The organism is Cephaloticoccus primus (assembly GCF_001580015.1).
Taxonomy (GTDB): domain Bacteria; phylum Verrucomicrobiota; class Verrucomicrobiia; order Opitutales; family Opitutaceae; genus Cephaloticoccus; species Cephaloticoccus primus.
The window spans coordinates 56,635-114,025 of sequence record NZ_LSZQ01000041.1; the positions used below are offsets into that span (position 1 = coordinate 56,635).

The 57,391-nt window shown below is 63.0% G+C and carries 48 protein-coding genes, 2 tRNA genes and 1 pseudogene (1 of these 51 cut by a window edge); 19 read left to right on the plus strand and 32 right to left on the minus strand.

Annotation, left to right across the window (positions count from 1 at the left end; all coding sequences use genetic code 11):
• Positions 1-5: 5 nt before the first annotated feature.
• The 18 genes from rpe to rpsB form a co-directional block, all read right to left on the minus strand.
• Entirely contained in the window at positions 6-794 is a 789-nt protein-coding gene (rpe, locus tag AXK11_RS04920; RefSeq protein ID WP_082780906.1) for a ribulose-phosphate 3-epimerase, read from the minus strand.
• Positions 788-1,333, minus strand: coding sequence for an LPS assembly lipoprotein LptE (lptE, locus tag AXK11_RS04925; RefSeq protein WP_068629889.1), 546 nt, complete (start codon positions 1,331-1,333; stop codon positions 788-790). Before lptE ends, rpe begins: the two co-directional genes overlap by 7 nt.
• A gap of 59 nt (positions 1,334-1,392) precedes the next feature.
• The gene (bamD, locus tag AXK11_RS04930; protein WP_068629891.1) at positions 1,393-2,478 is read right to left on the minus strand and encodes an outer membrane protein assembly factor BamD; all 1,086 of its coding nucleotides are present in this window, start codon (positions 2,476-2,478) and stop codon (positions 1,393-1,395) included.
• Positions 2,479-2,557: 79 nt separating this feature from the next.
• Positions 2,558-3,550, minus strand: coding sequence for a beta-ketoacyl-ACP synthase III (locus AXK11_RS04935; protein WP_068629893.1), 993 nt, complete (start codon positions 3,548-3,550; stop codon positions 2,558-2,560).
• Positions 3,551-4,633, minus strand: coding sequence for a phosphate acyltransferase PlsX (gene plsX / locus AXK11_RS04940; RefSeq protein WP_068629895.1), 1,083 nt, complete (start codon positions 4,631-4,633; stop codon positions 3,551-3,553).
• A gap of 92 nt (positions 4,634-4,725) precedes the next feature.
• Positions 4,726-4,905, minus strand: a complete 180-nt coding sequence (rpmF, locus tag AXK11_RS09410) for a 50S ribosomal protein L32 (protein ID WP_068710976.1) — start codon at positions 4,903-4,905, stop codon at positions 4,726-4,728.
• Positions 4,906-4,999: 94 nt separating this feature from the next.
• Positions 5,000-6,235 (minus strand): glycosyltransferase family 9 protein, encoded by a 1,236-nt coding sequence (locus AXK11_RS04945; protein WP_068629897.1) that lies wholly within the window; start codon positions 6,233-6,235, stop codon positions 5,000-5,002.
• A 6-nt stretch (positions 6,236-6,241) separates the two neighbouring features.
• The gene (locus AXK11_RS04950) at positions 6,242-8,029 is read right to left on the minus strand and encodes an ABC transporter ATP-binding protein (protein ID WP_068629899.1); all 1,788 of its coding nucleotides are present in this window, start codon (positions 8,027-8,029) and stop codon (positions 6,242-6,244) included.
• 50 nt (positions 8,030-8,079) lie between these two features.
• Positions 8,080-9,027 (minus strand): ABC transporter permease, encoded by a 948-nt coding sequence (locus AXK11_RS04955; protein WP_082780907.1) that lies wholly within the window; start codon positions 9,025-9,027, stop codon positions 8,080-8,082.
• Entirely contained in the window at positions 9,024-9,944 is a 921-nt protein-coding gene (locus tag AXK11_RS04960) for an ABC transporter permease (protein WP_068629901.1), read from the minus strand. The genes AXK11_RS04955 and AXK11_RS04960 overlap by 4 nt, the downstream gene beginning before the upstream one ends.
• 212 nt (positions 9,945-10,156) lie before the next feature.
• Positions 10,157-11,827 carry a peptide ABC transporter substrate-binding protein gene (locus tag AXK11_RS04965; RefSeq protein WP_068629903.1) on the minus strand — a complete coding sequence of 557 codons (1,671 nt, stop codon included), beginning with the start codon at positions 11,825-11,827 and terminating at the stop codon, positions 10,157-10,159.
• A 342-nt stretch (positions 11,828-12,169) separates the two neighbouring features.
• Positions 12,170-12,577 (minus strand): PIN domain-containing protein, encoded by a 408-nt coding sequence (locus tag AXK11_RS04970; RefSeq protein ID WP_068629905.1) that lies wholly within the window; start codon positions 12,575-12,577, stop codon positions 12,170-12,172.
• Positions 12,574-12,909, minus strand: coding sequence for a hypothetical protein (locus AXK11_RS04975; RefSeq protein ID WP_068629907.1), 336 nt, complete (start codon positions 12,907-12,909; stop codon positions 12,574-12,576). The genes AXK11_RS04970 and AXK11_RS04975 overlap by 4 nt, the downstream gene beginning before the upstream one ends.
• A gap of 86 nt (positions 12,910-12,995) precedes the next feature.
• Positions 12,996-13,463, minus strand: coding sequence for a PEP-CTERM sorting domain-containing protein (locus tag AXK11_RS09765; RefSeq protein ID WP_156469213.1), 468 nt, complete (start codon positions 13,461-13,463; stop codon positions 12,996-12,998).
• Between the two features lie 69 nt (positions 13,464-13,532).
• Positions 13,533-13,853: a hypothetical protein gene (locus AXK11_RS09770; protein WP_156469214.1), complete on the minus strand. Its 321-nt coding sequence runs from the start codon at positions 13,851-13,853 to the stop codon at positions 13,533-13,535.
• 380 nt (positions 13,854-14,233) lie between these two features.
• Positions 14,234-14,650: a DUF983 domain-containing protein gene (locus AXK11_RS04980; RefSeq protein WP_068629909.1), complete on the minus strand. Its 417-nt coding sequence runs from the start codon at positions 14,648-14,650 to the stop codon at positions 14,234-14,236.
• A 146-nt stretch (positions 14,651-14,796) separates the two neighbouring features.
• Positions 14,797-15,390, minus strand: coding sequence for a translation elongation factor Ts (gene tsf / locus AXK11_RS04985; RefSeq protein ID WP_068629911.1), 594 nt, complete (start codon positions 15,388-15,390; stop codon positions 14,797-14,799).
• A gap of 60 nt (positions 15,391-15,450) precedes the next feature.
• On the minus strand, positions 15,451-16,323 hold the full coding sequence (gene rpsB / locus AXK11_RS04990; RefSeq protein WP_068629913.1) for a 30S ribosomal protein S2: 873 nt from the start codon (positions 16,321-16,323) through the stop codon (positions 15,451-15,453).
• Positions 16,324-16,653: 330 nt separating this feature from the next.
• Between rpsB and AXK11_RS04995 the strand changes: the two genes are divergently transcribed.
• The 4 genes from AXK11_RS04995 to AXK11_RS05010 all read left to right on the plus strand — a co-directional run bounded on the left by AXK11_RS04995 (position 16,654) and on the right by AXK11_RS05010 (position 20,374).
• Positions 16,654-16,730: transfer RNA gene (locus tag AXK11_RS04995), tRNA-Met, on the plus strand.
• A 126-nt stretch (positions 16,731-16,856) separates the two neighbouring features.
• Complete coding sequence (locus AXK11_RS05000; protein ID WP_082780908.1) at positions 16,857-17,360, plus strand: YraN family protein; 504 nt, start codon at positions 16,857-16,859, stop codon at positions 17,358-17,360.
• Positions 17,361-17,547: 187 nt separating this feature from the next.
• Positions 17,548-19,086: a glucose-6-phosphate dehydrogenase gene (zwf, locus tag AXK11_RS05005; protein ID WP_068629916.1), complete on the plus strand. Its 1,539-nt coding sequence runs from the start codon at positions 17,548-17,550 to the stop codon at positions 19,084-19,086.
• A gap of 115 nt (positions 19,087-19,201) precedes the next feature.
• Entirely contained in the window at positions 19,202-20,374 is a 1,173-nt protein-coding gene (locus AXK11_RS05010) for a glucose-6-phosphate dehydrogenase assembly protein OpcA (protein ID WP_068629918.1), read from the plus strand.
• 89 nt (positions 20,375-20,463) lie between these two features.
• Here the strand turns inward: AXK11_RS05010 and AXK11_RS05015 are convergent.
• From AXK11_RS05015 to AXK11_RS09415, 3 genes and pseudogenes are all read right to left on the minus strand, one after another.
• A pseudogene (locus tag AXK11_RS05015) lies at positions 20,464-21,641 on the minus strand (RNA/DNA-binding domain-containing protein).
• A complete protein-coding gene (locus AXK11_RS05020; RefSeq protein ID WP_343124257.1) occupies positions 21,623-24,259 on the minus strand; it encodes a TrlF family AAA-like ATPase in 2,637 nt (878 codons plus the stop codon). The pseudogene AXK11_RS05015 and the gene AXK11_RS05020 overlap by 19 nt, the downstream one beginning before the upstream one ends.
• Positions 24,256-24,483: a type II toxin -antitoxin system TacA 1-like antitoxin gene (locus AXK11_RS09415; protein ID WP_082780909.1), complete on the minus strand. Its 228-nt coding sequence runs from the start codon at positions 24,481-24,483 to the stop codon at positions 24,256-24,258. Before AXK11_RS09415 ends, AXK11_RS05020 begins: the two co-directional genes overlap by 4 nt.
• A gap of 102 nt (positions 24,484-24,585) precedes the next feature.
• Between AXK11_RS09415 and AXK11_RS05025 the strand changes: the two genes are divergently transcribed.
• Positions 24,586-25,578, plus strand: coding sequence for a restriction endonuclease (locus AXK11_RS05025; RefSeq protein WP_068629989.1), 993 nt, complete (start codon positions 24,586-24,588; stop codon positions 25,576-25,578).
• A gap of 156 nt (positions 25,579-25,734) precedes the next feature.
• On the opposite strand, the gene tyrS is transcribed toward AXK11_RS05025, so the two are convergent.
• Positions 25,735-27,093, minus strand: a complete 1,359-nt coding sequence (gene tyrS / locus AXK11_RS05030) for a tyrosine--tRNA ligase (protein ID WP_068629922.1) — start codon at positions 27,091-27,093, stop codon at positions 25,735-25,737.
• A gap of 320 nt (positions 27,094-27,413) precedes the next feature.
• Here tyrS and acnA point away from each other — a divergent pair, with 320 nt between their 5' ends.
• The 6 genes from acnA to AXK11_RS05070 all read left to right on the plus strand — a co-directional run bounded on the left by acnA (position 27,414) and on the right by AXK11_RS05070 (position 35,379).
• A complete protein-coding gene (acnA, locus tag AXK11_RS05040) occupies positions 27,414-30,155 on the plus strand; it encodes an aconitate hydratase AcnA (RefSeq protein WP_068629925.1) in 2,742 nt (913 codons plus the stop codon).
• Positions 30,156-30,251: 96 nt separating this feature from the next.
• A complete protein-coding gene (locus AXK11_RS05045) occupies positions 30,252-30,776 on the plus strand; it encodes an STAS domain-containing protein (RefSeq protein ID WP_068629927.1) in 525 nt (174 codons plus the stop codon).
• Between the two features lie 70 nt (positions 30,777-30,846).
• Positions 30,847-32,325 carry a GAF domain-containing SpoIIE family protein phosphatase gene (locus tag AXK11_RS05050; RefSeq protein WP_068629991.1) on the plus strand — a complete coding sequence of 493 codons (1,479 nt, stop codon included), beginning with the start codon at positions 30,847-30,849 and terminating at the stop codon, positions 32,323-32,325.
• Between the two features lie 295 nt (positions 32,326-32,620).
• A complete protein-coding gene (gene trpB, locus AXK11_RS05055) occupies positions 32,621-33,901 on the plus strand; it encodes a tryptophan synthase subunit beta (protein WP_068629930.1) in 1,281 nt (426 codons plus the stop codon).
• A 172-nt stretch (positions 33,902-34,073) separates the two neighbouring features.
• Positions 34,074-34,979: a YicC/YloC family endoribonuclease gene (locus AXK11_RS05065; RefSeq protein ID WP_068629934.1), complete on the plus strand. Its 906-nt coding sequence runs from the start codon at positions 34,074-34,076 to the stop codon at positions 34,977-34,979.
• Between the two features lie 76 nt (positions 34,980-35,055).
• Entirely contained in the window at positions 35,056-35,379 is a 324-nt protein-coding gene (locus AXK11_RS05070; protein ID WP_068629936.1) for a hypothetical protein, read from the plus strand.
• 646 nt (positions 35,380-36,025) lie between these two features.
• Here AXK11_RS05070 and lspA read toward each other — a convergent pair.
• Both lspA and AXK11_RS10205 read right to left on the minus strand, forming a co-directional pair.
• Positions 36,026-36,595: a signal peptidase II gene (gene lspA, locus AXK11_RS05080; protein WP_082780910.1), complete on the minus strand. Its 570-nt coding sequence runs from the start codon at positions 36,593-36,595 to the stop codon at positions 36,026-36,028.
• Positions 36,596-36,805: 210 nt separating this feature from the next.
• Positions 36,806-37,630, minus strand: a complete 825-nt coding sequence (locus tag AXK11_RS10205) for a TraR/DksA family transcriptional regulator (RefSeq protein ID WP_231865762.1) — start codon at positions 37,628-37,630, stop codon at positions 36,806-36,808.
• Between the two features lie 136 nt (positions 37,631-37,766).
• Between AXK11_RS10205 and AXK11_RS10210 the strand changes: the two genes are divergently transcribed.
• Complete coding sequence (locus tag AXK11_RS10210) at positions 37,767-38,333, plus strand: hypothetical protein (protein ID WP_231865763.1); 567 nt, start codon at positions 37,767-37,769, stop codon at positions 38,331-38,333.
• Positions 38,334-38,365: 32 nt separating this feature from the next.
• Here AXK11_RS10210 and ileS read toward each other — a convergent pair whose 3' ends face one another.
• Positions 38,366-41,380 (minus strand): isoleucine--tRNA ligase, encoded by a 3,015-nt coding sequence (ileS, locus tag AXK11_RS05090; protein ID WP_068629942.1) that lies wholly within the window; start codon positions 41,378-41,380, stop codon positions 38,366-38,368.
• Positions 41,381-41,571: 191 nt separating this feature from the next.
• Complete coding sequence (locus AXK11_RS05095; RefSeq protein WP_068629994.1) at positions 41,572-42,201, minus strand: HD domain-containing protein; 630 nt, start codon at positions 42,199-42,201, stop codon at positions 41,572-41,574.
• Positions 42,202-42,410: 209 nt separating this feature from the next.
• On the opposite strand from AXK11_RS05095, the gene serA reads away from it, so the two are divergent.
• From serA to thrC, 5 genes are all read left to right on the plus strand, one after another.
• Positions 42,411-44,000 carry a phosphoglycerate dehydrogenase gene (serA, locus tag AXK11_RS05100; protein ID WP_068629944.1) on the plus strand — a complete coding sequence of 530 codons (1,590 nt, stop codon included), beginning with the start codon at positions 42,411-42,413 and terminating at the stop codon, positions 43,998-44,000.
• Positions 44,001-44,026: 26 nt separating this feature from the next.
• The gene (gene plsY / locus AXK11_RS05105) at positions 44,027-44,725 is read left to right on the plus strand and encodes a glycerol-3-phosphate 1-O-acyltransferase PlsY (RefSeq protein WP_068629946.1); all 699 of its coding nucleotides are present in this window, start codon (positions 44,027-44,029) and stop codon (positions 44,723-44,725) included.
• A gap of 26 nt (positions 44,726-44,751) precedes the next feature.
• Positions 44,752-46,116, plus strand: a complete 1,365-nt coding sequence (locus AXK11_RS05110) for a homoserine dehydrogenase (RefSeq protein WP_068629948.1) — start codon at positions 44,752-44,754, stop codon at positions 46,114-46,116.
• Positions 46,117-46,204: 88 nt separating this feature from the next.
• Positions 46,205-47,440, plus strand: a complete 1,236-nt coding sequence (locus AXK11_RS05115) for an aspartate kinase (protein WP_068629950.1) — start codon at positions 46,205-46,207, stop codon at positions 47,438-47,440.
• Between the two features lie 70 nt (positions 47,441-47,510).
• A complete protein-coding gene (gene thrC / locus AXK11_RS05120) occupies positions 47,511-48,947 on the plus strand; it encodes a threonine synthase (protein ID WP_231865764.1) in 1,437 nt (478 codons plus the stop codon).
• A gap of 391 nt (positions 48,948-49,338) precedes the next feature.
• On the opposite strand, the gene AXK11_RS05125 is transcribed toward thrC, so the two are convergent.
• The gene (locus AXK11_RS05125) at positions 49,339-50,283 is read right to left on the minus strand and encodes a shikimate dehydrogenase family protein (protein ID WP_068629952.1); all 945 of its coding nucleotides are present in this window, start codon (positions 50,281-50,283) and stop codon (positions 49,339-49,341) included.
• Between the two features lie 220 nt (positions 50,284-50,503).
• Positions 50,504-50,588: transfer RNA gene (locus tag AXK11_RS05130), tRNA-Leu, on the minus strand.
• A 101-nt stretch (positions 50,589-50,689) separates the two neighbouring features.
• Between AXK11_RS05130 and asd the strand changes: the two genes are divergently transcribed.
• On the plus strand, positions 50,690-51,589 hold the full coding sequence (asd, locus tag AXK11_RS05135) for an archaetidylserine decarboxylase (protein ID WP_068629954.1): 900 nt from the start codon (positions 50,690-50,692) through the stop codon (positions 51,587-51,589).
• A gap of 204 nt (positions 51,590-51,793) precedes the next feature.
• Positions 51,794-52,648 (plus strand): PEP-CTERM sorting domain-containing protein, encoded by an 855-nt coding sequence (locus AXK11_RS09420; protein ID WP_156469215.1) that lies wholly within the window; start codon positions 51,794-51,796, stop codon positions 52,646-52,648.
• Between the two features lie 147 nt (positions 52,649-52,795).
• On the opposite strand, the gene AXK11_RS05145 is transcribed toward AXK11_RS09420, so the two are convergent.
• From AXK11_RS05145 to AXK11_RS05160, 4 genes are all read right to left on the minus strand, one after another.
• Positions 52,796-53,656, minus strand: a complete 861-nt coding sequence (locus tag AXK11_RS05145) for a carbohydrate ABC transporter permease (protein WP_068629957.1) — start codon at positions 53,654-53,656, stop codon at positions 52,796-52,798.
• Between the two features lie 5 nt (positions 53,657-53,661).
• On the minus strand, positions 53,662-54,537 hold the full coding sequence (locus tag AXK11_RS05150; RefSeq protein ID WP_068629959.1) for a carbohydrate ABC transporter permease: 876 nt from the start codon (positions 54,535-54,537) through the stop codon (positions 53,662-53,664).
• Between the two features lie 750 nt (positions 54,538-55,287).
• On the minus strand, positions 55,288-56,703 hold the full coding sequence (locus AXK11_RS05155; RefSeq protein WP_068629961.1) for an ABC transporter substrate-binding protein: 1,416 nt from the start codon (positions 56,701-56,703) through the stop codon (positions 55,288-55,290).
• A 229-nt stretch (positions 56,704-56,932) separates the two neighbouring features.
• Positions 56,933-57,391, minus strand: the end of a protein-coding gene (locus tag AXK11_RS05160) for an ABC transporter substrate-binding protein (RefSeq protein ID WP_068629964.1). It continues 882 nt past the right edge of the window; the window shows 459 of its 1,341 coding nt (coding positions 883-1,341); its start codon lies off the right edge, out of view; it ends in the stop codon at positions 56,933-56,935.

A 57,391-nucleotide genomic window follows, 5' to 3' on the forward strand; every position in this document is an offset into this window, starting at 1 on the left:
GAAGGCTACAACTGCGCCACGGTTTGGGCGAAGGTGCGGAGGTCGGGGGCTTTGAAGAAGGCGGTGCCTGCGACGAAGGTATCGGCTCCGGCGGCGCGGCATTCGGCGGCGTGGGCGAGGTCGATTCCGCCATCGACTTCGAGCCGCCACTGCTGGCCGTTATCGCGGCGCCATTGGTCGAGCGTGCGGAGTTTCGCCAACATCTCGGGGCGAAAGGCCTGACCGCCAAAACCGGGCTGCACGGTCATGACGAGGACGAGGTCTACGCGGTCGAGCAGATGGCGCACGGCTTCGGCGGGCGTGTCGGGGTTGAGCGCAATCCCGCATTGGCAGCCGAGCGCGCGAATGCGGGCGAGTGCGGCGGCGTGATCGTAGTCGGGCTCAATGTGGATGCTGATGAGGTTGGCTCCGGCTTCGGCAAAGGCGCCGAGGTAGCGCTGCGGCTCGGAGAGCATCAGGTGCGTATCGAAGAAGAGGGGGGGCGCGGCCGGGGCGGCTTTTTCGGCGCGGCGCAGCGCAGCGAGCGTTTCGGGGCCGAAGCTGAGGTTGGGCACGAAGTGGCCGTCCATGATGTCGAGGTGCAGCCAGCGCAGGTCACACTGGGCGACACGCGCCGCACTTGCTGCGAGGTCGGCGTGGTCTCCGGCGAGTATTGAGGGCGCGAGAACGGCGCGGTGGAGCGGGGCGAGCTCAGGCGGCTGTGTTTCGTGTGCGGCGGTGGGCGCTCCGCGTGTGGCGTGTGTGGCGCACAAGCCTGCTGCTGCTGCGCCCGCCTGTCTGTTTTCGTTTACCATGTGTCGAGGACAGCATGTAGGGCCTTATCCGCAAGATCCTGTGCGAGGAGTGGCAGGGCTTGGTACTCGGCTTGCTGCTGGCCGCTATCGATGAAGATGTCGCGGCGGACTTCGATTGGTCGCGCGCGGAAATAGGTTTTGGCCGGCGTCTCCGCGCCTTCGCCTGCACGCAGCGTGAGCTCGGCGAGGAGGACGACGCTGAGCTTTCGCGCCAGACCGGTGTCCTCGGGATCGGCGGTGGCCGTTTCGCGGCGGTAGCTGCGGACTGTGATTTCCAGGACGGCACCCGCCGTGGCGGGATGAGCGGCGAGGGCGACGCGCCCATCATTTGCGAAGGCTTCGCGAACGGCGCCGGTGATAACGGCCTCCGCTTGCGGGACGAGTGCCCGCATTTTTACGGGCGCAACGTGGAGCGTGCTAAACGCCAGCGGAGCTTCCGCGCCCGTACCGAGCCGGTAGCCCATGCAGCCGCTGCCAAGGAGCGCCAGCCCAACCGCAAGCGCGAGTGCCGGGAGCGGGAAGCGCAAGCGACGACGCATAGAAAGGAAGGGCGGGAGGGAGGGGGGCGTTGGTGTGCGCGCGAGAGACGTCGTGTTTGTTAGAAAAACAGGAAACGTTTCTTCTTCTTCGCGCCACCTGCGCTTCCCGCTCCGTCGTTGTCGCTGGGTTGGTGTTTGGCAGCGGCGGCATCGACTTTGGCGAGTTGCGCGCGGGCGTGCTCGGCGATGTCGGAGTTCGGGTAAATGGTGATCGCCTCGTTATAAAACACCCGGGCTGCGGTGTAGTTGTCGCGTTTCTTGAAGTAGAAGTCGGCGATCTTGATTTTGCTCTGCGCGAGGACGGTGCGCATCTCGTCGAGCCCTTCTTCGGCGCGGGCTACGCCGGGATCTCCGGGGAAGAGGATGAGGAAGTCCTCAAAGTAGGTCGCCGCTTCTTGTGTGGAGGCCTGGTCGTACTCGGGCCCATCGACGAGCGAAGCATGCGCCTCGGCGAGGCGCAGGTAGGCATCGGGCCCGAGGAGGCTGTCCGGGTAGTTGTTGATCATCCGGTCGTAGGCATCGATGGCCTCCATTTCGTTGCCGAGGCGTTGGTGCCCGCGAGCGATGTTCATCATGGCGAGCGGCGCGTAGTCGCTGTAGGGGGCCTCCCATACGACGACCTCAAATTGTTGCACGCCTTTGCCGCGGTCGGTGAAGCCGGGGAAGAAGCCCCACCAGCGGTTGCGCGCGCCGTCGAGCAGGGCGCTGGCGATCTGGTACTGGCGGCCGATGATTTCGTTAAAGCGGTCGGTGTTGGGGTAGCGGGCGATGAGCTGCGAGTAGGCGTCGAAGGCCTTGTTGTACTGCTTGCGCTGCAGGTACAGATCGGCTCCGCGGTAGAGTGCTTCGGGGGTGTAGATGGAGGTCGGGTAGCGTTTGACGACGCGGGCGTAGCGTTTGGCGGCTGCGCCTTTGCTCCCGCGCTCTTCGGCGCGGCGCGCACTGTTCATCAAGGACAGCGCACTGCGGCGGTCATCGAGCGAGGAGAGGCCCGGGGGCGCGCCGCTTGCGGTCTGCCAGCCGGTGTCCGGATCCCAGGTCAAGTTAACGGCGCGCGCGTCGCGCTTGAAGGGGGAGGCGAGCGCGAGTACGGCCAGTGCGGCGATCAGGAGCGGGAGTCGGCGGCGCGGAGCGGAGAAAATCATGACAAAGTGGAGCGTGTGCGGGCGGGCGCGAGGATGGGCGCGATTGAGCGGATCGCCTTACTCTGAAGGCGTTAAAAACTCACCAGCGAACCAGCGCCGAACCGTAGGTCAAGCCCGCCCCAAAAGCGACGAGTAGCGTAACGTCGCCCGGGCGGATCCGGCCGCTGCGGCGGGCTTCGTCGATGGCGATCGGGATGGAGGCTGCCGAGGTGTTGCCGTAGCGATCAACGTTTACAAAAAAACGCTCCAGCGGGAGTTGGAGCTGCTTGGCGACGGCTTCGATGATCCGCTGGTTGGCCTGGTGAGGGATGATCAGCCCGATGTCGTCAGACGTGAGTCCGTTTTTGGCGAGGATGTCGCGAGCGGTCTCGGCCATGGCGCGCACGGCGAGTTTGAAGAGCTCCTTGCCCTTCATCTTGATAAAGTGATCTCCTGCGGCGATTGACTCGGCGGTGGGCGGGTGGGTGCTGCCGCCCTTGGGGACATAAAGCAGGTCAAGGCTATCGCCGTAGGCGCCGAGTTTGACGTCGATCAAGCCCGCCCCGGACGCGTCACTGGGGCCCAGGACGACTGCCGCGGCGCCGTCGCCAAAGAGCACGCAAGTCGTGCGGTCACTCCAGTCGATGATCGTAGAGAGCTTTTCGGAGCCGATGAGCAGCGCGCGCTTGTAGCGGCCCGACTGCACCATCGCCGCTGCCGTATCCAGCCCGTAGACGAAGCCCGAGCAGGCCGCGCTAAGGTCGAAGCAAGCGGTGGTGTGCGGGAGCCCGAGCTTGTGCTGCACGCTGCAAGCCGAGGCGGGCATGGTGAGGTCGGGCGTGACGGTGGCGAGGACGAGCAGGTCGATCTCGCTGGCGGCGATCCCGGCGTCGGCCAGGGCCGCGCGTGCGGCGGCGACCGCCATGTCGGAGGTCGCTTCTTCGGGGCCTGCGACGCGCCGCTCGCGGATGCCGCTGCGGGTGACGATCCACTCGTCACTTGTTTCGATCTTCGCCGAGAGCTCGGCATTGGTGAGCACGCGGGTTGGCGCGTGTGCGCCGGTGCCGAGGATGCGGATGGAGGGAGTAGCCATTTACTGGGGGGAAAGAGGAGTGGAGAGGACAGAGGCGGCGCGCTGCACGTCGGCCTCGATGTGTTGGTTCATTTCGGCGCTGATGATCTCGCCCGCAGCGCAGATGGCGGCGCAGATGGCGAGCCGCTTGCTGGAGCCGTGGGCTTTCAGGATGTTGCCCCGCAGGCCCAGCAGCGGTGCGCCGCTGTGTCGGTCGGGGTCGATCCGCGACTTGAGCGCGGCAAAGGCCCCTTTGGCCATGATCGCCCCGGCCATGCGCAGCGGATTGGCGCGCAGCTCGGCTTTGATCGTAGAGGTGAAAAACTTCACGAGCGATTCCCAGCTCTTGAGCATGATGTTACCGACAAAGCCGTCGCACACCACGACATCCACCGGCTCTTCTGCGGCGAAGACCTGGAAGCCCTCAATCGGCCCCGCGTAGTTGAGGATGCCCTGCGCGTGGGCGGCGCGCAGCAGCGCATGCGCCTCGGTGGTCAGCGCGTTACCCTTACCTTCCTCAGTGCCGATGCTCATGAGGCCGATGCGTGGTGTGGCCTGCCCGAGGCGCACGCGGCAGTAATGGCTGCCGAGGATGGCGTTGTGCAGCAAGTGCTCGGGGCGCGCCTCGGGATTGGCCCCCGCGTCGATGAGGACGAAGCTGCCGCCCGCGCGCGGGACGACCGCTGCGAGCGCCGGCCGGGCGATCCCCTGCATGGTGCGTAGCCGTAGCGTGCCGCCTGCCATGAGCGCGCCCGTGTTGCCGCAACTGACGACGACGCTGGCAGCTCCGTCTTTGACGAGCTCGATTGCCCGCAGCATCGAGGAGTTCTTTTTGCGCCGCAGCGCGAGTACCGGCTTGTCATCCATCGTGATGACCTCGGGCGCATGGTGCAGCGAAAGCCGCTGCCCATCGATTGGCAGCGAAGCCTGGGCCAGTAGCGGAGTGAGCTGCGCCTCATCGCCCACCAGCACAACCGGGTTGAGCGCGGGCTGCTGCGCGAGCGCGAGCTTTACGGCAGCGACGACCTCCGCCGGGCCGAGGTCCCCGCCCATAGCATCAACGGCGATGCGTCGGGCAGCACTGTCGCGGGACGAAGTAAGCATCGTAGCGGGGCGATGCCAGGTGATTTTCTGGGCGGGCGAGCGCGGGCCTTGGTAGTGCCCCGGGCCATTATCGGGCCTTGGGCTGGCCCGGACTAGACCTCGACGTTGAGCACCTGCCGCCCGCGGTACATGCCCGTCTTCGGGTTCACGTGGTGCGGGCGAAAGAGACTTCCATCAGTCGGGTCTTTGGCAAATTCAGGCGCCTGGAATGCGTTAGCGGCGCGGCGGTTAGCGCTACGGCGCTTGGATTGCTTACGTTTGGGTTGAGCCATGATTGCGTGGTTTTAAGAGCTGTGTTGCGCGGAGTGAGGCGGCCAGTTTCTGGCGTAAAAAGGCGCGGACTTAAGGGAGTGAGCCCCCGCAGCGTCAAGCGCTATCCCTGAAGTCGGGCTGCTGCAGGTAAGCCAAACTTTGGGCGCAGGCGTTGAAGACGGTTTCGGGGCTGAGCTTGCGCACGCAGTAGCTGCGGTAGGAGTCGTCCTTTTGGCAGGGCGTGGGCGTGTCGGGCAGGCAGGTGCAGGGCAGGGCGGTTTGCAGGACTTGATGGCCTTGGCCGAGGGGGCTCCAGTTGGCCGCATTTTGGGAGCCAAAGAGGGCGACGACGGGCGTGCCGACGGCGGCGGCGAGGTGCATCGGGCCGCTGTCGTGGCAGAGCATGAGGTCAAAGCGGCTGCACAGTGCGGCGAGTCCTCCAATGGAGAGTGCTTCGTCGATTAACACGAGATGTGATTGCGCGGCGGCGCGGATGGCTTGGGCAGTGCCGCGCTCACCTGCGCCTGCGACGAGGAAAACCTGGGCGTCGAGCTCGTCCTGGAGTCGGTCGCAGACAGCGGCGAAGCGCTCGGCGGGCCAGACCCGGTATCGGCTGCGGCTGCCCGGATGGACGAGGATGCGGGGCCGCTGCACTGCCGTGTGAAAGGCGCGGCCTGTGTCTGTGGGGCCGCCTGGTGAGGCTGGCGTTGTTGCGCTGTGCGGCGCCGCGAATCTCTGCGTGTGGGCGAGATCGGCGGGGCGAGGGGGCAGGGAGACTTCGCGCGTGCGGATGGAGACGCCGCTGGCTGCGATTAACTGGAGGTACGTTTCGGTGATGTGTTGGGAGCAGAAGTCGCGCTCGCGAAGCTTGACACTCCCTGTGTAGGCCCAGCGATGGCGGAAGGTCTGCCCCTCGCGTTCGTAAGTCAGGCGGATGGGCGCAGCGGTGAGGCGGGTGACGAGTGCAGTCCTATCCGAGTTGTCGAAGTCGAAGACGTGGGTGAAGCGGGTGCAGCGCAGCTCGCGTATGAAGCGGGGCCACTGCGTGAGCTTGGCGGGGAAACTGCGCACGCGATCCACTTCCGGGTGGAGCGCGGCGACGGGCGCGTAGGCTCGATCGGCGAGCAGGGCGATTTGCGCGGTGGGCCAGTGGAGCCGCAGGTTTTTTAAAACCGAGCCGAGCAGCACGATGTCGCCCAGGTAGCGGCGGCGGATGAGGAGCAGGCGTGGGCGATCAGGGGGCGTCTCCTGTGCGCGGGCTGGGGTGGTGTCCGCGCTGGATGGTGGTGGTGGCGAGTGGGGCGAGCTCGTGTGTTGTTGGTGTGGTGGCGGCGGCTCGGTCTGGGTCATGTATCGCTAGGCGGTGATGGTGCCGCGGTTATCGGCGGCGGCGTGAGGGCTGGTGGTTTGTTGATCGTAGAGGCTGCGGTAAAGTGGGGTGTTTGCGTAGAGCTCGGCGTGGGGGCCGCTGGCGACGAGCCGGCCCTGGTCGAGGACGAGAATCATGGAGGCGTCGCGGATGGTGCTGAAGCGGTGGGCGATGATCAGTACGGTCTTGCCGACGACGAGGCGTTGGAGCGCGTCCTGGATCATTTGTTCGCTCTGCGCGTCGAGGGCGGAGGTCGCCTCATCAAGGATGAGGATCGGCGCATTTCGCAAGAAGGCGCGGGCGATGGCGATGCGCTGTTTTTGCCCACCGGAGACGAGGGCGCCGTGCTCGCCGACGTTGGTATCGTAGCCCTTGGGCAGGTTGCGGATAAACTCATCGGCGTGTGCGGCGGTGGCGGCGGCGATGACTTCTTCGCGGGTGGCGTCGGGGCGGCCGAGGAGCAGGTTGTTGTAGATCGTGTCGTTAAACAGGACGGGCTCTTGCGAGACGATGGCGATGTGGCGGCGCAGCTCGGCGAGCCGCAGTTGGCGGATGTCGGTGCCGTCGATGGTGATCGCGCCCGAGTCGATGTCGTGGAGCCGCAGGATGAGGTTGACGAAGGTCGTCTTGCCGCCGCCGCTGGGGCCGACGAGCGCGCAGGTCGTGCCTGCCGGGATTTTTATGTCGATGCGGTCAAGGACGGGCCGCGGCGCATCGGGCGCGTAAGAGAAACTGACGTGCTCGAATGCGATTTCTCCGCGCGGCGTTGCGGCGAGCGTGCGGGGATTTTCGGGATCGGTGATCCGCAGCGGTTCGCGCAGGATGGGCTCCAGCCGGTCGAGCGCGGCGGCTCCGCGTTTGAGCTCGGAGTTGAGCGCGCCGAGTTTTTTAACCGGTTCGTAACAGAGGTACAGGGCGGTGAGTACGCCCATGAGGCTGCTGAAGCTGATGCCCGTGCGGTAGGCAAAAACGAGCGTGAGCGCGATGCCGAGCGCGGAGAGCACTTCTATCGTGGGGTTCAGCGCGAGCGCGTATTTTACGATCTTCATCTGCGCGGTGAGCAGCGCGCGGGAGGCTTTTGCGAAGCGCGTGGTCGCCAGTGCTTCGAGGCCGAAGGCGCGGACCTCGCGCGCGGCGCCGAGGTTTTCGGTGAGCAGCGAAGAGATGGAGCCGATTTGCGACTGGGCTTGCTGGGCGCGCTTCAGGACTTTGCGGCCCACGTAGCGCACGGGGAAAACGCACAGCGGCACGATGGCCATGCAGACGAGTGCAAGCGCGATGCCCTCGGTCGTGAGCGCGGCCCAGATGACGTAGCTCAGCGCGCCGACCAGCGAGAGGGGGTGCTTCACGCCCTCGCTGGCGAGCGCCGTGATCGTGTACTGGAGCTGATTCGCATCCGAGATCGCGCGCGAGCTGAGGTCGCCCTTTTGATAACGCTGCAAGTAGGCGAGCGGGAGGTGCTGGAGTTTTGAGAAATAATCGACGCGCAGCGCCTCCAGCACGCGCGTGCCGATGCCCTGAAACAGGTAGGCGCTGAGGTAGCCTGCTGCCCCGCGCACGAGAAAGAGCGCCGGAATCAACAGCGCCAGCCGCGCGACTTCGCCCAGTGCCATCGTGCGTTCTTCGCTGTCGAAGATGGGGCCAAAAACAGTGGGCAACAAGTAGGGCAGCCCGAAGCCATTGGCCGCCGAGTACAGACACAGCGCGACGAGCGCGAGAGCGAGCTTGGCGCGCAGCGGGCGCAGGTAGCGAAAGTAGGGGCGGAAGCGGCGCATCGTCGGGGGGGGAGGAGGGGAGCGAAAAGGTTTTGGTGCGGTGCCAGCGGCTAGTCTTTTGCGCTGCGGCTATCGAGTGCGTCGCGCAGGCCGTCGCCCAGAAAGTTGAGAGAGAACAAGGTCACGGAAAACAGCGCTCCCGGGAAGAAGAGCAGCCACCAGAACTCCTCCATTTTTTCGGCGCCATCTTTGATGAGGACGCCCCATGAGCTGAGCGGCGGCTGCACGCCGAGCCCCAGAAAGCTGAGGAAGGCTTCGAGCAGCATCACCGCCGGAATCGTGAGCGTAGTGTAAACGATGATGGGCCCCAGCGCGTTGGGGATCATGTGACGAAAGATGATCCGCCGCTTGCTCAGCCCGAGCGCGTGGGCCGCCTCGATAAACTCCATTTTCTTGAGCGAGAGGATCTGGTCGCGCACGATCCGCGCCATCGTGAGCCACTCCACTGCGCCGATGGCGACGAAGAGCAGCACGATGTTTCGGCCAAAGAAGACCATCAGCAGGATAACAAAAATCGTAAACGGCAGCGCGTACATGATGTCTACGACGCGCATCATCAGCGCATCGAGCTTGCCGCCGAAGAAGCCCGCGACTGCGCCGTAAACGACGCCGATCGTCAGCGCGACCAGCGTTGCGCACAGCCCGACGCCGAGGCTGATCCGCCCGCCCACGAGCAGGCGTACCAGCAGGTCGCGCCCGAGCGTATCGGTGCCCAGCCAATGTGCGGCACTCGGCGCGCTGGCGCCCAGGTCGAGATCTTGGGCCTCGTAAGTGTAGGCGCTGAACAGCGGGCCGAAGAGGCAGGCCAGCGTGAGCAGCAGCAGTGCGCCACCGCCGAAAACAGCCAGCTTGTTTTTCGCGAGTCGCCGCCATGCGTCGCGCCAGAGCGAGTGGGCTGCGGCCTCATTATGTGGGAGCTCGCCCGTGGGCTGCGGGGCCCGCGCAGCGCTCCCGGCTGTGGGCGCGGACTGTGGTGTCGTTGCGTTGGTCGGCTTCACTCGAATTTGCGGCGTGGGTTGAGCCAGACTTGGGCGAGATCGACCGCGAGGTTTAGCGTGACGATCAGCGTCGCGTAGAGGATCACTGTCCCGAGCACGAGGGTGTAGTCGCGGTTAAACGCGCTCTGCACAAACTCGCGTCCGAGGCCCGGGATCTGGAAAATCGTCTCGATCACAAAAGAGCCCGTGAGGATGCCCGCGATGGCGGGCCCGAGGAAGGAGACCACCGGCAGCAGCCCGCCGCGCAGCGCGTGCACCCGGAGAATGCGCGCTGCCGAGGCGCCCTTGGCCTGCGCAGTGCGGATGTAGTCCTGACCTAAAACTTCGAGCATGCCGCCGCGTGTGAGCCGTGCGATGTAGGCCGCATAGACGAGCCCCAGCGTAAGCGCGGGCAGCACGCGATCCGTCGGCCCGTACCAGCCCGAGGCGTTTACCCAGCCGAGCTTGATTGCAAAGAAGAGCACAAACAGCGGCCCGAGCACAAAGGTCGGCACGCAGATGCCGATCATGGCGACCGAGCTGCACAGGTAGTCGGCGAAGCGATTGCGCCGCACGGCCGCCACCACGCCCAGCGGCAGCCCGAGCGCGAGTGCGATACCCAGCGAGAGCCCGCCGAGCTCCAGCGAGACGGGGAGCTTGTCCGCGATGATCTCGTTTACGCTGCGGCTCGCGTACTTGAAAGAGGGGCCCAGGTCGCCGTGCAGGACGAGCTTGCCCATGTAGTCGAGGTACTGTCGCCACAGCGGTTGATCGAGGCCGTAGTGCGCTTCGAGGTTGCGGAGGACTTCCGGCGTCACCGCCTTTTCTGCGGTGAAGGGCCCACCGGGCACGAAGCGGATCATGAAGAACGTCGCCGTGATGATCACCCAAAGGACGACGACGATTTGCAGCGCGCGGCTGAGGATGAAGCGGGTCATCGGCGGGTTATGCTGTTTTCTCGTAAACCGAAAAAATCGCCCCCGCGGGCAGGCCCGATTTTCTCGACGTTTCGCACGCCGTGCATTGCCCGCGCCCGTGCGCCTTGTCGCCCCGGGCGATTAGCGCGGTATGGCGGGCGGGCGGAGTGGGGCGAACGAACGGCAGTTGGGCTTCCCATGCGGGCGATTGGTTTGGGTTTACGAGTCGCGGCTCACTGAGCGTTTTCGATGGAGATGTATTTGTACGGATGGATGTCGATGAGGGTGGGGTAGTAGCCTTTTACGCGCGGGCTTAGGAGCACCTTTTTCACGTAATAATGGACGGGGATGATTGGCAGCTCGTCGATCAGGATGGCGTCCATTTGCTGGTAGTAGCGGTAGCGCTCTTCATCGTTTTGGGCGGCGAGTGCGGCGTGCAGGAGCCGGTCGTATTCGGGCGAGCCCCAGCCTGTGTTATTGTTGCCGTTACCGGTTTCCCAGATCTCTAGGAAGACATGCGGGTCGATGTAGTCGGCGACCCAGCCACCGCGCAGCAGCGTGTAGTCGCCCGTACTCTGGCGGTCGAGGTAGACCTTCCACTCCTGGTTCACGAGCTCGACCTCCACGCCGAGCTGGGTCTTCCACATCTGCTGGACGGCCTCGGCGATGGCGCGGTGGTTTTCCGAGGTGTTGTAGAGAAGCTCGATTTTCGGGAGGCCGCGGCCTTCCGGGTAGCCGGCTTCGGCGAGGAGCGCGCGTGCTTCTTCGAGGCTGCCGCTGAGTTGCGCCTCGGGGAAGTAGCCCGCAGTGCCCGGGTAGCTGACGGCGTAGGCAGGCTGCTCGCCGCCGCGCGTGACGTTGCGCACGAGGCTTTCGCGGTCGATCGCCAGCGCGAGGGCGCGGCGGATGCGCTTGTCGTTGAGGGGCGGGCGGGTGACGTTGACGCGGTAAAAGTAGAGCGCGAGCAGCGGGTCGCGCCGGAGTAGCTCGGGGTGGTCGCGCGCGTAGCTGGGGATTTTCGAGTTGGGGAGCCCGTCGGTGAGGTCGAGCTTGCCGGTGCGAAACAGCCGCTCGTCGGCGGCGATATCGTCAGTCGCGTAAAAGTGGATCTCGTCGAGTTTTACAGTTTTGGCGTCCCAGTAGTGCGGGTTGCGCTCGACGACGATCCGCTGGTTGGGCGACCACTCTTTGAGGCGAAACGGGCCGTTGCCGACGAAGTGGCCGACGCGCGTCCACGGCGTGCGCTTCTCCTCCACCGGGCCGTATTGGGCGATGACCTTTACCGGCACCGGCCACCAGGAAGAGTGGCCGGCGATGATTTTGGGCAGGTACGGTGTGGGATTTTTCAGCCGCACGACGAAGGTGCGCTCGTCGGGCGCGGCGAAGCCCACCTGGGCGAAGTCGCTGAGGCGGCCCTCGTAGTAATCCTTGGCGCCGGCGACAAAGTTGTAGACGAGGTACGCGTAGTTGGCGGCGAGCTTGGGCGAGAGGAGCCGGCGAAAGGAATCGACGATCTCGCTGGCGAGCAGCGGCGATCCGTCGCTCCACTTGAGCCCTTCGCGCAAATGAAACGTGTACGTGAGCCCGTCGGCGGAGACGTCCCAGCGCTCGGCCATGCCCGGGACGGGTTCGAGGCTGCGCGGGTCTTGGCCGAGCAGGCCTTCGGAGAGTGCCATGATGATCTTGTGCTCGGGAAAGCCGGTGACCGTTTGCCCGTCGATGTCCTGCGGCTCAGTGCCATTTCCCACGCGGAAAACCATCTTGGGCGCGCCGTCGGGGCGGAGTGCGTCGCGCTCCTGCGCGCCGCGTTTTTCGCCACCGCCGCAACCTCCAAGGGTAAACGCCAGCGCAGAGAGCGCAGCACACAAGAGTGAGGACCGAAACTGCCGGAAATAACGCGTCATGAAGGCTGCAGACTGTGAAGCACCGCCATTCGCTCCGGCAAGGCACCTTCGGGGTGTTTTTGTCGGTATAGATTCGTACCGTGACTGGGCCCTCCCGTGTTAGCGGGAAAGCGCTTGCCGCGTGGGGCCTCCTGTCGCCGCTGACCCGCCACTTCGAATTAGCGTGGCCAGGAACGGCAGAAAGGTGAGGGAGGCCCTCTCTCCACGGTCGCACCAGTTCAAACTGTGGGGTGGTGGCAGTGTGGCGCTGACGTTGCGCTTAGGCCGCGCGCGATCCGGTGCGCAGCCCATCGACGTGTACGCCGCAATTCCTAATAAAGCGGCCTGCAAAGGAGCCTGCGACTAAAATGCTCTGCGAGCTTGGCGCGGATCGTCGAAGCCGACTCGGGTCAGGCCGCTGATCCGATCAAAGCCCTTGTCGTTGCTCAGGACAGGCATTCTGAGCTCAAACGCGCAAGCGGCCACCCAGATGTCGTTTTGTTCAATGCCGTAGCCCGACACCCTCAGTTGGTGGCAAATTTGGCTATAGTACTTGCCCGTCTCCCGTGTGATCGGGTGGATGCGACAGTCGGGCAGGATGTCTTTAAGCCACTGTTCGAGTTTGGCCCTCTTCTTGGAGTGCTTAAGCCCACATTCATATTCACCAAGCACCACAACAGGCAGGACGACTTCCGCGGCATCAGCAGTGATAGCCTCCACGCTTGGGAATTTATCCCCCCAGCCAGAAAGCGCGTTGGTGTCGTAGATCATGCCGGGGCTTGGTTTCGCCACTCCAGTGGCACTGAGTAGGTATCGTCCATCAGGTCCGAGATCCAGATGCCCTCCTCGCGAAGGCCGTTAAGTGTCTCGGATGCGGCCTTTCTTCGGGCGACGACCTCGGGCGGTGGTGGCGGGCCCAGCGTGCGCGGGTCGAAGGGGCCCATATCTACGCCGTTCACGTAGTAGCGCAGCCCGTTCGGCTTGCGCCGGGCCTTTTCCTCAATCGCCTGGGTGAGGAACTCGGGGAGGTCGAGCTCGTACTTGGCCGCCCCCTCTTTGGCGAGGGCGGCGACCTCTTCGGGAATCTCAATTGTCGTAGTCATGGGCGTGCGTGGGACTGGCGGGTTGCGGTCTTTGAGATGGATGCTACTGCAACTTGGGGAGCGGTCAAGCAGTGGAGGGGCTCTCTTCAGGTGTTTGCGCGTGGCGGCGCGTTGTGCCTCGGTTTGAGGAAAACGCCTTGTTTTCTTCTACATACAGAAACGCCTAACCCCAACACCCCAAAAATCGCTCCACAAGTCGAAGGCTCAGGTGTCGAAGAAATCGACCAATAATCTTTGTTATAGTTCACTAGATGGATAGCGTTTCGGTCGTAACCTTCAAATTCCATTTTCTTGAGCGCATCATTGAGATGCGCACTATCTTTGCGAACGAGAAGGAAATCACGCCCTTCCTTCCAATAGCGTACTGCAAGGGTTCCGCCGTCTGAAATGATGAGGTCATCTAGATATAGGAACCTTTGGGCATCTCCTCGGAGACTGGGTCTGCCAAAATTGACTATACCATATTTCTCTACTCTTATTTGATGAATAGTGTTGGTGATTGATCTGTTATTGTATTCAATAAATCCTATGGATCCGCGTTTGAGAGTGACCATTGATATAGTGGAGAATTGATTATCCTCATCTAATCGAATAGATCCACTGTCTTCTGCGATAATATTTCCTTAGATGGCTATTTTGCCCCTATTTTTCCCTAGGCCAATGTGGTTGTTGGCTCCTGATACTATAGCATCTCCTGTATATGTATTAGACTCGTTCCCTCTTATCACGAGTACGGCAGCACCTGTGTGTTTTCCTGATACGTGTAATCCAATGCGTTTTGTAGAGTCTGCGATAATAGAATCAATTGTAATTCCTCCGCATTCACCTATTCCCGAGAAAAATCGAAGGCCTATGAAGTCTACACTTGATGTTATTTTGCCTTTCCCGGTTATTTTTCCTGAAGTAGATGGCTCGATATCAATCCCTCCAGAGTCGATTACCATTGTGTGACCGTTGAGATTGGTAGTAGATTCTTTAATTATTTTTAGTGAGCCCTTGAAATCACTATCCAGTATCCAGTCTTGTGAGACTTTAGTTCTATCTCCGGCGGGTCTATAGCTCTCTATATTATTAAGTACTTCTACAGGGGGGGGGGATGTACGCAGGTGACAGAACTATACTGCACAGGTAGGCCGTGAATGGTGCCAGGACTTTATTAAGTTTCATAGGAGCGATAGGTTCCCTATGTCGTTCGTCCCGGATGGAACGAAATCGGATACGCTAAACTTGGCTACTCATGCTGGATTTTAATTACGCCAAGCTAGTTTGCGGGGACGGGTTGCGAGCGAGCAGCCAGATAGGTAACCCGGTTAGTGACCATTCTTCAGGTGTGCTCGTCTTCGCCTTCGTTCAGGGGGCGTTGGTTGGCGGGCAGGTGTGTGGGCAGGAAGAAGTAGTAAAAGCCGAGCCACCAACTGCGCGAAGGCCGGTAGAGCAGGACGGGGATGCCGATGGCGCCGATGCCTGCGAGGATGAGCGTAGCCGTCCAACTGAAAACACCGCGAAATGAGAGGATCGCCAGCGGGAGCATGTACCCAAAGAGGGTTACGGCGTAGCTGAGCGTGAGTGCGCCGAGGAAAAAGCCCTCCTCGCGCTCAAGCCGCACTCCGCAGTGGGAGCAGCTTTTGTTGAGCTCGAAGAGCGAGCCTTTCTTGAAAAGCGTCTTCGCTCCGCAGTTGGGGCAGCGGTTGGTGAGACCCCTGATGAGGATTTGCCTGCGGCTGACCTTTGGGGAATCCAATGGGGAAGGGGAGGGAGAGGTGGTGCGTGAGGGTTTGTTTGAGGGCACAAAAAAGCTCCACCGATTTTGCGTGGAGCTTGCAACCTTTGAGCAGTTGACGGCACGCGCAATTGGCGCGCCGCCAGATGAGGAGTGCGCTGCGACTCTCAGGCTCCCAATTGGTAGCGGGTGAAGCGGCGGACCTGGATGTTTTCGCCGATCTTGGTGATCAGCTCGGTGAGCTTTTCCTTGATCGTGATGTCGGACTGCTTGACGAAGGGCTGCTCGAGGAGGGCGACGGTCGAGTAGTATTTGTCGAGTTTGCCTTCGACGATCTTCTCAATCGCGGCGGGCGGCTTGCCCGCAACTTGCGCAGTGGCGATTTCGCGCTCCTTGGCGACGTCCTCGGGGGGCACTTCCTCGCGCGTCACGCAGACGGGGCTGGCGGCGGCGATCTGGAGGCAGAGGTCTTTCACGAAGGCTTTGAAGTCTTCGTTGCGGGCGACGAAGTCGGTCTCGCAATTGACCTCGATCAGGACGCCGACTTTTCCGCCGACGTGGATGTAGCTCTCGATCAAGCCTTCCTTGGTCGCACGGTCGGCCTTTTTGGCGGCGGAGGCCGCGCCTTTTTTGCGCAGGATCGTGGCGGCCTCTTCGGCGTTTCCGTTGGCCTCGGTGAGGGCTTTTTTGCAGTCCAGCAGGCCTGCGCCAGTGGCGATGCGCAGGTCATTGACCATCTTTGCGGTAATTGGGTTACTCATTGTTTTTTAAAGGGTTATTCGGTTTTGGCGAATGCGTGTGCGACTCGACTCACTCGCGACTTACTCGGCGGCGGCAGCAGTAGCAGCGGCCTCCGGTGCGGGAGTCTCAGCAGGGGCTTCACCCGCTTCTTCAGCAGGAGCGGGAGCTTCAGCGGCGGCGGGTTTCTCGGTGGTGTCGATGCCGACAGCGGCGGCGACGGCGGCTGTAGCCGCCTTCAGGTCGGCGGCCCCGCGAGCGGCGCGGCGACTGTCGCGCTGGGAGAGCCCGTCTTGCACGGCTTCGACGATCGTCTCGACGATGATGCGGATGGACTTCACCGCATCGTCGTTCCCCGGGATCGCGTAGGTGAGCCCCGCCGGATCGGAGTTGGTGTCCACGAGGCCGATGCTCGGGATGTTGCAGCGGTTGGCTTCGGCAACGGCGATTTTCTCGTGCAGCACGTCGACGATAAACATGGCCGAGGGCATGCCCTCCATGTCGAGGATGCCGTTGAAGTTGCGCTCCATGCGGCCCATCTCGCGCTTGATGGCGGCTTCTTCCTTGGAGGAGAGCTTGGCGAGCTCGCCGTCGGTCTCCATCTGGCGGTATTTGCGAAACTTGGCGATAGAGCGCTTGACTGTCTCGTAGTTGGTCAAGGTGCCGCCCAGCCAGCGGTCTACGCAGTAGGGCATGGCGACGGAGGTCGCGGCCTCGCGGATGATGTCCTGGGCCTGCTTTTTGGTGCCGACGAAGAGGACGTTGCCGCCGTTGGCGACGATGTCGGTCAAGAAGGCGGTGGCTTTTTTGAGGGCCTCGTAGGTTTTGCCCAGGTCGATGATGCTGATGCCTTGGCGGTGGTCGAAGACGAAGGGCTTTGAGCGCGGGTTCCAGCGTTTGGTCTGGTGCCCGAAGTGCACGCCGGCGTCGAGTAGGTCCTTGGGGGTGATGTTCATAACGGTTATTCCTGATCTGTGTTGGCCTTTAGAAACACAGGTCGGCCAAATGGGCCGCCTTGCGATCATCCAGGAGGTTTATGTTGCGTCAGTTGCTAGCTGACAAAGAGGCGGGAAAACACAGGGGCGTTCGGGCGAGGGCAAGTGCGTTTTTGGCGAATTTCCCCCCAATGGGCGAGCAGCCGGTGCAGCGGGTGCGAATGTTTGCGCCAACGGGCAGTGTGCCGCAAACGCTCCCGCGCGCCGCGCGAATGCATTCGTAAAACTCCCCGCAAATTTCCCTGAAGAAAGCCTTTGACAGCGGCGGCGCGACTTCCCAGCTTCTGCCCTCGCAGGGTGGAGCAGTCTGGTAGCTCGTCAGGCTCATAACCTGAAGGTCCTTGGTTCAAATCCAAGCCCTGCATCCAATTTCCCAAAACCCTCCCGCCTCTCTCTGATCGCTTACCGACAAAGAGGGGCGGGAGGGGTTTTTGTATCCGCTCCCCCCGCCCGTCCGCTCTCTGCCCCGAAGTCGCCCGCGCCCCTGTTTTTCCATGTTTGCCTGGCTTAAACGGTTCTGGCGGAGGCCGCCCGCCGCGCACTCGACTGGCGAACGAGGCGCCTTGGGCGAACGCTTGGCACGCGAGCATTTGAGAAAAATGGGGCTGCGGATTCTGGCGACCAATTGGCGCAACCCGCGAGACCGGCGCGGGGAGATCGACCTCGTGGCCCTCGATGGGCAGGTGCTGGTTTTTGTGGAGGTGAAAACGCGTGCGGCGGGGGCACTCGTCGCCGGTCATCATGCGGTCGATGCGCGCAAGAAACGCGCCTTGCTCTGTGCGGCTCGCGCTTATTTGCGGGGATTGGACGAGCCACCGCGCAGCGTGCGTTTTGACGTCGTCGAGGTTGCCCTGCCGGAGTCGAGGCACGGAGTGGACGGCGAACAACGTGACGGGCCGATCCGTGGGCCGAGTGCCTCACCGCCGCTCTCGCCAGCCCTGCGCCATTTTAAAAACCTGCCGCTTTTCCCCAAAGGGTTTTTGCCGCGCAGTCGTTGACCGGCTCATTTTGCGAGGCCCTCGTGTGAGCGGGCAAACGGGCGGCGAGTCGTTGTCGGGTCCCCCTTGGGGCACCCGCGCCCGCACGCAAACTAACACCCGCACTGCGCGGAATAAAACGCGGTTATACACGCCAACAGGCCTTGCTTATTGGGAGGCGAGACTAAGAAATCCCGCCTTTTTCCAAATGGCTGATTCCTCGCGACACCCCTTTCTTCACGGACTCAGTAAGCACCGTGGTGCTCCGCCGACCGTTGTCGTCATCTTTGGCGCATCGGGCGACCTGACCGCCCGAAAGCTCATCCCCGCAGTCTACAACCTGGGCTTGGACAATCTGTTGCCGACGGACTTTCACCTCGTAGGCTACGGGCGCAAAGAAATCCCCGACGAAGCATTCCGTAGCCTCGCTGCGGACTCGGTGCGCGAGTTTTCGCGCCGCGCGCTTTCCGACGAAGTCTGGGAGCGGATCGCTGCCAACACGACTTACGTCGCTGGCGCTTACGACGATCTCGCAGCCTTCGACCGGCTGGCGCGCCACCTGGAGGGGATCGAGCGACAGGTCGGTCGCGACGTGCAGGTGCTCTTCTACATCTCCACGCCGCCTTCGGTTTTTGCACCGATTCTGGAAAACCTGGGCGCGGTCGGCCTCGCGCAAAAACACCTCGGCCAGCCGCACCACACCAAGGTGATCATCGAAAAACCCTTTGGCCGCGACCTCGCCTCCGCGCAGTCGCTCAACACGACGGTGCGCTCCGTTTTCGAGGAACACCAAGTCTACCGGATCGACCACTACCTCGGAAAGGAGACCGTGCAGGACTTGCTCGTGCAGCGTTTCTCCAACGCGATTTTCGAGCCGCTGTGGAATCGCAACTACATCGACAGCGTGCAGATCACCGTGGCGGAGGAGGGCGGCGTCGGCACGCGCGGCGGCTACTACGAGCAGAGCGGCGCGCTGCGCGACATGATCCAGAACCATACCATGCAGCTCCTCGCCCTCACCGCGATGGAGCCGCCCGTCTCGCTCGATGCCGAGGCGATGCGCGACGAAAAGGTGAAGCTGCTCAAGGCGATCCAGCCGCTGCGGCTCGGTCCGGGCGGTGACGTGGCCCGCGCCCAATATGCCGCCGGCATGCTCGGCGGCCAGCCGATCAAGGGCTACCTCGACGAGGGTGGCATCGCGCCCGACTCCAGCACCGAGACCTACGCCGCGCTGCGCCTCTCGATCAACAACTGGCGCTGGCAAGGCGTGCCCTTTTACCTGCGCTCGGGCAAGCGCCTCGCGCGCCGCGTCTCCGAGATAGCGATCAACTTCAAGAAACCGCCGGGCACGCTCTTCGCGGGCAGCGAGCAGTTCAACCTGGCGGGCAACACACTCGCCTTTCAGATCCAGCCCGACGAAGGCCTGAGCCTCGTCCTCAACGCCAAGATCCCCGGCCTGCAGACGCGGATGCAGCCCGTGAAAATGAGCTTCCGCTACGCCACGACCTTCGGCTCCAACACGCCCGAAGCCTACGAGCGGCTCGTCCTCGATGCGATGGTGGGCGACGGCACGCTCTTCATCCGCGGCGACGAGGCCGAGACCTCCTGGCGGCTGTGCACCCCGCTGCTCGAAGACTGGGCAGCCAGCGGTCGCGAGGGCATGGATAGCTACCCATCGGGTGGCTGGGGACCGCCGAGCGCCGACGCGCTACTCGCGCAAAACGGACACCACTGGCGGCAGCCTTAAACGTGCTTTCGCGCCCTGCTTCCGCTTTGCCCGCCGAAACACACCCACTCTGTTTTCCGCTGCTCGCCGCTCCCGCTCCTTTTCATAACGTCTGCCATCCCCGCCCGCTGAAACGATGACTTCCGTGTTTGACGCCCTGCCTGGCGTGGAAATCCCCCCAGGCGAAATTGCCAAAAAACTCGCCCACATGTGGAGCGCGGCTGAGGCGCAGAGCGCTGATTCGGGGGCGAGCCCCGAGGGCGGACAAAACGCGGCGGACGGCGGTTCGGCTCAGGCTGCCGCTGCCTCCTCGAGCGGCGCGGACGACGCTACGGCGACCCAGGTCAACTTCGTCCTGCACCTCGGGTTGCCCACGACGCCAGCGGACGCGGTTGAGCAGTTTCAGACCCTGCTGCGTTTTTCCAAACGCTACCCCAGCCGCATGGTCATCCTCTGCCCGCAGTCCGATGCCGAAGACAAAGGCGGCATGGAGATCCGCGCCAAAATCTACGGCGAGTGCCACTACGGGAAATCGCACAGCGACAAACGCTGCGTCGAAGTCGTGGTGCTCGACTACTCGCGCGCCGCGCGCGGCTTTTTGGAAAACCAGGTCTCTATCAGCCTCTCCACCGACCTGCCACTCTACTACTGGGCACACCGCTTTTCGGCGAGCTCGCGGTTGGCCGATTACCGCTTCCTCCTGAGCCGCGCCGAGCGTGTGCTGATCGACAGTGCGACCGCACCCGAAGACGCGCTCACCTACCCGTGGCCGCGGCTCGAAGCCCTGCGCGACCTCGCCTATGCGCGGCTGTTGCCCGTGCGCCAAACCGTCGGCCAGTTCCTTGCCGGATACGCACCCGAGCTCATTGTCGCGGGGCTGCAAACAGTCCGCGTCCGCCACTCCGCGAGCCTGGCTGGCGAAGCGCGCGTCATTAGCCAGTGGCTGCGCGAACGCGTCGAGCACTGCCAGGCGGCAGGGCAGGGCGGCAGCAGCCGCCAAAGCGGCGACTCCGCTCCAGATTCGGATACTCAACCCGCGGCTAAAAGCTTGGGTGCAGAGTCCAATAGCAGTGGCCAAGGCTTACCCTCGCCTCGCTACATCCTCGAACGCGACGCCAGTGGCGAAAGCGACGGAATCACCATCGAGTTTCAGTACGCCCAGCCGGAGAAATATTTCCGTTGGACAGGGGACTTTGGCCGCAGCCACGCCTGCTTCGCCGCCAGGCTCGACGACGCGCAAGCCCAACTCGACGCCCCGTTAAAACCGCTGCCCCCCGAACTCGCCCTCAGCGAAGCCATGTTTTTCTAAAGGGGGGCTTCCACTCTTACTTGGAGGTGGCAAGGAGGGCCGGGCCGCTTCTGCGAATTGGGCTGGGTATGTTGCCCCCGACCAAACTTTCATCCTCTGGCAGGACATCTCGCTACTGCATCCTGTGCCCGTGCGACGATGGCCTTGAACAGGTTGCCGGCCCGATCATCGATGAGTTCAATCTGCGGCCATGCCCGCAGTGAGCGCAGCAGGCCGCTACCCAATCCGCGATAAGGCAGGAGCTTGGCGGCAAAGGACGCCAGGATGGGGTTGCGCATATTGGAGTTGCCGGCCTTGATGTTCTCGATCGTCAGGTTGTTAGGTAGGTGGCCGGGGCTGATGATTTCGACCCGATCCGCAAACACCAGTACACGGATCGGCGCGCTGACGAAGTAGTCGCGGTGAATGAGGGCGTTGGCGACCAGCTCTTCCCAGACGATGCGTGGAATTTCGGGCTGGCCCTGGGAGTTAAACCCCTGTTCGCCTTGGATGGCGCGGGTGTTGGCAACAAGGAACCCCAGCGTCTGCTGGAACACGTCGGCCAGCTTGCCGGTGATGTCGCGGCTGTCGATGTAGCGTTCTCAATCTGGGTGCCGACAAAAGCGACCGCCTTGACGATGAAGGCGGGCAGTGTGTACTGCGGCGTTTTGGCAAACAGCAGGCTGCCTGCCACATTGAGCTGCCCCTGGTTCATCAGGTTCATGTTGCTCAGCAATTGCGGCAACGGCTGGTGATGCTGGGCGAGCGGCTCACCGAATTGCTGCTCGAAAAAGGTTTCGAAATAGGGCATATCCACATCGCCCGCGCCCAAGCCCGCTACGGGCGTTTCGTCGGCGTGCACCAGACCTGCCTGTTGGAACAGGCGCTGCAATTCCTCGCGCGAGGTGGCGCGGCGCTTGTCGGCACCGTTCTTCACCCAGATAGTGCCGTTTTTGTCCATATAGGGCTTGCTGACGCCTTCGGCAATGGTGACCACCATCACGATGCCATTTGGGTGCGGCACATTCTCGGTGAGCGGGTTCACGGCAGGACGCACGACCTGTGAGGCCACGTTGGCGATGAGCATGTTGAGACGGGCAACATCGGTGCCGGATAGACCGCGCACCGAACCGTCGTCGTTCACCCCAATGAAGATGCGACCACCAGCGGTGTTGCTGAAGGCAACGATCTCTGCTGCCAAGGCATCGGCATTGTTCATGTCCGTCTTGAACTGCTGCCGACTGTCCTCGCCCCGGCTGAGCAGGTCGATCAGCTCTGTGGTTTCCATAGGTTGTAGACCTCTTTGCGACGGTTGAAGGCTTCCTGGCCTCCTTCCATGATGTTGATGATGGCGTCCTGCACCGGGCGAGCGTCGATACTGCCGCTTCGCGTGGCGACCTTCTCGTCTTGGTATTGGCAGGCGTGTACCTGTTCCGCGTCACCCAGTACCGGGAAGTTGGCGTTGTGGGTGGCGAAAATGAATTGGGCGTGAGGCTTCATTTCCCGTAGCAGCTTGATCACATCGTCGTAAATGGTCTGGTTGTCCAGATCGTCTTCCGGTTGGTCGATGATGATCACATCGTTCTGGCGCTGGCTGAGCACGTACAGCAACAGCGCCGAAGCGCGCTGCCCGAGAGAGTGATGCTTCAACTCTTTGCCGCGATAGCGGATGACAAAGCGGTTGGGCACCTGCCAGGTGACAAATTCAGCCAGGTTCTGCATGAAGGTCCTTTCGAAGACCTCGGGGGTGCTGCCCGCCTTCGCCAAGGCCTCCGGTAGGGCACGCAACAGGCTGCCGAAGTCGGCGTAATCTTCCATAACCGCGCGCAGGGTGGTTTCGCGGATGTTGCTGCCCTTGAAGAGCTGCTGCATAAAGTCGATGGCGGCTTCCTTGTCGCCCTTGAAGTCCGCTTCGATCTGCAGGGCGGTGTGGCCAGCGTTCACGCGGTCCAGCTCTACCTTGATGGTGTTGAACTCGCGCAGCCATTGTTCATTGAGTTTGTCGATCTCGGCAAACAGCGCGTCGCGAATGCTGGTCTGCTGGGATTCCTGCTTGGCCAGTGCCTCCAGCATTTGCTCCGCCTTGGTTTTGCGCTGCTGCTGGGTCAGGAAGTCGTCCGGCTGAATGGCTGTCATGCCGGTTTGCTTGAGTTCCTGGGTTAGTTGGCGCTCAACTTGTGCGAACTCCTCCTGAAGGTTCTTTCTTGCACCTTCAAACTCGCTCTGCTTGGTCTTGAGGCGCTCCGCAATGGCTCGCGCGTCTTGCTCGATCTGCTTGAGCTGATCGACCTTGGCCACGAGGCTGGAGAACTCGACGTACCAGGCCGCGAAGAAATCCGGGTTCTGCCTGGACACGTAACTCGTCGCGTTGCGCAACTCGTCTTCATGTTCGGCAATCAATTGCCCTAAGGCGAGGAGGAATCTGTCTGCCCGCTCCTTCATGCGAGCGAGTGCAGTAGCGTCCTGCTGGAAGCCGAGGCGCTTTTGGAGCTTGTCGGCGACGCCGTGCTCCGCAAACTTGGTCAGACGGAAGTTGGCATCATTTAGTTGGGTCTCGAAGTCGCGCTTGAGTTCGGCGGTGTTGCCGAGCTTGAGCCAGCGCTGCGCCGCATCACGCACGCGCTGGCGTTGGGTTTCGATGTCGTCACGCAGCGCACGCAGCTTCTCACCCACCAGCTTTTCCACCAGATCGGTCTCGAAGCCTTCTCCGGTGCTGGAAAGGTCTTTCTGCCCGAAGTAGATCGGGTGACGCAGCACGGTTTCCCGGATCGATACACCGGGCTGCAATTTGCCATCCAGATAGACGTTGGGCGCTTCGCGGAAGATGCGCGAGATGGTGAATTCTTGCCCGTACACATCACAGGCTGTCAGCGTGACCTTGCCGCCACTGCCAAGGGTATGGCGGATCAATTCGTCCTTGTATCTGGTGTCCTGCGCCTTTTCGCCACGAGGAATATCGAGGGCATAGCGCAGCGCTTCCAGAATGGATGATTTGCCGCTGCCGCGGATACCGATCAAGGTGTTGAGTTCGGAAGAGAAATGCAACACCTGCCCGTCGAGAATGCCGCCGTTGAAGCGGATGCTGCGGATGTACGACGCTTGATGCTTGGGTGGCTCCATGGCGACCCGCCCAGCGGGATCGCTCAAGGCAAATTTGACCGCCTCGAAGGACAGCTCGCCCAGCTTCAGGTAGCTAGCCTTGCCTCGACCGATTTCATCGACACTCTTGGGGTCGCTACCTTCCAGTTCGGCGGGGTACCAGCTCTGTAGCCAGCTTTGAATCTTGGTGCGGCAGGGTTTGTCTTTGCCTGCGCCGTCGTGCGTGCGTACCTTCTGAAAAGCCAGCGTTCTGCGGCGGAAGAACTCGTTTTGCCCCAACTCAGTCAGCCGGCCGCCATCCAGCTCCGCCCACAGGCCACTCGGGGCTTCGACATGGGCAAAGACAAGGAAGAAGTCCCGGTGATAGCCTTCCAGCTTCTTGATCGTCTCCAGAAGCGACCAAGAGGTGCGCCCGTTCTCCTGCTCGTACTGTGTGGGCGTTTTGCCTTCGAATGCGCTGGTCAGGAATGGGTTGATGTAGTTGTGTTTATCGATCCATTCGTCGGAGAACACAATAAGTGTGTGGATGCCATTAGCCCCATCATTGACCGACAACTCGACGCCTGGCAGCAGCGCAATACCCTTCTTCTGGGCCGTCTTGCGCAGTGCTCTGAATTCTTCGAAGTCGAACTTGTTGTGGTTGGTGATGACGCCCAATCGGATGCCCGCTTTCTCCAACCCATCCACATAGTTGCTGTTGTAGAAGTTGTCATCACCCGTGAACTTGAATTCACGGTCCGCTCGGGTATGCAGATGAAAGTCTGCGCGGATCCACTGCGCCCCTTGCGTAAAAATCCCCCCCATTATCGTCCCTCCTCATAGACTGCCAAATTGGCGATGCCTTTACCAATTGCAGCAGGTTCACCGTTTGAGGGATTCAGCCCTAAGCCGTGACTGTGCGCGTATTCCCGCACCAGAGTCTCCACCATTGAGGTCACCGAGCGGTGTTCAAGCTCTGCTGCCGAGCGCAGAAGTCGTTTAATTTCGACCGAAGTACGAATGGAAAGCGTTGTGTCTTTCAGACGTGGCATGACGTAATTTGCTTAGTTTTCGAGGCAGATGTACTGCCTTCATAAGAAAAAGGCAGTACAAACTTGATAACAACAGATCAAAAGGGAAACACAATGGCAATGATGGCACGGATGTGGATGGTACGCGGTGAGGGGGGCAGGCTTTATGATGCTTTTCGTGAGCGCGGCGTGGCCGCTGTCGGTTGGCGCCACTTGGCCGCCCACGCGAAGCCGGGGATGAGCCGCAAGCAGTTGATTGCGCTGTATCAATCTGCCGATCCTCAAGCCAAACCGGGGACGGTAGTTTCGGGTGCATCCCAAGTCTGGCGTTTCCTTAATGACATCCAAGACGGCGACTGGGTCGTCACTTATTCTCCTGCCAACCGACTGTACTCGATTGGTAGAGTGGCTGGCCCAGCCGGGCATCGCCCCGACTGGGCTGAGCAAGGCATGCCGCTGGCGCGCGAAGTGCAGTGGCAAGCGCAGGAACTCTCGCGTGACAGTCTAAGCACTGGCACCAAGAACAGTCTGGGGTCGACTCTGACTTTGTTTGAAGTCCCCGCCAAGGCGGCGGCTGAGATACTGGCCGCGCTAAAAGGCCACCCAACACCGACTGTAGAAGAGGATACCGCGGTTATTACCGATGACCTGCTGGCCGACATTGAGTCCCAAGCCTTGGAGCGCATCAAAGATCGGGTAAGCGAACTTGACTGGGACGATATGCAGCAACTGGTCGCTGGTATCCTGCGTGCTATGGGCTACAAAACCCAAGTCTCGCCGTCGGGTGCCGATCGGGGTAAGGATATCGTCGCTTCGCCTGATGGCTTCGGTTTTGAACATCCGCGCATCGTTGTGGAGGTGAAGCATCGCAAAGAGCAGATGGGGAGCCCGGAGATCCGCGGCTTCCTCGGGGGCCGTCACAAGGATGATCGCGGGCTGTATGTCAGCACGGGAGGTTTCTCGAAGGATGCCCAGTATGAGGCTGACCGAGCGGCGATCCCCTTGGCCATGTGGACGCTGGATCATGTGGTGCGGGCGCTGATTGAGCACTACGATGCCACCGATGCAGAAACCAAACGGCTTGTACCGCTGAAGCGGCTGTACTGGCCTGCCTGAGCCGTTTTCGATTGGGTTTATTCGTGAGACGTCGTTGCCGGCGCGGGGCTTGGTTTTCGATTCGAGTTATGCGGCCGGCACCGCCCCCTTTCGCGCTTGCGCGAAGGGAGCAGCATGCAGCGATGCCCCCCCCCCGAGGAGTGAGCCGGTATTCGCTCACTCTGCGGTGAGGACGGCGTAGCTGCGTTTGCCTTTGCGCAGGAGGAGGTGTTTGCCGAAGAGGAGGTCGGCGGGGGTGACGTGGCGGGTGGGGTCGGTTTCGCGGCGGTTGTTGAGGTAGATGCCGCCCCCGCTGATGTCTTTGCGTGCCTGGCCTTTGGAGCTGCACAGGCCGCTGTGGACGAGGAGCTCGATGAGTGGCGCGCCGCTTGTCTTTTCGGCGGTTGCCGCAATGGGCGCGGTCGCGCCAGCGGTGTCGCTCGCCGTGCCGCCGCCGCTTCGGGCCGGGGCTTCAAGTGCAGTTTTGGCGAGGTGGGTAGTGGGGACTTCGCCGACGACGTCGCGGAAGGTTTCTTCGCTGGTGTCGCCGATTTCGGCGCCGAAGAGGATGGCGCTGGCTTTGATGGCGGCTTCGACGGCGGCGGGGCCGTGGACGAGGGCGGTCACTTCGCGGGCGAGGGCTTTATGGGCTTCGCGCGCGCCGGGGTTGGCAGCGTGGGCGGCTTCGAGTGCCTCGATTTCTTCGCGCGGCAGAAAGGTAAACTTGCGCAGGTATTCGCAGACTTTGGCGTCCTCGGTGTTGATGAAGAATTGGTAAAATTTGTAGGGGCTGGTTTTCTGGGGATCGAGCCAGACGGCGCCGCCGGCGGTTTTGCCAAACTTGGTGCCGTCGGCCTTGGTGATGAGGGGGAAGGTCCAGCCCCAGGCGTGGGTGCCGAGTTTTTTGCGAATAAGGTCGGTACCGGCGGTGATGTTGCCCCATTGGTCGGAGCCGCCGATTTGCAGCTCGCAGTCGTGGGCGTGGCGCAGGTGGTAGAAATCGTGGGCCTGGAGGAGTTGGTAGCTGAACTCGGTGTAGCTGATGCCGTGCTCGCCTTCCATCCGGGCGCGGACGGACTCTTTGGCGATCATGGCGTTTAGGGAAAAGTGCTTCCCGACTTCGCGCAGAAAATCCAGGAAGCTGATCGGCGTCGTCCACGTGGCGTTATCGACGAGTCGTGCGGGGTTGGTGGGCGAGTCGAAGTCGAGCAGGCGGGCGAGTTGTTGTTTGATGCAGCCGAGGTTGTGGGCGAGGGCTTCGGGGGAGAGCAGGTTGCGCTCGGCGGATTTTCCCGAGGGGTCGCCGACCATGCCGGTGGCACCGCCGGCGAGTGCGAGCGGGTGGTGGCCGGCGAGCTGGAAGCGGCGCAGCGTGAGCTGGCCCATGAGGTGGCCGACGTGGAGGCTGTCGCCGGTGGGGTCGAAGCCGCAATAAAGCGTGATCGGCTGGCCGGTTTTGAGGCGCGTGTCGAGCGCGGGCAGGTCGGTGCAATCGGCCAGGAGGCCACGCCATTGCAGGTCTTCGATCAGGTTCATCGGGGAGGGAATCGTCGTAGTTTCGGTAAACGGGAAGAGCTGCGAGGTGGGCGGCGATTGCGCTGGCTTTCAACCAAATCTTATGGGGCGGAAACGCCGCACAGTATCGCAGCTTCTATGAGGAAAAACGGTTTGTAAGTGGACTACTGCTTTCGCAACTTCGCCGCCGCCCTGACTGGGGGGCGGCGCGCGGAGCTCGCCACTTGGTGCTCCGAAAGCACGCGCGAGTTTTTGCGCTACTACCACCACGCTCCGCGCCCTTTTAATTTAATCACACCACTTCCACAAACCGACATTCCTGCCTCGCAAAGCAAAACACGATGAGCCGCACGCTTCCCAACCCGTTTAACACTCGCAGTACATTTGAAGTCGGTGGCACGCGCCACGCGCTCTACTCGCTGCCCGCGCTCAAGGCTGCGGGCTTCGCGATTGATCGGCTGCCCGTGTCGATCCGCATCGTGTTGGAGTCGCTGTTGCGCAACTGCGATGGCAAGCGCGTGAGCGAGGAGGCGGTTACGCAGTTGGCGAGCTGGGCGCCGAAAGCGGCGCGCACGGCGGAGGTGCCCTTTGTCGTGGCGCGGATCGTGTTGCAGGACTTTACGGGCGTGCCGCTCCTGGTCGACCTAGCGGCGATGCGCGCGGCGGTGAGCAAGCTCGGTCGCGACCCGAAACTCATCGAGCCGCTCGTGCCGGTGGACCTAGTGGTTGACCACTCCGTGCAGGTGGACTTCGCGGGCTCGGCGGAGGCGCTGGCGAAAAACCTGGAGCTGGAGTTCACGCGCAACCGCGAGCGCTACCAGTTTCTAAAATGGGGCATGCAGGCCTTTGACACGTTTAAGGTCGTCCCGCCCGGGATCGGCATCGTTCACCAAGTAAATCTCGAATACCTCGCGCAGGGCATCCTCAGGGATGCGAGCGGCACCTACTATCCGGATACGCTCGTCGGCACCGACTCGCACACGACGATGATCAACGGGCTCGGCGTCGTCGGCTGGGGCGTGGGCGGCATCGAGGCGGAGGCCGGCATGCTCGGCCAGCCCGTGTACTTCCTGACGCCCGACGTGGTGGGCGTGCACCTCACGGGCGCGCTCAAAGAGGGCGTCACCGCGACCGACCTTGCGCTGACGATTACCGAGCTGCTGCGCGCGAAAAAAGTCGTGGGCAAGTTCGTCGAGTTTTACGGGCCCGGCGCGCGTGCGCTGCCGCTCGTGGATCGTGCCACGATTGCCAACATGGCCCCCGAGTACGGCGCGACGATGGGCTTTTTCCCCATTGATGAGGAGACCTCGCTGTACCTGCGCGGGACGGGCCGCAGTGAGGCGCACGTCGCCACCTACGAGGCGTACTACAAGGCCCAGGAGCTCTGGGGCATCCCCGAGAAAGGCCAGATCGACTACTCGGTCGATGTGGAGCTCGACCTCTCGACCGTCGTCCCGAGCGTCGCCGGGCCGAAGCGTCCGCAAGACCGCATCGAGCTGCCCGCGCTCAAGGAAAACTTCCTCAGCGCATACAGTCGCCCCGTGGCCGAGAGCGGTTTTGGCAAGGCTGCCGATAGCTACGCGCAGCGCGCGACCGTGACGCTGGGCGGCGGCGGCTCCGCCGATTCGGCTGCTGCCGAATCTCCCGCGCGCGCCGAGATCGGCAATGGCTCCGTCCTCATTGCGGCGATTACGAGCTGCACGAACACCTCGAACCCCAGCGTGATGCTGGCCGCTGGCCTTCTCGCGAAAAAGGCAGTCGAGCGCGGCTTGAGCGTGAATCCGGCAGTGAAGTCTTCGCTCGCGCCCGGCTCGCGCGTCGTCACCGACTACCTTAACAAAACCGGCCTCACGCCGTATCTCGACCAGATCGGGTTTCAGACGGTGGGCTACGGCTGCACGACCTGCATCGGAAACTCGGGCCCGCTGCATCCGGCGATTGAGGAGGCGATCCTCAGTAACGACTTCGTCGCGGCGGCGGTGCTCTCGGGCAACCGCAACTTCGAGGCCCGCGTTCACCAGAGCATAAAGTCAAACTTCCTGATGTCGCCGCCGCTGGTCGTCGCCTTTGCGCTGGCGGGCCGGGTCGATATCGACATGAGCCGCGAACCGCTCGCCAAGGACCGAGACGGCCGCGACGTATTCCTCAAAGACCTGTGGCCCAGCTTGCAGGAAGTCCGCGACCAGATGTCCGCCGCGCTCAAGCCCGAGGTGTTTAAAACCCTCTATGCGGACTTCGCCTCGCAGAACCCGAAGTGGAACGAAATCCCCTCCTCGACGGGAAATATTTACGAGTGGGATGCCGCCTCGACCTACATTCAGGAGCCGCCCTTCTTCACCGATTTCGCGCTCACACCCGGCAGCGTCAGCGAAATCAAAGGCGCGCGCGCCTTGGGGATTTTCGGCGACTCGGTGACGACCGACCACATCTCGCCCGCCGGAGCGATCAAGAAGACCTCGCCTGCGGGGAAGTTCCTGAGCGAGGCCGGGGTCGAGTTTGCGGACTTCAATTCCTACGGCTCGCGCCGCGGCAACGACCGGATCATGACGCGCGGCACCTTCGCCAACGTGCGGATCAAAAACCTGATGCTCGGCGGCGAAGAGGGCGGTAACACCCTGCTGCAACCCGAGGGCACCAAGCTGCCGATCTACGACGCGGCGATGGCTTATCGGGAGCGCGGCGTGCCGCTGATCGTCCTCGCAGGGCAGGAATACGGCACGGGCTCCTCGCGCGACTGGGCGGCCAAGGGCACGCGGCTGCTCGGCGTGCGCGCGGTCGTCGCCCAATCCTTTGAGCGCATCCACCGCAGCAATCTCGTCGGCATGGGCGTGCTCCCGCTCCAGTTTAAGGAAGGCACCAGCGCGCAGACGCTCGGGCTCGACGGCAGCGAAAGCTACGACGTCGTCGGGCTGAGCGCCGATGTGAAGCCGCAGCAGGATCTCGCGCTGCGGATCACGCGGGCCGACGGCACGGCGCAGGAGATCCCCGTGACCTGCCGGATCGATACGCCGATTGAGGTCGATTATTACCAGCACGGCGGCATCCTCCCCTACGTGTTGCGCCAAATCCTCGCCCAGAGCTGAGCTCCCTCCCTCCTGAAAAACCGCTACGTAAACAAAGCCATGACTCAGCCAACGAAGCGCTTTTTTTTCCGCAAAAAATCAGCATCACTCTGAGTCATGGTCGAGACCGGTAAGCCCGTTTTCTTCGTGGATGTGCACTCGGATCCCGTTGTCATGCGGATCGAGGGCCGCGCTTCTTTTCAAAACAGCAGCTGCTTGCGCGACTTCGCCACCGAGATGCTCGCGCAGGGCAAGACGCGGCTCGTGATCGACTTTCAGCACTGCACGAGCATGGACAGCACTTTCCTCGGGATCCTTGCGGGAGTGGCACTCCAGTTGCGCCAGAAGACCAAGGCCAGCGACCCGCAACCGCTGATCCTTGCGCGCGTCGGCCAGCGCAACCTGGAGCTCATCCGCAACCTCGGCATCCACCGACTCATGACCGTGGATGCGGGCGACTTCAAAATGAGCTTCGACAAGTGCTCGCGCCCGCTCACCCAGCAGGAGCAGGACGAGCTCACCAGCGCGCGCGTGGCCCTCGAAGCGCACGAAAACCTGATCGCTGCCGACGAGGGTAACCGCAGCAAGTTCCAGGACGTGCTCTCCTTCCTGCGCAACCGCGTCGAAAACGGAAGTCTGTGACCAAGCTCTAGTTCGCCCAAAGAAATACCTCGAAGGCGGGGCGCTGTGCTGCCAGATGACTGCGCTGTCTATGGTTGTGTTTCTCCTAGGGATTCTTGTTGGCGGCTCGGCGGTATCGTTTGCGCTGTATCGCACGCGAAAGCGCGAGGCGCTCCTGGAAGAGGAGAAGCAGCAAGTCGTGCAATCGCGCGAGCTGGTGGTCGATTTCATGCACCACATGGTCGAGGCGCTCGGCGAAGGGCTCGGCCAAAACGAGCTGCGGCAGCGGATCGTGCACGCGGCGATTCTGTGTTCGGGTGCGCTCAGTGCGGCACTCTTTGAGCGAGAGGGGAAAGGGCAGATGCGAGGCGTGGCCGTGGAGGGGCTGTTCCCGCCGCACCGGCCACTGCCGCCCGCGACGGTTGAGAAGCTCACGACGCGCGCGAAATTCATCGAAAGCGTACTGCGCGGCGAAACCTTTCCGGACGACGAAGGCATCATCGGCGCAGTCGTGCAGACGGGCGAAGCGCAGCTCGTCGCCGATGCAGCGAGCGATCCGCGCATCGTTCGCCACCAGGACCCCGCGCTAAAAGTGCGCTCGGTCATCGCCGTGCCACTCGCGTTTCGCGGCGAGCTGTTCGGTGTCCTAGCCGTCGCCAACTCCGCCGATGGCCTGCCCTTTAGCGCGGCAGATTTTACGCTTATGCAGTCGCTGGCCGAGCAGGCCGCGCTCGCGCTGCACAACCTGCGCCTGCTCAATTACCAAATCGAGAAACAGCAGCTCGACCTCGACCTTTCGCTCGCCAGCGGCATCCAGCAAATGCTGCTGCCCACAGAGATGCCCAGCGTCCCGGGGCTCGCGCTCGATGCGCGCTACACGCCTGCGCAAAAAGTCAGCGGCGACCTCTACGACCTGTTCCTGCTCTCGCCCACGCGCCTCGGCGTAGTCGTGGCCGATGTCTCGGGCAAGGGCATCCCCGCCTCGCTGCTCATGGCGATTTGCCGCACGCACCTGCGCCAGATCGCGCCGCGCCACGACTCGCCCGCCGCCGCACTGTGCGAGCTCAACCGCGTGATCGGCAGCAACCTCGTCGGCGGCATGTTCATCACACTGCTCTACGCGGTCATCGATCTGGAGCAGTCCACAGTCACGCTGGCGCGCGCCGGCCACGAGCTGCCGCTCTTCTTGCGACAAAACGCGATCAGCGGCGCGCCGACTGCCGAGTTCGTCGGCTCCGAGGGAATGGCGCTGGGGATGATGCCGCCCGAGATTTTTGACGCAGTCATCGCTGATCGCAGCGAGCCCTTCCGCCCGGGCGAGACGCTCATCCTCTACACCGACGGGCTCACCGAAGCGCCCAACGAGGATGAAAAAGAGTTTTCCGGCACGCGCCTGGCCGATGTGGCACGCACGCTGCACCGGCGCAGTGCCCACGAGCTGGCAGACGGGATTCTCGAGGCGGTGAACCGCTTCACTGGCGGCTCCCCCCAGCGCGACGACCTTACGCTGCTCACCGTCAAGCGGGAGGGCGGTGGCGGGGCGGCGTCCGCTGCGGCGTTTACTTGTTAACCAACGAAAATCCGCCCACGCGGGTTTCCGCTCCATTCACGTTTGATGCGTCGCTTCCTGTCGCAACGCATCCTTTCCTGCTGACTGAGGGGGCAACGCAAGTGATTCCATCATACTGAGCAGCCGAAATCTGATTTGCCCAAATCGGCCCACGCCATCAGGCGGGGTGACGCGTGCTGCGTGTTACATCTTGTCGCGAGAGCGTGAGCGGAAGTGCCACCGGCACTTCATAAAAAACGAGTCACCTGCCCAATAAACGCTCGAAGCCACTGCCGCTCTGGCCAGCCTTGGGCTTATGTCCACCGCCACTGCCGTTTCGCCTGCTACGCCGCCTGCCGCTTCCGCTGCGCCTCGCCAAGCCAGCACAGCGAGTGCGACCGACCGTTTTTCGTTCCCCGATGCGAGCGGCCATTTTGGCAACTACGGCGGCGTTTACGTGCCGGAGACTTTGATGACGACGCTCCAGGAGCTGGAGACCGCCTATCTCGAAGTGCGCGAAGATCCCGAGTTTCAGGCCGAGCTCGCCCACCACCTCGCCGAGTTTGCGGGGCGCCCGACCGAGCTCTACTACGCGAGCCGCCTCACCGAGTACTGCGGCGGCGCGAAGATTTACCTCAAGCGCGAAGACCTGCTGCACACCGGCGCGCACAAGATCAACAACGCCCTTGCGCAGGCGCTGCTCGCGCGCCGGATGGGCAAGAAGCGGATCATCGCCGAGACGGGCGCGGGCCAGCACGGCTGCGCGACGGCGGCGGCCTGCGCGAAGTTTGGCTTGGAGTGCGTCATCTACATGGGCGCACACGACATGGAGAGGCAGGCGCTCAACGTCTTCCGCATGCGGCTGATGGGCGCCGAAGTGCGCGGCGTAGAGGCCGGGCAAAAAACGCTCAAGGAAGCGATTAACGAAGCCATGCGCGACTGGGTGACCAATGTGCGCAGCACCCACTACATCCTCGGTACCGCCTACGGCTCGCACCCGTATCCGATGATGGTGCGCGACTTTCACCGCGTGATTGGCCGCGAGGCGCGCGCGCAGATCCTCGCCCGCGAAGGCCGCCTGCCCGACGAGCTCATCGCCTGTGTGGGCGGCGGCAGTAACGCGATCGGGCTGTTCTTCGATTTTCTTGAAGACACGCAGATCGCCATGATCGGCGTCGAAGCGGGCGGCACCGGTCTTGAGCGCGGTGAGCATGCGGCGCGTTTTGCCACGGGGCGCTTGGGCGTTTTGCAAGGCTGCAAAACCTACCTGCTCCAGGATCAGGAAGGGCAGATTGAGCTCACGCACTCGGTCTCGGCAGGGCTCGACTACGCCGCAGTGGGGCCCGAGCACGCCTTCTACCGCGAGCGCGGGCGGATCCAGTTTGCCTACGCGACCGATGATGAAGTGCTGGAGGCCTTTCAGCTCTGCTCGCGGCTCGAAGGCATTATTCCTGCGCTGGAGAGTAGCCACGCGCTCGCGCATGCGGTGAAGCGCGCCCGCGAACTCGGCCCCGGCAAGCTCCTCGTCGTCAACCTCTCCGGTCGCGGCGATAAAGACGTGGAGCAAGTCGCCGCCCTCCTCGGGCAGCGCGGGTGACGAAGTGGGGCGGCGGCGCGGCTGTGCACCGCAGTGTGTGGCATGCGTGGCCCGGGAATAACGAGCGCTGCCGCGCACGCCTGCCGCACCCGCTCAAAAAAATCGCGGTCCGCCACCGCGCCCCAGTAAAAGGACTCTTGGCCCCGGCCCCGACTGCGCTTCTCCTGCGCGTATGAAAAGCATGACTGGCTACGGCCGTGCCACGGCGACTTTGGGCGGGATGACGTTGACCGTCCAGGTCAGCTCGGTGAACCGCAAGGTTCTGGATATTTCGCTCTCGCTGCCGGGCGACTGGGACGCCCTGGAGCCCGAAGTTCGCGAAGCGATTCGCAGCATCGCTGCTCGCGGAAAGGTGCACCTGCGCGCGGAGCTGAGCGGGCGAGCACTGACGGGAGAAGCCGGCGCGGCAGCGGATGATCGCGCGGCGGCTTGGGACGAGACGGCGATTGCGGCTACGCTCGGCCAACTACGCGAGCTGGCCCATGCGCAGAGTATCCCCTTTACGCCGACCGCCGACCTGTTGTGGCGGATTGCCAGCGCACAGGAGCAGTCCGCCCCCGCGATTTCGATAGAAGACCCGCTGACGCAGGACATTATCATGGCGACGATTGATGACGCGCTGCGCGCCTTTGCCGCGATGCGCGCGAAGGAGGGCGAGGCGCTCCTTGTCGATTTTCTGGGCCGCCTGGAGCAGATGCAGCGCCTCGTCGAGGCAATCGCCCGCCGCGCGCCCGAAGTGCCGATTGCCCACCGTGAGCAACTCCTGCGGCGCCTGGCGGAGTCTGGCCTTGATCTCGACCCCGAGGAAGAGCGCGTACTCAAGGAAATCGCACTTTTCGCGGATCGCTGCGACATCACCGAAGAGCTCACGCGCCTGCGCAGCCACCTTGAGCAGTTTACCGCGCTGCTGCGCAGCGAAGGCGAGATCGGGCGCAAGGCAGAGTTCATCCTTCAGGAAATTGGCCGCGAGGTGAACACCATCGGCGCCAAGGCCAACGACCTCGAAATCGCCCGTCAGGTGATCGAGCTGAAAAACGAGCTCGACCGCCTCCGCGAACAAATCGCCAACGTGGAGTAGGGAGCTGGCGGGGAATAAACACTCCTTGCTGGGTGAGCACTGGTGCTTAGCGTCGAGCCCGTAACGAGACCAAGCCATGCCCGTGATCCAGCTCCCACCCCGAAAGTTCGTGAGTCGTACAGTGCCCGCGCTTTCGGTGCTGGCCTCCGATGAGGTCTCAACAGCCGAGGCTGCACGGCTTGTGGAGATGCCAGAGGACGAGCTCGTTTTTATTTGGAAGCGAAGCGGCTTCCCCCTCCTCCGCACCGATCAGAAGGAGACGAGACTCAAGTGGAGGGACCTGTTACTCTTCCAACAGCAAATGCAGCAAGATCGTGAGGAAGACGGGCGGTCGGGCTGGGGGAAGCTTGTTCGAGAGTTGGATGCGGAGGGCCTATACTGGTGCAGCGATAAACAGTGAGAGTGACTGGGGGTGCCCATCGATGAACTCGGATCGAAAGGGACTTCCGGCTCATGAGCGCGCCGTTTTCGATGCCTGTTTGCTAGCGGATCTCCCTGTCGCCGACGTACTGTTGAGAGCGGCAAAGTGGTGTCGCTCCTCATTCACCCCTGTCTGGAGCGACTCCATTTTAGAGGAAACCTATCGGACACAGACCCAGAAGTTTGCTCACCCTTGGCCATCAGAGCGGGCGAAGGGCTTCCGGATGACTCTCCAGAGACTTTCCTGACAGCCTTGTTTGTGGCTGTGAGAGGTGGATCTCGCAGTGTACAAATCACGAAAAGGATAGGCACGTGCTGGCCTGTGCGATTGAGGGGAGGGCGCGGACGATTGTGACTTTCAACTTGAGGGATTTCAGGGCCGCAGATCTGGAGAAGTGGCAAGTCCGGGCGGTCCACCCACAGGATTACCTACTGGAGCTCTACGCGATAGATGTTCCGGGTGTCATGCGGAGCTTAACCGCGGCAGCCCAAGGTCGAGCCGTCCCGTTGACTGTGCCGGAGTTCTTGCGACGCTTGGGACGCTCGCTCCCGAAGTTTTCTGAAAAACTCCTTTCAGAGGCAGGGTGAGAGGCTCGTGCATTTCCCCTTGGAGGAACCAATGCAGATCAAGGCCGCCCATCGCTACGGGCCTCGGTGTTGAGCGAGTGCCAGAGGTAGAGGATGACGCCGATGCAGATCGCCGAGTCGGCTACATTAAAGGTCGGGTAGATGTAGCTGCCGAAGTGGAAGTCTAAAAAATCAATGACGTGGCCGTGCTGGAGCCGGTCGACGAGGTTACCGACGATGCCGCCGCAGAGCAGGCCAAAGGCGAGTTGGGCGCGGCGGGCGCGCAGCCCCAGGCTGAGCCGGAAAAAGTAAATCGCGCCCAAACTGACAAGCGCGACTCCTGCCAGTAGCGTGCTTTTCCCCGAGAGGATGCTCCATGCGGCGCCGGTGTTTCCGACGTGCACGAGGTGGAAAAAGCCGGGTATGATCGCAATCGAATAGTCGGGCCCGTAGCTGCCGAGCGGCATTTGCGCGATGATCCACCACTTGGTGGCTTGATCGAGGGCGAAGGTGCCGACGGCCAATACGAGCAGGAGACGATACGCGGAGATGCGCTGCCAGCGGGAGTGGAGGGGCGGCGGCGGCGGCGATCCGACCTTGCGCGAGGGAGCGTGTTGTCCGGCAGGCATGTTTCAGAGTGAGTGGAGAAAGTGAGCGCGTGAGGGAGCGGCAGCGGGGAGGGGGGCGCAGGCGCAAACAAACTGCGGCAGATGGGGGCAGGTGCTGCGTATGTGCGGACGGGCTGGCGTATGGTGAAAGAGAGAAAGGCCGGTCCGCGCACAAAATGCGGGCGGGCTCGACAGCGAGGGGGCGGGAGGGGCGGCCTGCGCTGCTGCCCCTTAATCGCTATCGGCATCCATGATTTTGCCGCCGTCTTCGCTGCCGAGCTCGCCGAAGAGGCCGGCCTGTGTGCGCACGCGGTAGCGGTTGCGCTCGATTTCCTTTTGCGCTTCGGCGGAATAGCGGGTGAAGGGCACGGCGAGGAGGCGGGGTTTGGCGATGGGTTTGCCGGTGACTTCGCAGATGCCGTAGGTGCCGCTGGTGATCCGCTTGATGGCGGCTTCGATCTCGGAGAGCGCCTCCTGCTCGGAGGAGACGAGCGAGAGGGCGAAGTCGCGGTCAAAGGTATCGGTGCCCGCATCGGCCATGTGCTGGCCGTAGGAGGAGAGGTCGCCGGCATCGTCTTTTGAGGAGCGCTTGAGTGTGTCCTCCGAGTGCTGGTCGATCTGGCCGGTGAGGTGCTCGCGCAGCTCAACAAGCAGCTTGTAGTAGCGTTTGAATTTTTCGGGCACGAGGGCGGCTTCGCGCGGCTCGGGGATGCTGCTGGCGGCGTCTTTGCCGTTGGGGTTGAAGCCCAGGATGTCGGCCAGTGAGGCCGCCTTGATGTGATTGGGCTTGGCGGCGGGGGCGGCGACAGGGGCTGCGGTGCCAGTGGCTTTTTTAGTCGTGGCGAGGCTCGCAGGCTTCGACGGCTTGGAAGGGGAGGGCTTGGGTGTTTCGCTCTTGGCAGCGTTGGACTCGGCGATGGCGCGCACCTCATCGAGCGAGAAGCTGATCGGGCGCGCGGGCGGCGTGCGCAGGGCGGCCTTCGCTGGTGAGCCTCCGCCATTGGACGTGCGCAGCGCAGCCTTAGCTGCCGAGCCACTACCACTGGGAGTGCGCAACGTGGCCTTGGTTGCCGCTGAGGCTCGCGGATTTGTCGCTGGTGCAGTGTGACTGCTGGATGTGCGCGGCGTGGGCTTGGTCGATTTGGAACCAAGCGTTGCCGGGCGGCCGCTGGCGAGGCCGCTGGGAGCTTTGGTGGCTTTGACCGTAGCGCGTGTGTTCGAGGTTGTGGGCTTAGGAGCCGTCGCTTTGGCAGAGCCCTTTTTAAGGGAGGGAGATTGGGCTGCCGTTACCGCTTTCTTGTTGGCCGCGCTCTTCGTCCCTTTTTTGGCCGGGCCGACTTTTTTCTTTGAGGCGGCGGGAGTCGCTGTCTTCGCGGCCTTGTTGGGGGCTTTGGCTTTCGGCTGTGCTGTCGATTTTTTTACAGCGGTGGAGCTGGGCTTCGCCGAGCTGCGTGCTGGTTTGGCCTTTGATGCGGTCGGCTTGGACGGCGCTACAGCTTTGGACTTGGGAGCCGTCCTGGCTGCTTTTGCAACGGGCTTGGGAGCGGTTTTGCCGACGTTTTTTTTCGGAGCAGCCGAGGGGGCGGCCTTGGTTTTCGCAGAGGGCTTTACCTTGGCGCTGAGAGCAGGTTTGGCGGCAGCGGACTTCTTCACCTTGGGCGCTGCTTTTGCCGAAGCGGTTTTCTTGGGTGTTGATTTTTTGGGAGCCGCTTTGGGCGCTGCCTTTTTCTTGGAGTTAGCCATGAGGAATCGTCGTTGAGGGTTTCGTTAAAGAGGAGGGGCGTTTGGGGGTTAAGCTGCGTGGGCGGTTGAAAGGGCTTCGGTACAGCGCGGACACACACCGCTTGCAGGATCGAGCGCGGGCTCCCAACGCCAGCAACGTGGACAGCGCACGAGCCCGGCTTCTTCGCCGGTGCGGACGAGAATGCGAAGGCCATCGCCGGACGGGGAACCGGCCTCGGCCTCCGCGGTGGAGGAGTCGCCCGCTGCGGTTTCGAGCGCGACTTGGGAGACGATAAAGAGCTCGGGGAGCGCCTCGCGGTAGCGTTGCAGCATGGCGAAGACCTCATCGGCGGCGCGGCCTGTAATCGTGATGACGGCGTCGAGCGATTTGCCGAGCTCGCCCGCGGCGCGGCGCGGCTCGATTTGCTGCGAGACTTGCGCGCGGACGCGGAGCAAGCGCTCGAACTCGTCTGCGAGTTTTTCGTCCCGCCACTCGGCGGGAGCACTCGGCCAGTCCTGGAGGTGGACGGAGTCGCTGGTGTACTCGCAGCCCGCCGTCGCGTAGCTCCAGGCTTCGTCGGTCGTGAAGCTGAGGATGGGCGCGAGCAGCCGGACGAGCGAGTGAAAGAGGTGGTAGATCGCGGTCTGCGAGGAGCGGCGCAGCGGGTGCGCGGCACCGAGCGTGTACAGCCTGTCCTTGAGGATGTCGTGGTAGATGGCCGAGAGCGTGACGGCGCAGAACTGGTTGCACAGTTGGTAGACGCGGTGGAACTCGTAGCGCGAGTAAGCGCGCGTGCACTCGTCGATCAGGGCGGCGCACTGGTGGAGTGCCCAGCGGTCGAGCGCGTCCATCTCGCCGAGGGGCACGGCGTCCTGGCCGAGCCGGAAATCGAAGAGATTGGAGAGCTGGAAGCGAAAGGTGTTGCGGAAGAGCCGGTAGGCCTCGCCCACGTTTTTCAGGATCTCGTCGTCCACCGGGATGTCGTCGCGGAAGTCCTGCGAGGCGATCCACAGCCGGATGACGTCGGCGCCGTATTGGCCGATGTAGGCTTCGGCAGTTTGCGGCTTTTGGTAGCTGCTGCTTTTGGAAATCTTTTGCCGGTCTTTATCGACGATGAAGCCGTGGGTGAGGACGGCCTTGTAGGGCGCCGCGCCGGAGGCGATCACGCTGTTCCAGAGCGAGGACTGAAACCAGCCGCGGTGCTGGTCGCTGCCCTCAAGGTAGAGATCGGCGGGCCAGTGCGTGCCGCCTTGGCCGCGGCGCAGGACGGCGGCCTGGGTGGAGCCCGAGTCGATCCACACGTCGAGAGTGTCGCGTCCGCAGCGAAGCTCGCTGGCGGGCGGCCAGTGCGCAGGGAGCGCGACGCCGTCGAGCAGCTCGGCTGCGCTGAGCGCGTACCAACAATTGGAGCCGTGCCGGGCCACACGGTCTGCGACCGCGCGGACGACATCCGCATCGAGGTAGGGCTGTTTGTCGGGGCCGTAAAATGCGACGAGCGGGACGCCCCACGCGCGTTGACGGCTGATGCACCAATCGGGGCGCGACTCGACCGCACCGCGAATCCGCGCTTCGCCCCAGGCGGGAATCCAGCCACCCGCCGCCGCGATTTTACCGATCTCGGCGAGCGCGATTTTCCTCGGCGTGGGCGCAGTCCCTTTTATCGGGGCGTACTGCGCGTTGGCGGCGCGTCCTGCGTTTTTCTCTTCGACGGATGCTTCTTCTGTCGCCGCGTGGTTCACCGTTTGTGCGGCGGCGTCTGTCGCATCGAGCGAGACGAACCACTGATCGACGGCGCGAAAGATGATCGGCGTCTTTGAGCGCCAGCAGTGCGGGTAGCTGTGCTCGTACTTGGCCTTGGCCAGGAGTGCGCCGGACTCGGCGAGTTTCTTCAGGACGGCGAGGTTGGCTGCCGAGGGCTTCCTGGCCTTGGCGTCTTCGGCGGTCTCGAGCGTGCTCAGCCCGACGAGCTCGGCGGGGATTTGCCCGTCGTCGAGGTAGCGGCCGTCGTCGCCCACGGGGCAGTAAATATCGAGGCCGTATTTGAGGCCGGTCTGGTAGTCTTCGGCGCCGTGGCCGGGGGCGGTGTGGACGGCGCCGGTGCCGCTCTCGGTGGTGACGTAGTCGGCGAGGACGATAGGTGAAGCGCGGTCGATGAAGGGATGTCGCGCGCGCAGTCCTTCGAGTTTTGCGCCCTCGAGTGTCGCGACGATGGCAGGCGCGGGCTCAAGCTTGGCGGCGGCGGCGACTGCCCCCAAAAGCGCCTGTGCAACGATGAGCCGCTCCGCGCCCGTGTCGGCCACGGCGTACTCGACCTGCGGGTGCAGCGCGATTGCGAGGTTGGCGGGGATCGTCCACGGCGTGGTGGTCCAGATGACGACCGAGAGCGGCTTGTCGGTGGGGAGGCCCACGCGCTGTGCTTCTGCGGCGGGGATGGGAAACTTTACCCAGATGGCGACCGAGGTGTGCGGCTTGTACTCGATCTCGGCCTCGGCGAGCGCGGTCTCAAAAGGAATCGACCAGTAAACGGGCTTCTTGCTGCGGTAGACGAGGCCCTGCTCCACGAATGCGGCAAAGGTGCGCAGGATATCGGCCTCAAACGCGGGGGACTTGGTTTTGTATTCGTTGTCCCAATCGGCGAGGACGCCGATCCGCTTGAACTGCGCCCGCTGCGTGGCGATCCACTGTTCGGAAAATGCATCGCAGCGCGCGCGCAGCTCGGCGGTCGTGAGCTCCAGATTCTGTGCGCGAATCTCGGCACTGACCTTTTGCTCGATGGGCAGCCCGTGGCAGTCCCAGCCCGGGACGTAGGGCGTGCGGTAGCCGCTCATCGACTTGAAGCGGTTTACGAAATCCTTGAGCGATTTGTTCAGCGCGGTGCCGATGTGGACGTCGCCGTTGGTGAAGGGCGGTCCATCGTGCAGGACGAAGCTTTTGTCGCTGTGCGCGCGCTTGCGCTGCATCGCCGCGAAGAGGTCGAGCTGCTCCCAATGCTTGAGGCGCGCGGGCTCGCGCTGGACGAGGTTGGCCCGCATGGGGAAGTCTGTTTTGGGGAGTAGCAGAGTGTCTTTCAGGTCTTGGGCCATGTGAGCGGAGCGCGGAAGGCTAGGGTGGGGGAACCCCTAGTCAAGGGAGGCGACGCGCCTAAATTGTGGGCCCGCTCTGCGCGCCGACCAGCGAACGGGCGGCTCCGGAAAAATCGTGTCTGCTGCTTGCGCGCACGCACCCGCCATCCCGCGCGCGCTCCGAAGCGCGCGGGCCACGCTTGCGCCACTCGCTACACCGGCTCCGCCGCGCCCAAACCGCGTTGAAAAGTGTCTCTGATGATTTGCTCGGCGTAGGCCCACAGAGCGGGCGCGCCTGCGGTGATTGTGGCGGCGTTGCGCTCGAAGATGCGCTCTTGGGTGATGCCGTGTTTTTGCCAGGCGGCGCCATCGGTCAGGCAATTCAGGAGTATCGGGTTGAGCCGATCACAGGCGGCGGCGAAGCGCGCCTCCGGCGTTTTCTGCGCCTCAAACTCATCCCATAACGCGCGGTAGTCGCGCGCCTGATCTTCCGGCAGGAGCCCGAAAATGCGCTCGGCAGCGCGCGCTTCGCGCTCGTGTTGGGCGGCGCGGGCGGCGGTGTCGTAGGCGAAGGTGTCGCCCGCATCGATTTCCACGAGGTCGTGGATCAGGGCCATCTTGATGACGCGCAAGACATCGAGCGTCTGGCCGTACTCGCCCGCGGCGTGCTCGGCCAGAGTCATCACCATGAGCGCGAAGTGCCAGGAGTGCTCGGCGCTGTTTTCGGCGCGGCGGCTCTGGCTGAGCAGCGTCTGGCGGGTGATCTCCTTCAGCTTATCGGCCTCGATGATAAACTGCATCTGCCTGGCGAGGCGCGCGGAGGGGGAGAGATCGGTAGACATTTCCCCGCCGAGTAAGTTTTGCGCGCTGGTTCGGGCAAGCGGCTTTGCGTCGGGCACAGGCTTGCGGAGCGTTTTGCCGGCAAGCCCCGAGCGAGCGTACAAACGGGCCCAATGCCCCCCCACCAGGAGGGGGTATGATTGTGACTCGCGGTTTTATTTGCGTTTGCCGAAGCGCAAACTCTAACTCGCCGCCTTTTTCCTGAAAACTGATGAAAATCCTCGTCGCCGACAAAGTCTCACCCAAGGGGGTCGAATACCTACGCCAGCAGCCCGGCCTAAGCGTGATCGAGGCTTACGGCTCCTCCCCGGAGCAAGTCCTGGAGCTCGTGCGCGACGTGCACGCGATCATCGTCCGCAGCGAGACCAAGATCACTGCCGAGGTGATCGCCGCCGCGCCGCTGCTCAAGGTCGTGGGCCGCGCGGGCGTCGGCGTGGATAATGTCGATGTCGAGGCGGCGACTGATCGCGGGATCATCGTCATGAATACGCCCTCGGGAAACACGATCGCGACCGCCGAGCTCACCTTTACGCACATCCTCTGCGGAGCGCGGCCCGTGCCGCAGGCTGCCGCCTCAATGCGCGAGGGGCGCTGGGATCGCAAAAACTTCTCGGGCGGCGAGCTGTTCCGCAAAACGCTGGGCGTCGTCGGCCTGGGCCGCATCGGTGGGGAAGTCGCCAAGCGCGCCCAGGCCTTTGGCATGCGCACGATTGCCTACGACCCGTACCTCGCGCCGAGCCGCGCCAAGGCGATGCAGGTCGAGGGCGTCTCGCTCGATGAGCTCCTCGCGCGGAGCGACTACATCACCGTGCACATGCCGCTGACCGAGGCGACGCACCACATGATCGACGAGGCCGCACTGGCGAAGTGCAAACGCGGCGTGCGCCTCTTCAACTGCGCGCGCGGCGGCATCATTAAAGAGGCGGCGCTGATCGCCGGCCTCCAGTCCGGCCAGGTCGCCGCCGCCGGGCTCGACGTGTTTGAAGACGAGCCGCTCGCCAAAGACAGCCCGCTGCGCTCGCTCCCGGGCGTCACGCTCACGCCGCACCTCGGCGCCTCGACTGCCGAAGCGCAGGAGAGCGTGGGGATCGAGGTCGCCGAGCAAATCGCTGACGTGCTCCAGGGGGGCGTCATCCGCAATGCGGTGAACATGCCCTCGCTCGACGCGGCGGCGCTCAAGATCCTGGGGCCCTACATGGAGCTCGGCCAGAGCCTCGGCGCGCTCGTCCAGCAGCTCGGGCCCAAGCAAATCGCCTCGCTCAACATCACTTATTGGGGCCGCGTGGTCGACCTCGACGCCAACGCGATCACCCGCGCGATCCAGCGCGGCTTCCTGCGCCAGATCAGCGGTGAAACGATCAACTATGTGAACGCACCCGTCGCCCTGAAGCGGCTCGGCGTGCAGTCGAAGGTTCTCAAGTCCACCGATGAGGTGGACTACACCGAGCTGATCTCTGTCGAAGCCGTGGCACCCGACGGCAGCAGCGCGGCCGCCAAGGGCACGCTCGTGGGCAAGACCGGCAAGTCGCGCGTCGTCGAGATCAACAACCGCGAGGTCGAGGTCGAGGCGGTGGGCAAGCTGCTCATCATCGAAAACCACGACCAGCCCGGCATGATCGGCTACGTGGGCAGCCTGCTCGGGCGCGACGGTGTGAACATCGCCAACATGTCGCTCAGCCGCATGGAGCCGGGCCAGACTGCGCTCATGGTGATCAACCTCGACAGCGAGCCCAGCGCGGCGACTCGCGCCGAGCTCAAGGGAAACCCCGCGATCAAGCTCGCGAAGTTTGTGCAGATATAAGGGGGGCCAATTCCCGTGCCGCAATCATGAGCCTGCTCTTCGCCGTTGCCGTTCTGGGTTACCTCCTCGGGGCGATCCCGTTTGGGTATCTCGTCGCGCGGGCCAGGGGCGTGAACATCTTTGAAGTCGGCAGCAAAAATCCGGGCGCGACCAATGTCCGCCGCGTCCTCGGCTCTGGCGCGGGCAACCTCGTCTTCGCGCTCGATGTGCTGAAAGGCGCACTGGCGGCGAGCTGGGCCCTGCACGCGCACAGCTCCGTGACGCTTAACGCGGCGGCCTTCGGCTTTCCCGGGCTCGGTACTGTCGAGGTTGCGGGCACCAGTTGGTACCCGCTCGGCGTGGCCGGCCTTTTCGGCGCGCTGCTCGGCCACAGTTTCTCGTGCTTCACAAAATTCCGCGGCGGCAAGGGCGTGGCGACTGGCGCGGGCGGCGTGTTGGTGCTCGTGCCTTTTGCGGGCTTCATCGGCGCGGTGGTGTGGCTCGCCACGTTTTACGCGACGCGCTATGTGTCGCTCGCCTCGATGCTGGCGGCACTCTCGCTGCCGCTCTCGACCTGGGCGCTCGGTCGCCCGGGCTGGCTCGCCGGCGTCACGGTGTTGATCGCCCTCTTTGTTATCTACCGCCACCGCGAAAACTGCCGCCGCTTGCTGAGCGGCACCGAAAACCGTTTTACGAAAAAGAAGGCCGCTGTGCCGCCGTCCCCACCGCCCCGAAAACCAGCCTGACTTACACCACTGCGACGACTCTCCCCATGAGTAACCAAGATACGGATCTCCCCGCTTCCCCTAATGCTGCGATCAACATCGGCCTCTGCGGTTTTGGCACGGTGGGGCAGGGCGTGTGGAAGCACCTCAAACGCGACCGCGCCGAGCTCGCGGCCCGCCTCGGCGTGCCGTTGCGCATCGCCGCCATCAGCGTGCGCGACCCGCAGCGCCCGCGCGCGATCAAGCTCCCCGCCAAGCTCCTGCGTGCTGACCCACTGGAGGTCGCCACCGATCCCGCGATCCCGATTGTATGCGAGCTGATGGGCGGCACCGCACTGGCGCGGCGCGTGACGCTGGCCGCGCTCAAGGCGGGCAAGATCGTCGTCTCGGCCAACAAGGCGCTGATCTGCGAGCACGGCGCGGAGATCTTTGCGACGGCCCGCAAGCACGGCGGCCACTTTTTCTTTGAGGCGAGCGTTGCCGGTGGCGTGCCGATCATCAAGGCGCTGCGCGAGGGCCTCATCGCCAATCGCTTCCCGCAGATTTACGGCATCCTCAACGGCACCTGTAACTACATCCTCACGCAGATGGAGGAGCGCGATGCGCCTTACGCCGAGATCCTCGCCGAGGCAAAGGCGCTGGGCTACGCCGAGGCCGACGAGGCGCTGGACGTCCAGGGCTGGGATGCCGCGCACAAGGCGGCCGTCCTCGCGTGGCTCGCGCACGGCCTCTGGGTGCCGCCCTCGCGCATGATCGTCGAGGGCATTGAGCGCGTGACCCCGGCGGACTTTAAAAACGCCGCGCAGCTCGGCTACAGCATCAAGCTGCTGGCGATCATCACGCGCGATTTTTCGACCGAAGAGCTTTCCGTAAAAGTGCACCCCGCGCTGCTCCCCGATAGCGACGTGATCGCCAGCGTGAACGGCGTTTACAATGCGATCTCCGTTACCGGCGACATCGTCGGCACGACGCTCTACATCGGCAAAGGCGCGGGGCAGGACGCCACCGCCAGCGCGGTGATCAGCGACATCGCCGATGCCGCCGCGCTGCTGCGCAGCGGCCGTTGCGCGCGGCTCCCCTCCGAGCTCGCACCGCTGCCCTCGGCGGCGGCGGCCCCGTCCACGGTAAAGCTCGCGCCACTGGAGCGAATCGAGGGCCGCTACTACCTGCGGCTCACCGTGCGCGACGAGCCCGGCGTTCTCGCGCGGATCGCCTCAGTCATGGCGCGCCACGCGGTCAGTATTTCCAGCGTGTTGCAGACGCCCTCCGAGTTTCCGGACATGGCCTCGCTCGTCCTCACCACGCACCAGGCCAACGAGCGCGCCATGCGCGATACCCTACGCCAGCTCGCTCGCCTCTCCATCGTCAGCGGCGCGCCGCTGCTCCTGCGCATCTGCGAGTTTAAGACCTGAGCAAAACTCGCCCTGCGCTCCCGCCCGCGCGCAACATCCCCCCATCCCTCCCCGTTTCCCCAGTCCCACTTTTTAGAAAAAGAAGCCCATGCCACGCATCGTCCAAAAGTATGGCGGCACCTCCGTCGGTGACGTCGAACGCATCAAAAAAGTCGCCGAGCGGATCAAGGCCACGCGCGAGCGCAGCGGCGGAGTCGTCGCTGTGGTCTCGGCCCGTGCGGGCGTGACAAACGAGCTGCTCGCCCGCGCCCACGCCGTCAGCGAAGAGCGTCCGCGCGAGCGCGAGCTCGACCAGCTCCTCGCGACCGGCGAGCAGGAAACCTGCGCGCTGATGGCGATGGCCCTGCACGGGCTCGGTGTCGAGGCCGTCAGCTACACGGGCGCGCAAGCCGGCATCCGCACGGATAGCGTGCACACCAAGGCGAAGATCAAAGTGATCAACCCCACGGCGATTGAGCGCGACTTGAGCGAGGGGCGGGTCGTCATCGTCGCCGGCTTTCAGGGGATCAACGAACACGGGCACACGACCACTTTTGGCCGCGGGGCCTCCGACCTCAGCGCCATCGCGCTGGCCGCCGCGCTCAAGGCCGACAAGTGCGAGATCTACACCGATGTTGATGGCGTTTACACCGCCGATCCGCGCGTCGTCTCAAACGCGCGCAAGCTCAACGAAATCGCCTACGACGAAATGCTCGAACTGGCCTCCTCGGGCTCGAAGGTGATGATGTCGCGCTCCGTCGAGCTCGCCAAAAAGTACAACGTCGTTTTCGAAGTCCGCTCCTCCTTTAACTACAACCCGGGAACCATCGTGAAAGAAGAAGTCGCCTATATGGAAAAAGTCGTCGTGCGCGGCGTGGCCGTCGATAAAGACCAGGCCAAGGTCATCGTGAGCAATATTTTGGACAAGCCCGGGAGTGCCGCCCAGGTCTTCCGCGCACTGGCCGATGCCAATGTGAATGTGGACATGATCGTGCAAAACGTGGGCCGTGGCGGCGTCGCCAACCTCACCTTCACGGTGCCGCAGGGCGACTCGCGCCGCGCGGTCGAGACGCTCCAGCCGGTGTTCAAGGCGATCGGCGGCGGCGAGGTCGCGATCGAGGAACACATCGCCAAGCTCTCCGTAGTCGGCGTCGGGATGCGCTCGCACTCTGGCGTGGCCGCGACGCTTTTTCAGACCCTCGCCGCAGCGGGGATCAACATCGAGATGATCAGCACCTCGGAGATCAAAATCTCCGTCGTCCTCGAGCAGGATCGCGCCGACGAAGCCGCGCGGCTCGCCCACGCGGCCTTCTACCTCGACAGCGAAGACGGCCAGCCGTCCTGAGCTGTGCGCCCATTTACGCGCCGCAGCCGCCGTTTTCCTTTCGCCCAAAATCGCTTGTCACATCCTCCCGTTGTCGCCGCCGCGCTCGCGGCTCACTCCCGCAGCCGCGCAGCCGCCCCCACGCGAACGCACACTGATACACCACACCATGCGCTTCATCTCCACGCGGGGCCTTGCCCAGCCGCTCAGCTTTTCCGATGCCGTCGCCACCGGGCTGGCCCCCGATGGCGGGCTTTTCCTGCCCGAGAAATTGCCCGACCTGTCCGCGCAGTGGCCCCCGATGGCGGGGCTCGGCTACGCGCAGCTCTGCCATGAGTTCATGCGGCACTTCGCGACCGACATTCCAGAGGAAACGCTGCGCCGCCTCGTCGGAAAAGCGTACCAGGGCTTCGACCACGCGGAGACCGCGCCACTCGTCGCGCTTGATGCGCGCACCTACGTGCTGGAGCTGTTTCACGGCCCCACACTCGCGTTTAAGGACTTCGCGATGCAGCTGCTGGGGAATCTCTACGAGCACCAGTGCGCGCAGCGCGGCGAGTCGATAAACGTCCTCGGTGCTACCTCGGGCGATACGGGGGCGGCGGCCATCCACGCGCTCCTCGGCAAGCCCGGCACTGCCATTTTCATCCTCTATCCAGACGGGCGAGTCTCGCCGCTCCAGGAGCGGCAAATGACCTGCACGGGCGCGGATAACGTCTTCGCGCTCGCGATTGACGGCTCCTTCGACGACGCGCAGGCCGCGCTCAAAACGATCTTCGGCGACACCGCGTTTCGCCTCAAAAACCGGCTCTCGGCAGTGAACTCGATCAACCTCGCGCGGGTGCTCGCCCAGTGCGTGTACTATCTGTATGCGTGGCTGCGGCTGCCGCAGGAGGCGCGCGCGAATGCCGAATTCGTCGTCCCCACGGGCAATTTTGGCAATGTGCTCGCGGGCTGGCTGCTCCAGCGGATGGGCGTGCCGATCCCCGCCTTTAAGGTGGCGACCAATCAAAACGACATCCTCTACCGGCTCTTCACGACGGGCGAGTACCGCGTGGCCGATGTGCAGCCGAGCCTCGCCCCATCGATGGATATCCAGGTCGCCTCAAACTTTGAGCGCTTCCTCTACTACCAGCTCGGCGGCGATGCCGCGCGGGTGCGGGCCGTCATGGCCACCTGCGCAAAAGACGGCGTGTACCGCTTCGACAAATTCGAGCACAGCACCTTTAGCGCGAGCCGTTGCAGCGATGCCGAGATTCCCGGGATCATCGCCCACGTGCGCCGCCGCTATGGCTACCTCGTCGATCCGCACACCGCCTGCGCGTTTAAAGACCTCTCGCCCGAGAAGGTCAGCGTCGTGCTCGCGACGGCCAGCCCCGCCAAGTTTCCCGAAACGATCCGCGAAGCCATTGGCGCCGAGCCCAAGCACCCGCGCCTGGAAGCCCTGCGCAAACGCCCGATCCACAAGCACAAACTCCCCGCGAGCGTAGAGGCGATCACCCGCTTCGTCGAAGCCCACGCGGTCTAGCCTCCACTGCGCGTGGGGCGGGAGGGTGGCCCTACGCGGGCGGCGGGGTCGCAGACCCTTTTATTTTGCGAGCCGCTCGTTGGCGGCTCGTCGGGGTCGCCACTTCCGTTGAATTTGCGATTTCGCCCGTGCGCTTTGCGCCCGACCAAAATCGCAAATTTAACGGTACCTCCCCCAGTCGCGTTACGACTGGGGATGAGGAATCAAATGCAGATGGAGCGAAAACCCATTTGGGCGCGGCGAAAGAGTTTACGGGTTAAACTCCTGCCCGACCGGAGGTCGGGAGTTCCTTACTGTGCGGCTTGTTCGTCGGGCGGAACGCCCGACAGCAAGCCGCACAGTAAATGGGTGCAGGCACCGCCTGCCGCCCCACGCGCAGTGGACTATCGGTTTACTGCGTGCGCAGTGCGGCCTGCATGAGTGGGGCGATCTGCTCCGCGCTGATTCCGCTCCAGATTTCCAGCGCCTTGGCCCCCTGATGGACGAGCATGGCCGCGCCGTTTGCGGTGGGGGCCCCAAGTTCGCGAGCCGTGCGGAGGAGTGGCGTTTCTGGTGGATTATAAATCATGTCGTAGACGCTGATTGGGCGGGGAAGCGTTTTCAGGTTAATCGGCGCAGCGTCGCCCTCGTGCAAACCGAGTGCCGTTGCGTTGATGACGAGCGCGCCCTCTGGAAAGTGGGGCGGTATAGCGTTGGCCGGAGCGAATCCGTGCAAGTCGGCTTGCCCGGCCAAGGGCCGCAGCGCATCCAGCAGGGTTTCCAGATTTTCCTGACTGCGATTGGCGATCCATAGCGCGGGACAGCCGCGCTGCAAACACTCGACTGCCGCGCCGCGCGCGGCGCCTCCCGCGCCCAGCAAAAGCACGGGCTGCGCGCCCAAGTCGAGTCCCAGCGCTTCGCGCACCGCCGCGGCCAGCCCGTAGCCATCGGTGTTAAATCCGCGCCAGCCTGCTTCCGTGCGCAGCAGCGTATTGACGGCCCCCACGGCTCTGGCGGGCGGGTCGATCTCGGCAACTTCTCTCAGTGCGAGCACCTTGTGCGGCACCGTGAGGTTTAGCCCGCGAAAACCGCGCGCATGCAGCAGCCGCAGGGCCCGCGCCAAATCTTCGGGCGCAATGTCGAAGGCATGGTAGCGCCAGTCGCCAATGTGCACGGCCTTTGGCGAGACTGCACCGCTCCGCGCAAGTGCCGCCAGCGCGCCATTGTGCATGCGCGGCGACAGCGAATGCGCAATGGGATGGCCCAACACCGCCAGCGAGTTTGGCGAAAACTCGCCCTTCCCAGTCTCAAGATCGGCGAGCGTCAGCACCCGATTCGTATCCCTGAAATCATTCATCCGCCACAGCTAGCCGCAGCCTTCCTTCGCCAACAACTGCGGAAAGTGGAATATTGGCTCCAAGGTGCCGGAGGGTACCTTCCGCTTGCGGGCAAATTTGCGCCTAACCGTTGCGCTGTGGGTCCTTGATGCGAGAACCCTGCGCGGCCAAGGGATCGGCCTTTCGGGCGAGCGCATCTTCCGCATACCGCCGCCCTCAACCAAAACGGTCTGCGACCGTTACCCGGGGTGGGGGTCGAACCCACAAGCCTTTAAAGGGCGGCAGATTTTGAGTCTGCTGCGTCTGCCAATTCCGCCACCCGGGCAATCGAGTTGCGAGGGCGCGCAAACTAGGCGCGCGCGAAATGCTGTAAACTCGAAACTGGTTAGTTTCGCAGGAAGTCCCCAGCGTGGCGCTTTTCTCCTCATGGCTGCCGACCCGATCCGCTTTTTTAACCGCTATACCCAAGCGCTCGAAACCGAGCAGGTTTTCGGGGAGAAGTGGCTGCGCTTTGCCTACGGAAACCCGCTGGGGCGGGCCGGAGTGTGGCTGCTGGCGCGGCGCAAGCTTTTCTCCGCCTACTACGGGTGGAAGATGAACAAGCGGCGCAGCCAGTTGCGGGTGCTGCCCTTCATCACGGAGTACGATATGGACGTCGAGGAGTTCGCCAAATCGGCCTTCGACTACCGCAGTTTTAACGAGTTTTTCTACCGCGCGTTGAAGCCCGAGTGCCGCCCGATTGCGGCAGGCGAGGGCGTGGCCGTGTTGCCCGCCGACGGGCGGCACCTCGCCTTTCCCGATGTCGATGCGGCCGACGGGTTTTACGTGAAGGGGGCGAAGTTCGCGCTGGCCGAGCTTTTGGGAGACGCCGACCTGGCGAGCGAGTTTGCCGGTGGGGCGATGCTGATCTCGCGGCTCTGTCCGGTGGATTACCACCGCTTTCATTTTCCGGTATCGGGGCAGCCCGCTGCGGCGCGGTTGATCAACGGCTGGCTGTACTCGGTGAGCCCGATCGCGCTGCGCCGCCGGATCCGCTACCTCGTCGAAAACAAGCGGATGCTCACGCTGATCGAGACCGCAGCGTTTGGCCGCGTGGCGATGCTCGAAGTCGGTGCGACCAATGTCGGCAGCATCCGGCAAACCTATGTGGAAGAGCGCACCGTCACCAAAGGTGAAGAGAAAGGCCTCTTCGCCTTCGGCGGCTCCTGCGTGATTACCCTATTTCAGAGAAACCGGATCACCTTTGCCCCTGACCTCGTAGAACAAAGCGCAGCTTGCACCGAAACCTACGCCCACATGGGCGATGTGTTGGGCACGGTGTATTAAGTAAAGGTACATTCAGGTGAACTTATGATTGGCTACAGGTATGTAATGAGTTTATTTGCCTGTAATTAGACTTGATTGAGGGATGGGGAATATGGGGTGAGTACCTATATATATAATAATAAATTCATTTCCTCATATCTGTTTTATACTATACTTTCCCTGTCGACCGTTATTAGCTGTCACAGCTCCCCTCTCCCCATAAGTGTGAGTTATTTAAATACCGATAGTCAGCTAGCTATTATTGGGAAAGAAGGGATTGTTGACCCTGGGTATAACATTAACCTGGGAGAGGTGACCTCAACTGAGGATTTTATTAATGTATTTTCTAACAGAGAGAAAGGTGATGATCATTTTTGGGTTAATGCTATTTTTAGAGATCATCCTTCCCATAAGGTTGGACTGCGTTTTGTGAAAAATGGCGGGAGGCCTGTTTTTCTATATTTAGTAGGCAATCAAAGTAATACCTTTACAGGAGATGTGATTGTTGAGGGGCAGGCCGTCGTGGACTTTGTGAAAGGCGGAGGAGCGAGAGGGGCTAATGGTAATTTGTTCGCAAGTAACGGGGGGACTATTGGTGTCGGCCTTAGTAATCAGATTTCCAGTAAGTCCCATATGAATTTAAGAAATAGAGGAAGATTTGTTATTTGGGGCTTAGGCTCTATAACTAGTGATACCGTACAAAGTCTTAAGAAACTGACCGTTGATGAAGGGCGAGGTGTTGTTGAGTTTTCACGGTTATATAACCATGATAGAAGATTTCTGTACTTGGATGATTTGATGATAGCTGATGGGGCGGGGCTGGATATTCGGGGCTGGGAGGAAGGTTTCAGCTATTTACTTGTGCGCAAGGACAGCAAGCACCTCGCCGATGCACTGAAGAAAATAACATTCGATGGCTATCTGCCCGGTCGCGTGCACTTGGAGGACTTTAACAAAGACTATTGGCAAATCTCCGGCACTCCCGAGCCCGCTACCTATGGGGCGATTTTTGCGGGGGCCGGGGTGGGCCTGATTGTCTGGCGGAGGCGCAGGTGGTGCGGGAGGGCACGGGCTGAGTAGCGCCTGTGGGAGTACGCCGGTGGCCCGATTTTTGTGTGGGGGCAAAAAAAAAGAGGCGCGTCCGATTCGGACGCGCCTTTTCCTTTCTTTTGGGCGGGAACGCGCTGGAGGGCACCAGTGCGCGTGCTTGGCTCGTTTGCTTCTTGCTCAGCCCTTGACGGCGCCGCCGGTCAGGCCAGCGATGAATTCGCGCTGGAGCAGCAGGAAGATGCACATGACGGGGGCGATTGAGACAATCGTGCCGGCCATGATCAGGCCGTAGTCGGTGCCATAAATTCCCTTAAGACTGTTGAGCGCGACGGAGAGCGGCTGGAGGTCGGGCGACTGGAGGATGATCTGCGGGCTGATGAAGTTGTTCCAGGTGCCCATGAAGCTGATCATGAGGTAGGCTCCCATCATCGGGCGCACGAGTGGGAGCACGAGGCTGAAGAAGATGCGGGCTTCGTTGGCCCCGTCGATGCGGGCGGCTTCGAGGAGTTCGCTGGGGATGCCGTTGAGCATCGCTTGGCGAAAGAGGAAGACGCCGAAGGCGGGAGTGATCCCGGGGAGGATGAGGCCGGTGTAGGTGTTGAGCAGGCCGAGCTGGTAGAGGAGCTGGAAGCCGGGGGCGAGGAGCAGCGGCCCGGGGATGATGAGCGCCACGAGGACGACCATGGTCACAAACTCGCGCCCCTTGAAGTGGAGCTTCGAGAGCGCGTAGCCGCCCATCGAGCAGAACAGGACGGTGAGGCTGGAGGTGACGGAGGCGAGGAAGAGCGAGTTGAGCATGGCTCGCGAGATCTTCAGCTCGGTGAAGAGCCGCACGAAGTTGTCGATCGTGATGCGATCCCAGCCGATGCCGAGGAAGCCGTCGCCCGCGGGCAGGAAGAGCGTGGCGGCGTAGTCGAACTTGGTCTTCAGTGCCCCCGCGAGCATGTGCGCGAAGGGGATCAGGGTGATGATGGCGAAGATGACGAGCAGGACGTAGACCGTCACCTCCGCGATTCGTTTTACTTGGGAAACGCTCATAAATATCAGTCCTCCTTGCGCTTGAGAATCAGGCGTTGGATGTAGGCGATGCCCATCAGGATGAGTGCGAGGACCCAGCCGATGGTGCTGGCGTAGCCGAGGTCGCCGGTCTGGAAGCCGGTTTGGTAAAGGTACATGACGATGGTGAGCCCGCGGTTATCGGGCCCGGCGGAGTCGCCGAGCATGATCCAGCTCAGCTCGAAGAGCTGGAAGCTGCCGATGATGGACAGCAGCGTGACGAAGCCCGCCACGGGAGTGATCTCGGGCAGCGTGATGTGCCAGAAGCGGTTCCACGGGCCCGCGCCGTCGATCTCGGCGGCCTCGAGCAGCTCCTTGGAAACGTTTTGGAGGGCGGCGAGGAAGTAGACCATGTTGAAGCCCGCATACATCCAGGTGGAGGCGATGATGAGGGCGGTCATGATGTAGTTTTGCGTCCACGCGAAGTCGGGATCCCAGGCGGAGGTGATGTTGTGGAGCATCACGTTGAGCAGGCCGGTGCGCCGCTCAAAGATGGGCGCGAAGAGCATCGCGACGAAGGGCAGGCCGACGAGCGAGGGCGCGAAAAAGGTGAGCCGAAACAGGGCGCGGCCTTTGAGCCCGGGGCGGTTGAGCAGGACGGCGAGGCCGAGGGCGATAGGGAGCTGGAAGACGAGCGTGCCGACGGCGAACTTGATCGTGTTGGCAGTGGCCTTCCAGAAGAGCGGATCGGTGAGCAGGAACTTGAAGTTGTGCAGGCCGACCCACTGGGAGTGCCCGGGGCCATAGGTCTGCTGCATGGCGAGCACCATCGAGTGAATCAGCGGCCAGACGGCGAAGAGCCCGAACAGGCCGAGGAAGGGGAACAGAAAAACCCAAGGGGCGTAATTCCAGCGAGTAGTCATGAGTGGGGGTTCTCTCTCTTAGACGGGGTTATCCCACCGATCCCTTAACGCCGCAGGGGGGCTTGCGCGACGAGTCGTGGGGCGGCGTCTCGCGCTGCGTTATCCGGGGCAATAAATGCAGAGCGACCAGTGGGGCGGTGGGCTGACATAAATTAAACTAAGCGGGGGTAGGGTGGGGTAGGAGCAGCAGGCTTGGGGAGCGCTGCGAACGTGGCAACTTGTAGTTGACCAGTAATATTTCTTAGGGGCCTGAGGGGTAGGCGGTAGAGGATGTGATTGGCACGTTTTGGGGAAGCAAAAAATGCAGCGACGGAGCCGGGGCCTCCCACACTAATCCACTGCGCGTGGGGCGGTGGCGTGGCGCCACGTGCCATTGAATTTGCGATTTTGTCCGTGCGCGGTGCGCCCGAACAAAATCGCAAATTTAACGGGACATCCCCCAGTCGCGTTGCGACTGGGAATGAGGCCTCAAATGCGGATGGAGCGCATACCCATTTGGGCGAGTTTTTAGGTTAACGGGCAAATGTTTCTTTGACGCGACGGCCCGGTCTGCGACCGCGACGTCGCGCTCAATAAAGCGGTCGAAGACCGTGCGGCTTGTTCGTCGGGCGGGACGCCCTGACAGCAAGCCGCACAGCAAATGGCAGGGGGCACTGACGAGCCGCCAACGAGCGGCTCGCAAAATAAAAGGGTCTGCGACCCCGCCCCGCCACCGCCGCCCGCGTAGGGCCCACGCGCAGGGGGAGGCTCTCACTCTTCCAACAGGAGGTTGCGCGACATCAGGCGGGTGAGCTCGGCCTGGCCTTTGGCGAGGAGGCGCAGGGCCTCGGGCTTTAGCGCTTCGGCATCGTAGATCGCGTGTTGTTCGGCGTAGTCGCGCAGGGCCATCGCGGCGATGCCGATGTATTGCTCCGCGCTCGTGGTGTAGGGTGAGGAGGTGCGGATCGGGATCTGTGGCGCGTGGTCGATGTACAGCCGCCCCACCGCCTGGCCGCGGAAAAAGGGATCGGGCTCGTCGTAGAACGGCTCGTCCCAGAGGGGCTTTACGGGCGAGATGATGCAGTTGGTTTTGTAGAGTGATTCGGCGACCTCGGCGGAGGTGTACAGGTGCAGGGCGACTTCCCAGGCCAGGTCGATCTGGCTGCTGGTTTTGCTGATGCCGATCATGCAGCCTTGGGCGACGCTCACGCGCCGACCGCCGCGCTCCCAGGCGGGCAGCGGCATGACTTTGAGTTTTCCGCTGAGGCCCGGGTTTTCGATTTTCCACATGCCGAGCAACCAGTCTGGGGCGATCCAACCGATGGCGGCCCCATCGAGCCGCTGGCGGTGCGCGGAGGCCGAGGCGGTGCCGCCGAGCTCGACCGTGCTGCGGCCCGGGCCGGTGACCCAGGTCGCGAGCGTGGCGAGTACGTGCGCGTTGCGCTCGTTGGCGAAGATCGGCGCGCCGTGTTCGTCGAAAATCTCCCCGCCGTTTTGGAGCATGAGCATGACGATTTCTGCGGCGCGGATTTCGGAAAATTCGAGCGAATAGCGGTCGGGCCGCCCATCGCCATCGTGGTCGGCCATGAGCGGGCGCATCACGCGGAAGTAGTCGTCCCAGGTCTCGATCTCGCGGACGTCGATTCCGGCGGCCTCGACGATATCGGCACGGTACGCGAGGAGTACCGGGTGCACGTCGTGCGGGATGCCAAAGATGCGGCCGCGCGAGGTGTAGGGGGCGAAGGAGGCTTCGTTGATTTTTTCGTAAATGCCCTCGGTGTGGAGCCGGTCCGTCATGTCGTAGAAGCCGACCTGGTCGAGCGGGCCGAGAAAGGCTTTGGGCGAGACGACGGAGCTGACCTCGAGCAGATCGGCGACGGGCGTGCCGGTAAGGAAGCCGGAGAGCATGCGCCGCTCAAAGGCGCTTTGCTGGATCATCTGCATGTCGATGCGCTTCTCGGGGTGCTGGCGGTTCCACTCGGCCACGCTGGGGACGTAGGCGGTGTAGTGGTTTAGCCGCATCGTCCAGAATGGCAGTCCTTCGCGGCGCTCTTCGGGCAGCAGCGCGACGGCGAGACTCGTCGCAATGGCGATCACGAGGATGAGGGCGCGTCCAGAGGGCAGGCCGGGCAGGAGGCGCGCGGGCCATCCCTTCCGGCGTGCGGCGTTTGTGTGTGGTGGAGTCATCGGGGTTTTCCGGTCGGCTTTACAAAACATCACGTGGGGTGGCGCGGGCGGTTGGCAAAGGCGGCCCGCTGGGGGCTTTCACTACGGCGGCGGGCGTGCGCTGGGAGTTTTTCGTATCCGCTGGATTCGTGCTGCGACGCGGCGCGTGCGAGGTGAGGTGGCCGCAGAGGAGGCAACATGCGCGCCGCTGGGGAAGCGCAAGTTGCGCGGGGGGCGCAGGGGGCGCAGCTCAGGGCTGCTGGCGCTGCTCGGTGAGAAATACGTTTCGCGAAATCAGTTTGCGGAGGCCGTCCTGCGCTTCGTTCAGCAGGCGCAGGGCTTCGGTCTGGAGGCGGGGCACGTCGTAGATTCGGTGCTCATCGGCGTAGTCGCGCAGGGCCATGGCGACGCTGCCGATGTAGTCCTCGGCGACGGGGTTGTAGGGCGAGGAAGGGCGGTGGGGGACGTGCGGCGCTTGCTCAATGTAGAGGCGGCCACTGGGCTGGCCACACACGAAGGGATCAGGCTCATCGTAAAAAGGCGCGTCCCAAAGCGCCTTGACGGGCGAGATGATCGAGCTGTCGCGGTAGGTTTGCTCGGCGACTTCGATAGAGGTGTAGAGGTACTTCATGACCTCCCAGCAGGTCTCGATGTGCGGGCTCTTCTTGTTGATGCCGATCATGGTGCCGCCGCGCACGGTGGTGCGCCG

Coding starts and splice junctions, on each gene's coding strand:
- AXK11_RS04945 (WP_068629897.1), bottom strand. CDS start 6,235: ATGACCCAGACCGAGCCGCCGCCACCACACCAACAACACACGAGCTCG.
- AXK11_RS05025 (WP_068629989.1), top strand. CDS start 24,586: ATGGCACGGATGTGGATGGTACGCGGTGAGGGGGGCAGGCTTTATGAT.
- AXK11_RS04970 (WP_068629905.1), bottom strand. CDS start 12,577: ATGATCTACGACACCAACGCGCTTTCTGGCTGGGGGGATAAATTCCCA.
- plsY (WP_068629946.1), top strand. CDS start 44,027: ATGAGCCTGCTCTTCGCCGTTGCCGTTCTGGGTTACCTCCTCGGGGCG.
- AXK11_RS05000 (WP_082780908.1), top strand. CDS start 16,857: ATGTTTGCCTGGCTTAAACGGTTCTGGCGGAGGCCGCCCGCCGCGCAC.
- trpB (WP_068629930.1), top strand. CDS start 32,621: ATGTCCACCGCCACTGCCGTTTCGCCTGCTACGCCGCCTGCCGCTTCC.
- bamD (WP_068629891.1), bottom strand. CDS start 2,478: ATGATTTTCTCCGCTCCGCGCCGCCGACTCCCGCTCCTGATCGCCGCA.
- AXK11_RS05070 (WP_068629936.1), top strand. CDS start 35,056: ATGCCCGTGATCCAGCTCCCACCCCGAAAGTTCGTGAGTCGTACAGTG.
- AXK11_RS04960 (WP_068629901.1), bottom strand. CDS start 9,944: ATGACCCGCTTCATCCTCAGCCGCGCGCTGCAAATCGTCGTCGTCCTT.
- AXK11_RS05150 (WP_068629959.1), bottom strand. CDS start 54,537: ATGACTACTCGCTGGAATTACGCCCCTTGGGTTTTTCTGTTCCCCTTC.
- acnA (WP_068629925.1), top strand. CDS start 27,414: ATGAGCCGCACGCTTCCCAACCCGTTTAACACTCGCAGTACATTTGAA.
- AXK11_RS05115 (WP_068629950.1), top strand. CDS start 46,205: ATGCCACGCATCGTCCAAAAGTATGGCGGCACCTCCGTCGGTGACGTC.
- AXK11_RS04950 (WP_068629899.1), bottom strand. CDS start 8,029: ATGCGCCGCTTCCGCCCCTACTTTCGCTACCTGCGCCCGCTGCGCGCC.
- AXK11_RS09415 (WP_082780909.1), bottom strand. CDS start 24,483: ATGCCACGTCTGAAAGACACAACGCTTTCCATTCGTACTTCGGTCGAA.
- AXK11_RS05110 (WP_068629948.1), top strand. CDS start 44,752: ATGAGTAACCAAGATACGGATCTCCCCGCTTCCCCTAATGCTGCGATC.
- AXK11_RS05155 (WP_068629961.1), bottom strand. CDS start 56,703: ATGACTCCACCACACACAAACGCCGCACGCCGGAAGGGATGGCCCGCG.
- AXK11_RS09765 (WP_156469213.1), bottom strand. CDS start 13,463: ATGGTCACTCTCAAACGCGGATCCATAGGATTTATTGAATACAATAAC.
- tsf (WP_068629911.1), bottom strand. CDS start 15,390: ATGAGTAACCCAATTACCGCAAAGATGGTCAATGACCTGCGCATCGCC.
- AXK11_RS05145 (WP_068629957.1), bottom strand. CDS start 53,656: ATGAGCGTTTCCCAAGTAAAACGAATCGCGGAGGTGACGGTCTACGTC.
- AXK11_RS04965 (WP_068629903.1), bottom strand. CDS start 11,827: ATGACGCGTTATTTCCGGCAGTTTCGGTCCTCACTCTTGTGTGCTGCG.
- rpmF (WP_068710976.1), bottom strand. CDS start 4,905: ATGGCTCAACCCAAACGTAAGCAATCCAAGCGCCGTAGCGCTAACCGC.
- AXK11_RS05010 (WP_068629918.1), top strand. CDS start 19,202: ATGACTTCCGTGTTTGACGCCCTGCCTGGCGTGGAAATCCCCCCAGGC.
- ileS (WP_068629942.1), bottom strand. CDS start 41,380: ATGGCCCAAGACCTGAAAGACACTCTGCTACTCCCCAAAACAGACTTC.
- AXK11_RS04935 (WP_068629893.1), bottom strand. CDS start 3,550: ATGGCTACTCCCTCCATCCGCATCCTCGGCACCGGCGCACACGCGCCA.
- rpe (WP_082780906.1), bottom strand. CDS start 794: ATGGTAAACGAAAACAGACAGGCGGGCGCAGCAGCAGCAGGCTTGTGC.
- serA (WP_068629944.1), top strand. CDS start 42,411: ATGAAAATCCTCGTCGCCGACAAAGTCTCACCCAAGGGGGTCGAATAC.
- lptE (WP_068629889.1), bottom strand. CDS start 1,333: ATGCGTCGTCGCTTGCGCTTCCCGCTCCCGGCACTCGCGCTTGCGGTT.
- AXK11_RS04975 (WP_068629907.1), bottom strand. CDS start 12,909: ATGACTACGACAATTGAGATTCCCGAAGAGGTCGCCGCCCTCGCCAAA.
- plsX (WP_068629895.1), bottom strand. CDS start 4,633: ATGCTTACTTCGTCCCGCGACAGTGCTGCCCGACGCATCGCCGTTGAT.
- AXK11_RS09770 (WP_156469214.1), bottom strand. CDS start 13,853: ATGGTAATCGACTCTGGAGGGATTGATATCGAGCCATCTACTTCAGGA.
- lspA (WP_082780910.1), bottom strand. CDS start 36,595: ATGCCTGCCGGACAACACGCTCCCTCGCGCAAGGTCGGATCGCCGCCG.
- zwf (WP_068629916.1), top strand. CDS start 17,548: ATGGCTGATTCCTCGCGACACCCCTTTCTTCACGGACTCAGTAAGCAC.
- AXK11_RS05050 (WP_068629991.1), top strand. CDS start 30,847: ATGGTTGTGTTTCTCCTAGGGATTCTTGTTGGCGGCTCGGCGGTATCG.
- tyrS (WP_068629922.1), bottom strand. CDS start 27,093: ATGAACCTGATCGAAGACCTGCAATGGCGTGGCCTCCTGGCCGATTGC.
- AXK11_RS05065 (WP_068629934.1), top strand. CDS start 34,074: ATGAAAAGCATGACTGGCTACGGCCGTGCCACGGCGACTTTGGGCGGG.
- rpsB (WP_068629913.1), bottom strand. CDS start 16,323: ATGAACATCACCCCCAAGGACCTACTCGACGCCGGCGTGCACTTCGGG.
- AXK11_RS05095 (WP_068629994.1), bottom strand. CDS start 42,201: ATGTCTACCGATCTCTCCCCCTCCGCGCGCCTCGCCAGGCAGATGCAG.
- asd (WP_068629954.1), top strand. CDS start 50,690: ATGGCTGCCGACCCGATCCGCTTTTTTAACCGCTATACCCAAGCGCTC.
- AXK11_RS05125 (WP_068629952.1), bottom strand. CDS start 50,283: ATGAATGATTTCAGGGATACGAATCGGGTGCTGACGCTCGCCGATCTT.
- AXK11_RS05045 (WP_068629927.1), top strand. CDS start 30,252: ATGGTCGAGACCGGTAAGCCCGTTTTCTTCGTGGATGTGCACTCGGAT.